Raw genomic sequence first — 56,068 nt, forward strand, 5'->3', positions numbered from 1 at the left:
GCGCCGTCCCCCCGTCGGGCCTCTTCCAGGAGCGTGCATGACTGAGCTCGCCGAACTGACCGCCGTACAACTCGTCGATGGCTACCGCAAGGGCGAGTTCAGCCCCGTCGACGCGACGCGCGCGGTGCTGCGCAGGGCCGAGGAGATCCAGCCCTCGGTGAACGCGTTCGTCCGGACCGACGCGGAGGCGGCGCTCGCGGGGGCGCGGGAGAGCGCGGAGCGCTGGCGCGCGGGCGAGCCGCTCGGGCTCGTGGACGGGGTGCCGGTCACGGTCAAGGACATCCTGCTCCAGCGCGGCGCGCCCACGCTGCGCGGCTCCCGGTGCGTCGGCGAGGAGGGCCCGTGGGACGAGGACGCGCCGTCCGTGGCGCGGCTGCGCGAGCAGGGCGCGGTGTTCGTCGGCAAGACGACCACGCCCGAGTTCGGCTGGAAGGGCGTCACGGACAGCCCCCGGCACGGCATCACCCGCAATCCGTACGACACCACGCGCACCGCGGGCGGCTCCAGCGGCGGCAGCGCGGCGGCCGTGGCTCTCGGCGCGGGGCCGCTGTCGCTCGGCACGGACGGCGGCGGCTCGGTGCGGATCCCCGGCGCGTTCTGCGGGATCTTCGCGCTCAAGCCGACGTACGGGAGGGTGCCGTTGTTCCCCCCGTCCTCGTTCGGGACGCTCTCGCACGTGGGGCCGATGACGCGGGACGCGGCGGACGCGGCGCTGCTCATGGACGTGATCGGGCTTCCCGACGCCCGGGACTGGTCCTGTCTGGGCCCGCGCGGGGGCACCTTCCGGGAGGCGCTGCGCGGCGGGGTGCGGGGGCTGCGGGTGGCGTACTCGCCGACGCTCGGCGGGCAGGTCGCGGTGCGGCCCGCGGTGGCGGCGGCCGTGCGCGCGGGCGTGGAGGCCCTCGCCTCGCTCGGCGCGTACGTCGAGGAGACCGACCCCGACTTCGCCGACCCGGTGGAGGCCTTCCACACGCTGTGGTTCAGCGGGGCGGCCCGGGTCGTGCAGCAGCTGCCGCCCGCGCGCCGGGAGTTGCTCGACCCGGCGCTGCGGGAGGTGTGCGGGCAGGGCGCGCGGTTCAGCGCCCTCGACTACCTCGCGGCGGTGGACGTCCGGATGGAGCTGGGGCGGCGCATGGGCCGCTTCCACGAGACGTACGACCTGCTGGTCACGCCGACGCTGCCGGTCACGGCCTTCGCGGCGGGCGTCGAGGTGCCGCCGCGCAGCGGGGCGCGGCGGTGGACGGGGTGGACCCCGTTCACCTACCCCTTCAACCTCACCCAGCAGCCCGCGGCGACGGTGCCGTGCGGGGTGGACGGGGACGGCCTGCCCGTGGGGATGCAGCTGGTCGGGGCGCGGTTCGCCGACGACGTGGTGCTGCGGGCCGCCCACGCGCTGTACGAGGCCGGGGCGGCGGCGATCCCGCGCCCCGGGCCGGTGGCCTAGCCGCCCGTGTCCGAGGGGCGCCGCCGGAAGCTCAGGGTCTCCCCCTGGGCTCCGGTGCGCCACAGGTCGTTGCAGGCCTCGGCCAGCGCCGCGAGGCCGTCCACGACCTCGCCCCAGACGATGGCGGGGACCCAGCCGACGTCGCCGTTGACCAGCAGGTTGTTGCGCTCGTAGAAGAGGGCGAGGTCGACGACCGTGCCGCTCGGGGGCGGGGTGTCGTAGCCGTGCGACGCCGTGCCCAGTTCGGTGCCGGCGAAGGTGAAGTAGCACAGGTCGCCCGGGATGGGCGTGATGGTGGGGTTCTCCAGCGGGGGCTCTTCGGGGGCGAAGGGCGGGAAGAGGGCGTAGATCTCGTTGCGGGCGTACTTCGCGTGGTACACCTCGCCGCTGAGCGGCAGCGCGTCCCACACGGCCGCGCAGGTCACCGGAGCCTTGTCGTCGAGGAGCCGCGCCGTGGCCCGGACACCGCGCTTGGCCAGGGCGACTTCGATGTAGCGGTCTGCCATGCGCCCCATGGTCCTCCCGGGGGCGCGGCCCGCGTCAAGAGGACGTCCGCCGGGCCCCGGGATCCCGGCGGGGCCTGAATTGATCCGCATATCTCGCGTCGGGTCGGGTAGCCGCGCGCCCATGGCTCCACCACTGAGCAACCCCATCAAGACGGCGAGCGGACGGGCGGACGGGCGCAGACCCGGGCGCGCGCCGGGCCCGCCCCGGCGTGCGGTCCTGGCGTCCGCCGCCGCCCTCGGCGCGGTCGGCGCGCTGGGCGCGGCGGGCTGCAGCCGCATCCCCACCGGGGACACGCTGGCCCGCCTGAAGTCGCAGGGCACGGTGCGGCTCGGCATCGCGGGCGAGGCACCGTACGGGTACATCAACGACGAGGGGGACTTCACCGGCGAGGCGGTGGAGCTCGCGAAGATCATCTTCAAGCGGCTCGGCGTCGGCCGCGTGCAGCCCGTCGCGACCGACTTCAGCTCGCTGATACCGGGGCTCAAGACGCAGCAGTTCGACGTCGTGTCCGCCGGGATGTACATCAACAAGGAGCGCTGCCAGCAGGTCATCTTCTCCGATCCCGAGTACCAGATGCTGGACTCCTTCATCGTCCGCAAGGGCAACCCGAAGGGGCTGCGCACGTACCAGGACGTGGTGCGGAAGAAGGCCAGGTTCGGGACGGGCACCGGGTACGCCGAGATCGCGTACGCCGTCGCCGCGGGGTACGCGGAGAGCGACATCGTCATCCTCCAGGACCAGGTCGCGGGCCTGAACGCGGTCGAGGCCGGGCGCATCGACGTGTTCGGCGGCACCGCCCTGACCGCGCGCCAGGTCGTGCGCAAGAGCCGCAGGGCCGAGGCCACCGAGCCGTTCGCGCCCGTCATCGACGGCGAGAAGCACGTCGACGGCGGCGGCTTCACGTTCCGGCCCACGGACACCGGGCTGCGGGACGCCTTCAACGTGGAGATCCACAAGATGAAGAAGAGCGGCGAGCTCTTCCGGGTGCTCAAGCCGTTCGGCTTCACGGAGGCCGAGATGACCACCCTGACCGCCAAGGAGCTGTGCCGATGACAGCGGGCCTCTGGGAACACTGGGTCCTGCCGGGCATCTGGATCACCGTTCAGCTGACCGTCTACAGCGCGGCGCTCGCCACCGCGGTCGCCTTCGGCATCGGCATGGCGCGCACGCACCGCTCGCGCGCGGTGCGGTTCTTCGCCGCGTTCTACACCGAGGTCTTCCGGGGCGTGTCCGCCCTGATCCTGATGTTCTGGATCTTCTTCGTCCTGCCGCAGCTCGCGGGCTGGGCGCTGGTGCCGATGTGGGCGGCCGTGCTCGCCCTCGGGCTCTCCTACGGCGCGTACGGCGCCGAGATCGTGCGCGGCGCCCTGAACGCGGTGGCTCCGGCGCAGCGCGAAGCGGGGGTCGCGCTGAGCTTCACGCCGTGGCAGCGGATGCGGCTCGTCCTGCTGCCGCAGGCGGTCCCGGAGATGATCCCGTCGTTCTGCAACCTGCTCGTCGAGCTGCTCAAGGGCACCGCCCTGGTGTCGCTGCTCGGCATCGGCGACGTGTCCTTCGCGGCGTACCTGGTGCGGCTCGCGACCACCGAGAGCGCGCAGATCTACTCGATCACGCTGGTCATCTACTTCGTGCTCGCCTTCCTGCTCACGCGCGGCATGAAGCTCCTTGAGCGCAGGGCCAAGGCCGGGATCGGGCAGTTCCCGGAGCCGCGCCAGGGCCTCGGCCCGTGGCTGAGGTTCCGTCAGCCGAGCGCCAAGTCGAGTGAGTTGAGCACGGCGGGCGTCACGGCCACCTCAAGTGCCGCGGGCAGCGCCGGTGCCACGGGCGTCACGGGCGGGGGTGCCGCGCGATGAACCACGGTACGGACACATGGGACTGGGGCGCGGTCGCCGACTTCATGCCGCACTTCTGGGACGGGGTGCTCGTCACCCTCCAGGCGCTCGTGCTCGGTTCGCTGATCGCCTTCTCGCTGGGGCTCGTGTGGGCGCTCGCCTTCCGCGCGCCGACGCGGTTCATCCGCTGGCCGGTCGGCCTGATCACCGAGTTCATCCGCAACACGCCCCTGCTGGTGCAGCTCTTCTTCCTGTTCTTCGTGCTGCCGGAGTGGAACATCCAGTTCTCCGCCGAGACCACCGGCACGCTCGCGATCGGCCTGCACTACTCGACGTACACCGCGCAGGTCTACCGCGCGGGCATCGAGGCCGTGCCCGTCGGCCAGTGGGAGGCGGCCAAGGCGCTGAGCCTGTCGTACCCGCGCACCTGGACCGCGGTGATCCTGCCGCAGGCGATCCGCCGCGTGGTCCCCGCGCTCGGCAACTACGTCATCGCGATGCTCAAGGACACCCCGCTGCTCTCCGGCATCGGCGTCCTGGAGCTGCTCCAGCGCTCGCGGCTCGAGGCGGCGCAGACCTTCCAGTACACGGAGGCGCTGACCGTCGTCGGCGTCGCCTTCATCCTCATCGCCTATCCGTCCTCCCTCCTCCTGCGAGCCCTGGAGCGCCGTCTTGTCCGCTGACACCCACCTCTCCAAAGACCGGGCGAACCCGGCCGTCGACGGCAGCGAGCTGATCCGCTTCGACAAGGTCGTCAAGCGCTTCGGCTCGAACACGGTCCTGGACGAGCTGGACTTCTCCGTGGCCTCCGGCAAGCACGTGACGCTGATCGGCCCGTCGGGCTCCGGCAAGACGACGATCCTGCGGCTGCTCATGACCCTGATCAAGCCGGACGAGGGCACGATCAAGGTCGGCGGCACGTATCTGACGCACGAGGAGAAGAACGGCAGGCTCGTGCCCGCGGGCGAGAAGCACGTCCGCGAGGTCCGCAAGAACATCGGGATGGTCTTCCAGCAGTTCAACCTCTTCCCGAACATGAAGGTGCTTCGCAACATCACGGAGGCCCCCGTCACCGTCCTCGGCCTGCCCAAGGACGAGGCCGAGCAGCGCGCCCGCGACCTGCTCGACCTGGTCGGCCTCGGCGACAAGTGCGACTCCTACCCGACGCAGCTCTCCGGCGGCCAGCAGCAGCGGGTCGCCATCGCCCGCGCCCTCGCGATGCGCCCGCAGGTGCTCCTCCTGGACGAGGTGACGTCGGCGCTCGACCCGGAGCTGGTCGCCGGGGTCCTCGACGTGCTGCGGGACATCGCGCACACCACGGACATCACCATGCTCTGCGTGACCCACGAGATGAACTTCGCCCGGGACATCTCCGACCAGGTCCTGATGTTCGACGCGGGCCGGGTGATCGAGTCCGGCCCGCCGGAGAAGATCTTCACCGACCCCGAGCACAACCGGACCCGCGAGTTCCTGTCCGCGGTGCTCTGAGCGGCGCCCACGTCGGGATTTTCCCGGCGCGCCCCGCCGGGGCGCGCCGGGAACGCCGTAGAAACCTCCAACGCCCCCTACCAGCAGGCGATTTGGCGGTTATGGTGGACAGGGTCCAGCTGTCCGGAAACCGTAGTGTCCAGGGATCACCGGGCCACCGGGGCCACGAGGGGTCGAGGGGGAGAGCCGTGACACTCCAGCACGAGCCGACGACAGCGCACCGGTCGGTGCAGCACGCCCTGCGCGTGCTCGAACTCGTCGCGCGCCGCGGCACCGGCGTCACCGACGGCGAACTGGCCCGGCACGCCGCCCTGCCCCCGGCCCGGCTCGCCCCGCTCCTGCGCATGCTGCTCCGCGAGGGGTACGTGGAGCAGCTCGCGGACGGGGCGTATGTGACGGGCGCCGCCCTCAACCGGCTCGGCTCCGCCCACGAGCGCGGCCGCGCCCTGCGCGAGAAGCTCCAGAGCACCCTCGTCGGCCTGCGCGACTCGATCGGCGCCGCCGTGTACGTGAGCCGGTACGTGGACGGCGAGATCCGGGTCATGGACGTCGCGGACGGCCCCCGCACGCCGAAGGTCAACGAGTGGGTGGACTTCCGCGTCGCGGGCCACGCGTGCGCGGTCGGCAAGAGCCTGCTCGGCCAGCTGGACGTGGCCGCGCGCCGGGACCACCTGGCCCGCCACAAGATGCCCCGGCTCACCTCGCGGACGATCACGAACGAGCGGGTGCTGCTGACGAAGCTCGCCGCCCAGGCCCCCACGGTCCCCGTCCTCGACATCCAGGAGTACGCGGTCGGCACGGTCTGCGCCGCCGTTCCCGTCACGGCGGGCGAGGCCGTCGGCTGTCTGGCCCTGTCCCTGCCGGTCGAGCGCGCGCACCGGCTGCGGGAGGCCGCGGAGACGCTGAACCGCAAGGCGGCCCCGGTGCTGCTCTCCCTGGCGATCTGAGCCGGTGGTCATGAGCACCCCCGCGGACCGGGTAATATTTTCTTCGTCAGCAGGCGCCGCTAGCTCAGTTGGTTAGAGCAGCTGACTCTTAATCAGCGGGTCCGGGGTTCGAGTCCCTGGCGGCGCACTAGCGATCGGGTCACCCACTCGATGCTGGCTTCAAGAGGGCCCCTCCGGTTTCCGGAGGGGCCCTCTTCGTGTTTCCGCGGGCGTCGGCCGCGCGTGCGATCATCGGATGTCGACCAGGTACCGGTGGTGGGGGGACAACATGGTGTGGACGACCGTCGTGGAACCACGGCCCTTCGCGGCCCGGCGCCTCGTGTGCTTCCCGCACGCGGGCGGCTCGCCGCACTTCTTCCGCACCTGGGGCAAGGCCCTGCCCGACTTCGAGGTGCACGCGGTCTGCTACCCGGCGCGCGGCGAGCGCATCGCCGAGCCGCCCGCCACCGATCTGCGGCAGCTGGCCCGCGACCTCGCCCGGGAGCTGCGGCCGCTCCCCGACGGACGGCCCACGGTCTTCTTCGGGCACAGCATGGGCGCCACCGTCGCGTACGAGGTCGCGCGGATCTGGCAGGCCGGGGGCGCCCGCCCCGAGCACCTCTTCGCCTCCGCCTCCCGGGCCCCGCACACCGCGCAGGGCTCGCCCGAGGAGGCCGCGGCCCTCGACGACGCGAAGGTCCTCGACATCCTGCGCCGCCTCGGCGGCACGGAGGCGGAGCTGCTCGACAACCCGCTCTTCCTGGAGCTGGTCATGCCGTACGTGAGCGCGGACTTCCGCATGGTCGCGGGGTACACGGCCCCGGTGGACGCCGCCCCGCTCGACTGCCCCGTCACCGTTCTGCTCGGTGACGCCGACGGCCGGGTGCGCGTCGAGCAGGCCGAGGCCTGGCGGGAGACCACCCGGGCCGCCTTCGAGCGGTTCACGCTGCCCGGCGGGCACTTCTACCTGGCCGACGAGCCGCCCTTCGCCCTGATCGGGCGGGTTGCGGGTGGCCGGGGCTGAGCGCCCCGCCCCGCCTGCCGCGATAGTCGTCTCTCGGCTGCGGGTGCATCGTGGCTTGTCGCGCAGTTCCCCGCGCCCCTACCGGGGCGCTCTCCACACGCCTGCTCCTCGAGGAGGATCACATGTCGCTCAGCCGCCCGGCCCGTGCCCTCGGGGCCCTCGCTCTCGCCACCGCCCTCCTCACCAGCTGCTCCAGCGACGACTCGTCCCCCGAAAGGCCCGACCGCGCGCCGCAGGCGCCCCGCGCCGGTGCCGCCTTCGACTACCAGCTCGGCGGCGCCTACCCGCCGCCCGACGGCGTCCGGGCCGTCTCCCGCGACCGCGCGGCGAAGCCCGTCCCCGGCCGCTACAACATCTGCTACGTGAACGCCTTCCAGGCCCAGCCCGGCGGCAGGACCGCCGCGTGGTGGCGCGAGAACCACCCCGGCCTGCTGCTGCGCGACTCCGACGGCGAGCCCGTGATCGACGAGGACTGGAAGGAGCCGCTCCTCGACATCTCCACCGCCGCCAAGCGCAAGGCCCTGCTCACCGTCGTCGGCCCGTGGATCGACGGCTGCGCCCGCGCCGGCTTCGACGCCGTGGAGCCCGACAACCTCGACTCCTACGCGCGCTCCGACGGCCGTCTCAAGGCCGCCGACGGCCGGGCCTTCGCGCGGCTCCTCGTGCGCAGGGCCCACGACCGGGGCCTGGCCATCGCGCAGAAGAACACCACCGAGTTCCTGGACGCGAAGCTCGGCTTCGACTTCGCCGTCGCCGAGGAGTGCGGCCAGTACGGCGAGTGCGGCGACTACGCGGCGGTGTACGGGCGGAAGGTCTTCGACGTCGAGTACGAGAAGAAGGGCTTCGAGGCCGCGTGCCGCCGCTGGGGCGACAAGCTCTCCATCGTCCTGCGCGACCGCGACGTGAGCCCCGCCGGGGAGGACGCGTACGTGTACCGGCGCTGCTGACCTCCCCCGCGCGGGCCGCGCGCCGGGGCGCCGGATATCCCCCGCACCGGCGAGGACGCGGCCCGCCGCCCGTGCTGAACTGGCAACCCCCGCGCGAGGGAGCCGCCGCATGCAGCGAACGTCCGTGCCGAGACCTGGACCGGCACGCCGCCGTCACCACCCGTTCCATTCGTTCCACTCGTTCCACCCGTACCTCACGGACGGGGCCCTCGCCGCCCTCGTCCTGTTCGCCACGTCCCTGCAGTTCCTCTTCCCCCACGAGGGCGACGACCGGCTCTCGCCGATCGGCTTCCTGCTGGGCGCGGGCACCGCGGTGCCCCTGGCGTGGCGGCGGCGCGCGCCGATGCTCAGCGTCTATCTGGTGAGCGTGTTCACGCCCGCGATGGCCGTCTACCGGGCGCCGCCGCCGGACGTCGCCTACGGCGGCCTGGTCGCGCTCTACACCCTCGCCGTCGTCGGCAAGCCCGTGCAGCGGCGCGTCGTGCTCGCCACCTGGCTGATCGGCGCGACGGCCACGATGACGTTCCGGGAGCGGGCCGAGCCCTTCGAGTACGCCTTCCACCTGCTGAGCTTCGTCAGCGCGTACGGCTTCGGGGTACTGGCCCGGGTGCAGCGCGCCTACACCGCGGCCCTGGAGGACCGGGCGCTGCGCCTGGAGCGGGAGCGGGCCGGCGAGACCGCGCGGGCCGTGGCCCGTGAACGGGCCCGGATCGCCCGGGACATGCACGACGTGGTGGCGCACGCCGTGAGCGTCATGGTGGTGCAGGCCGAGGCGGGCCCCGTGGTGGTGCGGGCCGATCCGGGGCGCGCGGAGCGGGCGTTCGAGGCGATCGGCGCGGCCGGGCGGGACGCGATGGAGCAGCTGCGCCGGATACTCGGGGTGCTGCGGGAGGCGGACGGCGACGGCTCCCCGGACGGCGGCCGGGGGCCCCAGCCCGCCCTCGCGGCGCTGCCCGCGCTGCTGGCCCGCGTCGAACAGGCGGGCGTCACCGTGCGGTTGAAGGAGTCCGGCGAGACGCGCCCGCTGGCCGCCGACGTCGACGTGGCCGCGTACCGCCTGGCCCAGGAGGCGCTGACGAACGTACTGAAACACGCGGGAGCGAGCCTGGTGACCGTGGAAGTGGCCTGGTCACCACGGGAACTGGCGCTGACGGTGACGGACGACGGCACGGGGGCCGCGCGGGGCACCGGCGGGGGCTACGGCCTGGTCGGCATCCGCGAGCGCGCCGCGGCCTGTGGCGGCCGGGTCGACGTGGGACCCGCCGCGGGAGGCGGATTCCGTGTCGCGGCGCGGCTGCCCACGGCATCCTTGGCGCATGAGCATCCGCGTGGTGGTGGCCGACGACCAGGAGCTGGTGCGCAGCGGCTTCGCGATGATCCTTGACGCGCAGCCCGGCATCGAGGTGGTGGCCGAGGCGGGCGACGGCGCCGAGGCCATCGCCGCCGTGCGCCGTCTGACGCCGGACGTGCTGCTCCTGGACGTCCGCATGCCCGGCGTCGACGGCATCGAGGCCGCCCGCGTGGTGTGCGCGGAGTCCGGCTGCCGGGTGGTGATGCTGACGACCTTCGACATCGACGAGTACGTCTACGACGCCCTGTACGCGGGCGCGAGCGGATTCCTGCTCAAGGACGTGCGCAGGGACGACCTGGTGCACGCGGTCCGCGTCGTCGCCGCCGGGGACTCGCTGCTCGCCCCGTCCGTGACCCGCCGTCTGGTCGCGGACTTCGTGCGCCGCGGCCGCCCCGGCGAGGCGGCGGCACCGTCCCCCTCGTCCGCCGCGGGCCCCTCGCACCACCTCGGGGTGCTCACCGCCCGCGAGGAGGAGACGCTGCGGCTGCTCGCCCGCGGCCTGTCGAACGCGGAGATAGCGGCGGAGTTCGTGGTCAGCGAGCACACCGTGAAGACCCACGTCAGCAACGTCCTGTCGAAGCTGGCGCTGCGGGACCGCGTCCAGGCGGTGATCTGCGCCTACGAGCACGGGCTCGTGGTGCCCGGGGACCAGGGCCGCTGAGCGGTCCTCCCCCGCCGGAGGGAGCGCGGCCCGCGCCCTCCCTCGCGCGACCCAGGGACCGCGTCCCCGAAGACCGCTCCCCACGGCGATCCGGCGGGTGCCGGCGCCGGGCGAAGGTATGGCCGAGAACAGTCTTCGCCCCGGCCCCTGGGGCCAGTTAGGAGCGGTCATGCTCGCCAAGCTGTCCCGGACGGCCACCCGGCGTCCGGTCTTGGTGCTGTTGGTCTGGTTTCTGCTGCTCGCCGTCGGATTCGGCTTCGGTACGCGGGTCTTCGGCGACCTCAACTCGTCCGTGGAGGACGTGCCCGGCAGCGAGTCCGCGGTCACGAGCGAGGTGCTCGGGCCGCTCACGCCGGGCGGGGAGTCCTTCACGGCGTCCGTCACGGGCGGCGCGGACGGCTCGGTGCGCGCCCCCGAGGTGCGGACCGCGGTGGCCGACGCGCTCGCCGACCTGCGCGGCCTGCCGGGCGTCGACCGCGTCCTCGACCCGTACACCGGCAAGGGCCTCGTCGCCGAGGACGGGAAGGTGCTCCTGATCCCCGTCACGCTGGAGGGCGACCTCTCCGACCGCGACGAGATCCACGCGGTGAACGACGCCGCCGACCGGCTGCGGGAGATCGCCGGGGCGGCCGACGACCGCGTCGACGTGGCGGTCAGCGGCGATCCGCTGCTCGGCGACCAGATGGGCGGGCGGGCCCAGGAGGACGTGGCGCGCGCCGAGCTGATCACCCTGCCCGCGGTGCTGCTCGCCCTGCTGCTGATCTTCGGCGGGCTGCGGGCGGCCGGGCTGCCGCTGCTCGTGGCGGTGAGCGGGGTGGCCGGGGCGTTCCTGACGCTGTTCGCGTTCAGCCAGGTCACGGACATCTCCGTGTACGCGGTGCAGGTGGTGTCGATGCTGGGCCTCGGCCTCGCGGTGGACTACGCGCTCCTCATGGTGGTGCGGTTCCGCGAGGAACGGGGGCGTGAGCCGGATGTCGTACGCGCCGTGCACGCGACGGTCGCGCACGCCGGACGGACCGTGCTGTTCTCCGGCCTGACGGTGGCGGTGTGCCTGTCGGGCCTGGTGTGGTTCCCCAGCCCGTTCCTGCGGAGCATGGGCCTCGCGGCGGGCGCGGTCGTCGTGGTCGACATGCTGGCGGCCCTGACGCTGCTGCCCGCGCTGCTCGCCCTGTTCGGCGGCAAGCTGACGCCCAAGCGCGCGAAGGCCCGGCTGCGGAAGCGGCCGGCGGAGCCCGGCGCGCTCTTCGCCCGGCTCGCCCGCTTCTCGGCCCGGCGTCCCTACGCCGTCCTGGTCACCGTGGTCGCCGGGCTCGCCGTGCTCGCGACGCCCGCCCTCGGCCTGCGCATCGAGATCGGCGACGCCCGCCAGCTGCCTCACGACACCGAGGCCCGGCAGCTCTACGACGCCGTGCACGAGCACTTCCCCGCGGGCACGGACGTGAACACCGTCGACGTCATGATCCGGCCCGGCGCCGACCCCGCCTACGCGCGGGAGATCCGCGCCCTGTCCGGGGTCACCCGGTCGGACAGCGAGCGCCTGCCGAACGGTTCGACGCTGGTGCGGCTCACCCCGACCGGCTCGGCGGACGGGCCGGACGCCACCGCCCTCGTCGAGCGGGTGCGCGACCTGCGCGACGGCGAGCCGGCCCAGGTGACCGGCACCGCGGCCCGGCTCGTGGACTTCCGGGCGATGCTCGCCGACCGGGCGCCCTGGGCCGTGCTCACCGTGCTCGGGGGGCTGTTCGCGCTGCTCTTCGCCTTCACCGGCTCGCTGCTCAGCCCGCTGCGGACGCTGCTGACCACGCTCCTGAGCCTGGGGGCCGCGCTCGGCGTGGTGACCTGGGTGTTCCAGGACGGGCACGGGGCCTCGCTGCTCGGCGGCGAGGGGCTCGGCGCGCTCAGCCTGACCGCGCCGCCGCTGATCGTCGCGATCGCGTTCGGGCTCGCCATGGACTACGAGCTGTTCATCCTGTCGCGGATGCGGGAGTCCTGGGAGGCGACCGGGGACGCGCACGAGGCGGTCGTCGAGGGGCTGCGCCGCTCGGGCCGCGTGGTGACCTGTGCCGCGCTGCTGCTCGCCATCGTCTTCGGCGGCTTCATGACGGGCGGCTTCTCGCCGATCCTGCAGATCGGCCTGGGCCTGACGCTCGCGGTCCTGATCGACGCCACGATCGTACGGATGCTCCTCGTGCCCGCCGCGATGACGCTGCTCGGCGACCGGGCGTGGTGGGCCCCGCCGTTCCTGCGGCGGCTGCACCGGCGGTACGGGCTCAAGGAGGCCCCGGCCAAGGTCAGGACGGAGCACGAGGCGGCCGCGCCCGCTCCTCAGGAGAGCACGATGACGTCCATGACGACGGCGACGGCGAGCCCGCAGCCGAGGAGGTAACTGCCGAGCCTGGTGCGGCCGCGGCGGCTCAGTTCGACGACGACTCCGCACAGGATGAGCAGCAGCCCGTACACGCCTACGACCAGAACGGACGCTCTGTCCAGCAGGCGCACAGCAAGCAGCACCGCCGCCACCGCCATCCCCGCGGTGGCGGCGGCGACGCGCAGTCGCCGTGCCTGGCGCGGGGTGCGGGCCCCGCGCTCCGCGGGCTCTTGCTCCGACATGCTCATGCCCGGGATCGTAGTCAGGACCTGAGGTACGTGAGGACGGCGAGCACGCGCCGGTGCGTGCCGTCGGTGACGGGCAGGTCGAGCTTGCCGAGGATGTTGCCGATGTGTTTGCCCACGGCGGCCTCGGTGACGACGAGTTCGGCGGCGATCGCGGCGTTGGACCGGCCCTCCGCGACCAGCGCGAGCACCTCGCGCTCGCGCGGCGTGAGCCGCTCCAGCGGGTCGCGCCTGCGCCGCAGCAACTGCCGTACGACTTCGGGGTCCACGACCGTGCCGCCGTCGGCGACCCGGGTGAAGGCGTCCACGAACTGCTCGACCTGGCCGACCCGGTCCTTGAGCAGATAGCCGACGCCGACGCCGTCGCCGGTGTCCAGCAACTCGGCGGCGTACGAACGCTGCACGTACTGGCTGAGCACGAGGACCGGCAGGTGCGGCCGCTCGGCGCGCAGGGCGAGCGCGGCGCGCAGCCCCTCGTCCTGGAAGCCGGGCGGCATCCGCACGTCGGTGACGACGACGTCAGGGCCGTGCTCGGCGACGGCCCGGCGCAGCGCGTCCGCGTCGCCGACCGCGGCGGCGACCTCGTGCCCGAAGCGGGTGAGCACCCCGACGAGGCCCTCGCGCAGCAGCACGCTGTCCTCGGCGAGGACTACGCGGCGGGCGCGGGCGGCATCGGGTCGCACGGTATCTCCAGGGACAGGACGGTCGGCCCGCCGGGCGGACTGGTGACGGTCAGTGTGCCATCGAGGACGGCGAGGCGGTCGGCGAGACCGGTCAGCCCGGTGCCCCGCGCGGGGTCGGCGCCGCCGCGCCCGTCGTCGCGCACCCGCAGCCGCAGGGCGCCGCCCGTGTGCCGGGCGTGCACCTCGGCCCGTGCGGCGCCGCTGTGCCGGGCGACGTTGGCGAGGGCCTCGCGGACCGCGAAGTACGCGGCGGACTCCACGGGTTCGGGCAGCCGGGGCAGGTCCGCGTCGGTGTCGACGGGCACGGGCGAGCGGTCGGCGGCGTCCTCCACGGCGGCCGCGAGGCCGTAGTCCGCGAGGACGCGCGGGTGGATGCCCCGGATCAGCTCGCGCAGTTCGGCGAGGACCCGGTCGGCCTCCTGGTGGGCCGCGGCGAGCCGGACCGCCAGCGGGCTGCCCGGCTCGGCGTCGAGGCGGGCGAGGCCGAGGCCCATGCTGAGGGCGACGAGCCGCTGCTGCGCCCCGTCGTGCAGGTCCCGCTCCACCCGGCGGCGCTCGGCCTCGAAGGCGGCGACGAGCCGGGCCCTGGACCGGGTGACCTCGGCGAGCCGCGCCTCGGTCTCGGCCTCGCGCGGGGCGAGCAGGAGCCGGGCGACGGCGGCGCGGGCGGTGGCGTACGCGCCGAGCGGGTAGGCCAGGGCGGCGAGCAGGGCCAGGCCGAGCAGGGCGGTGCCGCAGGCCGCCGGGTAGGACGCGACGAACCACAGCTTCGCGGGCCGGACGCCGCCGCCCCCGGGGCCGCCCGCGAGCGCGAGGTGGGCGGGCGCGGCGGCCAGGGCGAGGGGCAGCCCCAGCGTGCAGGCGGCGACGGCCAGGTCGAGGGGCCACAGCACGCAGGCCATCAGGACGGCGTACGCCAACTCCCGCCAGGTCGCCTGCTCCCGCACCCGCAGCCGCAGCCAGGCCGCGAGCCCCGGGGCCTCGGGGACGCGGTGCGGGCCGGCAAGGGGCTCCGGCCGCACGAGCCGGGCGCGGCGGCGCTCCAGGGCCGCCACGGGCACGCCCGCGAGCGCGAGGAGCGCGAGCAGGGGGATGCCCACCACGACGAGGCTGGCGGCCAGGCCGAGGGCGAGGCCGGTGGCCAGGGCGACGAGGAGGGGTGCTCCCAGCGCGGCCCCGGACAGCACGTAGGCCGCGCACCGCAACGTGTGCTTCACGCGGTCACGCTAGCCGGGCGCCTCAGGGCACTTCGATCTCCGGGTCGGACTCCCACGGCACGTCGGCGGCCGGGTCGTCGTCGACGCTCACGCCGTCGCCCCAGCTGAAGCTGTCGGAGACGACAGCGGGCGCTCCGGCGGCGAAGGAGAGGCAGAAGGCGGCGAACAGGCCGAGGAAGCAGAGCACGGCGACCGTGGTCAGCGTGTTCGCGACCGGCCGCGGCGCGTGCGCGGTCGCCCGCTCGGGCCGGTCCGGGGTGTAGTACACGGTCACGATGTCGCCTTGGACGACCGTCGCCGGGCCGTTCTCCTCCTCGAAGCGGACCGTGCGGCCGTCGCGGGCGGCGAACTCGTAGACGTGGTGGAGGGTCGTGGACACGTGGTCGCGGTGCCCGGAGGTCGTGGTGTAGGTGCGCAGACAGCGCGCCTCGGCGGTCAGGCCGCTGCGCCAGGCGCGCCGCACCTCGGCCGAGCGCCTGAGGATCGCGACCGCCATGACGACGGCCACGCCCGCCATGAACAGCGGTATGAGGTAGAAGAACGCGTCCATGAGGATCCCCCGATAAGTCCCGCGCACGCCGTCGCGGTCACGTACGGCGTGCGCAGAACCTACCCGTGGGGGGTGGCGGAGATCCTCAGGAGAACCTCTGAACCAGGTGCTCGCGGTCTCAGAAGTTCACGTCGGAGCAGGCGTAGAACGCGTTGCCCGTGTCCGCGATCGTCCAGACAGCGAGGATCACGTGGTGGCCGCTGCGGCCGCTCGGGATCGTGCCGCTGTGCGACAGGGTCGCGGGCGGCTGCTGGCTGTTGTAGGGGACGGTGAGGAACGGCTGGGTGTCGAGCGCCGCCCTGGTCAGGGGCTGGCTCTCGTTCCAGCCCTGCTTGGTGATGTAGTACCGGAAGTCCGTGGTGCGGTGGCGCGCGGTGAACTGCCAGCGGAAGCTGTAGCTCTGGCCGCCGGACACCTTCGTCGTGGGCCACGCGTTGCCGTTCGGCTGCGTCGCCTTGTTGAGCGAGCTGAAGCCGGCGAGTCCGGCGGAACAGAGCTTTCCGTCGGCGGGGCCGCCCGCCGGGAAGCCCTTGGGGCCCTCGACGCTCTGCGGTTCGTACTGTATTGAACCGCAGCCTGTCACCACGCCCTTGGCGCAGTTGATCTGACGGCTTGCGGGCAGGTCGGTGTAGCCATGGCTGCTGGCGCCGCCGGTCGAGAGCACGAACGCTCCGACCGTCGCCATCCCGAGCATGGCGGCGGACATCTTCTTTCGCATGCTGCGCTCCTGAACAACGTGGGGGTAGTTCTGTGAGCCGTGCGCGCTGACGGTCGTGCTGAGCTGCCGTGTGACGGATGGTTCCGGTGCCACGCGGGGTGCGATTCGCATGGTCTGGACCTACGGGGATGTGCGGTCTAGACCAAGTCTCAGATTATTGCGGTTAGTTGAACATGTCCATACCAACCGTGGAGGCGATCCGGTCGCACCGTCCCCGCGATTCCTCCACAAGTTCACGGAGGGGGCCGTCGCCGCCTGCGCCCATGCCCGCGCCGCCGACGGGCCGCGCCCACCCGTCAACTGCCGTTCCACCAGCCGGTTCCGGCACACTTCGGCAAGTACGCCGACGCCGAGCGCCTCGGGACCGGGCCGTCCCGGTCCCGAGGCGCTCGGCTTGGTCGGCGCTGTCGGCGCTGTCGGCGCTGTCGGTGCTGTCGGTGCTGTCGGTGCTGTCGGTGCTGTCGGTGCTGTCGGTGCTGTCGGTGCTGTCGGTGCTGTCGGTGCTGTCGGTGCTGTCGGTGATCAGCGTTCGCCGTGCCCCGTGTAGAACGCCACCGTCAGATCCTTCACCAGCGCCTTGCGCTCGTAGTCGTCGAGCTCGACCAGGCCGCGCGCGGTCAGCCGCGTCACCGTGTCCTCGACGGAGTCCACCACCGACGTGAGCACGCTGTCGCGGTGCCGCGCGTCGAGCGCGGCGATCCGGCGCCGGTGCATCGCCTCGGCCACCTCCGGCGCGTACTCGATGCGCGTCGGCTGTACGGAGAAGACCTCGATCCCCACCGGCTCCGCCTGCGCGGCGAGGGCCCGGGTCAGGGCCTCCCCCACGGCCTCCGCGTCGCGCAGCGTCGGACCGCCGTCGGCCGCGCCCCGCGCCCCGTCGTGGAAGGCGTCGGCGGGCAGCCGCGACAGGACGCGCGCGGCGGTCGCCTCCACGCACTCGCGCAGATACTCCTGGTGGTCCGCGACGGCGAGCGCGGCCCGCGCGGTGTCCCTGACCCGCCACACCACGAGGACCACCACCCGCAGCGCCACGCCGGAGCGGTCCACGGCGGCCATCGGCTCGCTGCGCCAGTGCCGCAGCCGCACGTCCACGCGGCGGCGCAGCAGCAGCGGGTTCACCCACAGCAGGCCGGTCCGCCGCACGCTGCCCCGGTACCGGCCGAACAGGGTCAGGACCCACGCCCCGCCGACCCGGCCGCGCGCGAGCCCGCCGAACCCGAACAGGGCGAGCGCCCCGGCCCCGGCGAGCACCGCCCACTGCGCGGCCCCGATCCCCTGCGCCCCCGCCCGGCCCGGCGCCCCGGGCAGGACCCGGGGCAGCACCCCGGCCCACCACAGCGCGAGCACGCATCCGGCCGCGCCCACGCCACCGGCGAGCGCCCCGGCCGCGCCGGGCAGCACCCGGGCGCGCCGCTCGGCGAGGTCCGGGTCGGCCCCGGGCACCGGCGGCGGGAGCGGCACGGACGGCCGCGCCGCCTCCGCCCTGGCCGCCGCCTCCGCCCGGGGCCCCGCCTCCGCCCGGAGCCCCGGCCGCACGCGGGGGCGCGCCGCACCGCCGCGCACCACGGCGGAGGGCAGCGCCACCCCCACCGGATCCCGTGGATCGTCGCGGAACAGCAGATGGACGGGGATCTCCGTGGTGGCCTCGCTGTGGATGAGGCGGGACGGGCGGCCCGCGGCCCCCGCCGCGCCGCCGCGCCCCCGGCCTTCGTCCGACTCCGGGGACCGCTCTGTGGTCGTACTCATCTCTGCCTCCGTCGCCTCCGCCATGGGTTCCCCGCCGCGCGCGGGCCCCTCACCGGAACAGCCGCCGCCAGGTCTCGGGGCCCGGGATCCCGTCGGCCGCGCCGCCCCGCCAGCCCTGCGCCCGCTGGAAGGCCTCGACCGCCCTGCGGTCCGCCTCGCCCCAGCGCGGCCCGGGCCCGACCGCGTAGTGCTTGCCGAAGCCCTTGCGCACGAGCTGCCGCCCGAGCAGCTCGACGTACGCGTTGCTCTGCCCGGGCCGGAAGTGGGCCTTGCCGGGGAAAACAGGGACAGCGGGCGCGGCGGGCACGCCAGGGGCGCCGGGGACGCCCTGCCCGCTCCCGGTGCCACGGCCGCCCGGAATGTCCCGGCCCTTGCCCGTGACCAGGTACGACCACGTCAGCGGCCCCGGGATGCCGTCCGCGTCCCGGCCCGTCCAGCCCTGTGCCAGCTGGAACGCCCGGGTCGCCCTGCGGTCGGCGTCGCCCCAGCGGGGCCCCGGCCCCGACCGGTAGAAGGGGGCGCCGCCCCGGGCGACCAGGAGCCGCCCGAGCCGGGTGACGTACGCGTTGCGCGCGCCGGGCCCGAAGGAACGCGCGCCGGGATAGCGCGTGGACACCACCGGGGCGGCACCCGCGGGCCCCGGCGCCCGCAGGCCCTTGTACCGGTAGGCCCGGTAGCGGTTCGCGTCCTTCCAGTACGCGTAGGGCGTGGCCTTCTTCCGGGTGTACGGCCGCGCCTGCTCATAGGCGAGATAGGAGGTGCGCGTGGAGTCCGTCCAGCCGCCGAAAATCGTCACGTGCGAGCCCCTCTCCGGGTTCGCCGGATTGTGGAACAGGAGAATGTCCCCCGGCGCGAGGGCCGCCTTCGAGATGCGCGTCCCGTACTGGTCGAGCGTGCCCGTCCATTCGTTTCCGCCGAGGTCCCAGGCCATCGAGACAAAGCCCGAGCAGTCCTGCCGGTAGCCGTCCGCCCAGAAACTCCGCAGGTTGTACGGGACCCGCGCGTTCACCCACTGCCCGGCCCTGCCGATGATCTCGGCCCGGGTGGTGGTGCGCAGCCGGGCGCCGTGCGCGCTCGTCCCGTGCAGCGGGCTCTGCCTGCCCTGCGGGGTGCCGGGGTCGTCCCCCTTCGGGGCCGCCACACCCGCTTCCACCTGCGGAAACGAATCCCGCACCGGGGCCGCGGCCGCGGGCGGCGCCTGACCGGGGCCGAGCACGGAGCCCGCCGCGGCCGCGAGGACCAGGGCCCGCCGGGCGCCGTGCGCACCCGGGTGGCCGCCGCGCCCCGGCGGCAGCGCGTGCATTCCGGCGCGCCGCCAGTACACGCAGCCCGGGCAGCCGCAGTCGCTCGCGGGCCTGAATTCCTCGAATGCCGGAGCGGCCTCCATGCGATTCCCCTCACATCCGCCGGGGTGTCCGGGGAAGGCCCCCGGCCAGGATTGTCCGCGCATCTGCATATCCGTCAGTTTTCCAACTGTCCGGGGATATCGCATGTTGACGGTCCGAATGATGGAGGGGGCCCAGGAAAGGCCCCCGCGGACCACTCCCCGCACTACCGCCGGGAAGCACCCCCGAGACCCAGGTGGTCAAGAGCACCCCTCGACGTCCGGTAGAGTTATCTCTGTCAGCAGGCGCCGCTAGCTCAGTTGGTTAGAGCAGCTGACTCTTAATCAGCGGGTCCGGGGTTCGAGTCCCTGGCGGCGCACAGACAGCGAAAGCCCCCCGTCTCCAACGGGGGGCTTTCGTCGTTCTGCCGCTACCGTTGCGCCCATGGCGCGGGACATCCAGGAGCGGATCAAGAAACTCATCATCGACCAGCGGCTGCCCTCCGGCTCCGTGCTGCCGACCGAGCCGGAGCTGATGGAGCGCCTCGGCGTCAGCCGGAACTCGGTGCGCGAGGCGCTCAAGGCGCTCCAGGCCATGGGCATCGTCGAGATCCGGCACGGCTTCGGCACCTACGTCGGGCCGATGTCGATGGCCCCGATGATCGAGGGCCTCACCTTCCGCACCGTGGCCGGGCACTACCGCGGCGAGGACAGCCTGCTCCAGCTCCTGGAGCTGCGCGAGGCCGTCGAGACCGGGCTGATCGCGCGCCTCGCGGGCTCCCTGCCGCCCGCCGACCTGGCCGAGCTCGACGCGCTCGTGGACCGCATGGACGCCGAGGCCGCCGGGCCCGACGGCGAGGTCCGCGCCGAGACCGACCGCGCCTTCCACGCCACGCTCTACCGCTGCCTGGGCAACCGGCTCCTCGGCGAGGTCCTGGAGGCGTTCTGGGACGCCTTCCACAAGGTCCGCACCGACCTCGTCGACGTACCGAGGGACCCGAAGATCACTTGCCGCCAGCACCGCGAGATCCTCGACGCGGTCCGCTCCTCGGACGTCCTGCGCGCGGAACGGGCCATACGCGAACACTTCGGCAACATTCGCACCCGCCTGAGTGCGCCCGCCTCAACAGTGGCCTCCAGCCCCACATATGACCGGTAAACTCCTTGCTTTCACTCTTGCGATCACGCAAGGGCGCATAGAACCCTGACGGAAGGCTCACCGGAGCCTCGGCTCTCACGGGGCGTGCGACACGGGGTAGTTGGGGACCCGGACGCCGCCCGTGCGACGAGAGTCCTCATGAACACCGGGACAGGGGGTCCCCGCGTTCATGAACGGATGCCAAGGGGGGCATCATGCAACCGGAAGGCCACGTTTCGCTGTCCTGGGCGAGGGGTGGCCTACCACTTGATGCGCTCGCACAGGTCGAGGGGGACCGCGGCGGGCGAAAGGACCGACGACCACGCGGAGAGCCGCGTGCGGGGGGATGACTCATGACGTCGACGCCACCGGGCGAGCGGCAGGGCGACCCGTCCCAGACCACCCAGCTGCGCGTGCTCTCGCACCGGACGGGCGGCCTGCGACGCATCAAGAAGTCACTGCCGCGCTACGACTACGAGCACTACAGCCGCCTCGCGGGGCCCCTCACCCAGCCGGACCCGGCCAAGCCGTACAAGGTCCAGTACCGCTCCCTGCTCTCCCAGGAGCCGCACCGGATACGCGCGGCCCTCATGCTCGGCGCGGCGCCGCTGCTCTCCCTCGTCCTGCTCGCCTGGCTGCTCCAGCCCGAGCACTGGACGGAGCGCGACTACCCCGCGTATGACTTCCTGCCCGTGCTCGACGTCGTCATGCTCGTCTCGATCGGCTTGATCGAGTTCTTCCGCTGCATGAACGTCCTGTCCAACGCGCACGCCACGCTCGTGGCCCGCGACCCGATCCCCGTCGTGCCCGAGACCGGCACCCGCGTCGCCTTCCTCACCTCGTTCGTGCCCGGCAAGGAGCCGATCGAGATGGTCACCAAGACCCTCGAAGCGGCGGTGAGATTGCGCCACCGCGGCCTCCTTCACGTGTGGCTGCTCGACGAGGGCGACGACCCCGAGGTCAAGGCCGTCTGCGCGCGCCTGGGCGTGCACCACTTCTCCCGCAAGGGCGTCGCGAAGTGGAACCAGGCCAAGGGCCCGCACCGCGCCAAGACCAAGCACGGCAACTACAACGCCTGGCTGGACGCGCACGGCGACGCCTACGACTACTTCGCCTCCGTGGACACCGACCACGTCCCGATGCCCAACTACCTGGAGCGGATGCTCGGCTTCTTCCGCGACCCGGACGTCGGCTTCGTCATCGGCCCGCAGGTCTACGGCAACTACGACACGTTCGTCACCAAGGCCGCCGAGTCCCAGCAGTTCCTCTTCCACGCCCTCATCCAGCGCGCGGGCAACGCCTACGGCTCGCCCATGTTCGTCGGCACCTCCAACGCGGTGCGGATCAAGGCCCTCAAGCAGATCGGCGGCCTGTACGACTCGATCACCGAGGACATGGCGACGGGCTTCGAGATCCACCGCCACAAGAACCCGGTGACGGGCAAGAAGTGGAAGTCCGTCTACACCCCGGACGTGCTCGCCGTCGGCGAGGGCCCCAACGCCTGGACGGACTTCTTCACCCAGCAGCTCCGCTGGTCGCGCGGCACGTACGAGACGATCCTCAAGCAGTTCTGGAAGGCGCCGTTCTCGCTGCCGCCGGGCCGTCTCTTCAACTACACGATGATGGTCATCTTCTACCCGATGTCCGCCCTGAACTGGATCCTCGCGGCCCTGAGCTGCGCCCTGTTCCTCGGCCTCGGCGCCTCCGGCGTCAACATCGACCCGACCATCTGGCTCATGCTGTACGGCAACGCGTCCGCGCTCCAGATCGGCCTGTACATCTGGAACCGCCGCCACAACGTCTCGCCGCACGAGCCCGAGGGCTCCGGCGGCGTCGCGGGCATGGTGATGTCGGCCCTCTCGGCCCCGATCTACGCGCGCTCCCTCATGGACGCCGCGCTGCGCCGCAAGAGCAGCTTCGTGGTCACGCCCAAGGGCGACTCGGCGAGCCCGGACACGCTGTTCGGCACGTTCCGGATCCATCTGTTCTTCATCCTGGTCTTCGGCGGTTCCATCGCGGCGGCGTACGTGTACGACCACGCGCACCCGGCGATGATCATCTGGGCCACCTTCGCCCTGCTCGTCACCGCCGCGCCGATCTTCGCCTGGCGGCACGGCATGCGGCAGGAGCGGAAGAGGCCGCCGGCGCCCGCGGCGGGCGGCGGCCCCCAGGGGCCCGAGCAGCAGACCCTGCCCGCCCGGCAGTTCGCGCCGCACAGCGCGCCCCCGCACGCGCACCCGGCCCAGCACGCGCCGCAGCAGAAACCCAGCTGGGCCGCGAACCCCCCGGCCGGTCCGAATGACGACACCCTGCACATCGCCCTCGGGAGCCACGACACATGAGAGACCCCTCCAGCCGCCGGCGCGCCCGCCGGATAGCGATAGGCACCGCGGTGGTGCTGGCGCTGGCCGGTATGAACGGCCCCTGGCTGTGGCGCGTGGGCTCCGAGAAGTACCACAACTACAAGATCAACAAGCCCGAGTACAAGGCGGCGAACGGCCACTGGAAGGTCGTCGACTTCCCCGAGGAGTACCGGCAGAACACGATCCACGCGTCGCTCCTGCACACCGGCAAGATCCTGATGGTGGCGGGCTCGGGCAACAACCAGAAGAACTTCGACGAGAAGAAGTTCGACACCCGGCTCTGGGACCCCGAGAAGAACACCATCAAGAAGATCCCGACGCCCACGGACCTGTTCTGCACCGGCCACACCCAGCTCGCCGACGGCAAGCTGCTCATCGCGGGCGGCACCAAGCGGTACGAGAAGCTCAAGGGTGACGTCACCAAGGCCGGCGGCCTGATGATCGTGCACAACGAGAACCCGGACCGGCCGATCACGCTGCCCGCGGGCACCAGGTTCACCGGCAAGAAGAACGGCAAGACCTTCGTGTCGAAGGACCCCGTCGTCGTCGAGCGCGCGAAGAAGGTCTTCGACAAGCGGACCGGCGCGTTCCTGCGCAACGACCCGGGCCTCGGCCGCATCTACGTGGAGGCGCAGGCCAGCGGCGCCAAGTACGAGACCGGCACGCAGGACAACTACCGCGTGCAGGGCCTGAGCGGCACCGACGCCCGCAACACGTACGGGATCGCGCAGAAGCTCGCCCTCGACAAGAAGGACTTCCAGGGCATCAAGGACACCTTCGAGTTCGACCCGGTCGCCGAGAAGTACATCAAGGTCGACCCGATGAACGAGGCCCGCTGGTACCCCACGCTGACCACGCTCACCGACGGCAAGGTGCTCTCCCTCTCCGGCCTCGACGAGATCGGCCAGCTCGTGCCGGGCAAGAACGAGGTGTACGACCCCAAGACCAAGAAGTGGACGTACACGAAGAAGATCCGCCAGTTCCCGACCTACCCGGCGATCTTCCAGCTGGCGAACGGCAAGCTCTTCTACTCCGGTTCGAACGCGGGCTACGGCCCCGCCGACGTCGGCCGCGTCCCCGGCGTCTGGGACCTGGAGAGCAACGCCTTCAAGAAGATCCCGGGCATGAGCGACCCGGACCTCCTGGAGACCTCCAACACGGTCGAGCTGCCGCCCGCGCAGGACCAGCGCTACATGGTCGTCGGCGGCGGTGGCGTCGGCGAGTCCACCGAGGCCTCCAAGAAGACCCGCATCGTCGACCTGAAGAAGCGCGACCCGCGCTTCGTGGACGGCCCCGAGCTCGGCAAGGGCACCCGCTATCCGCAGGCGTCGATCCTGCCCGACGACTCCGTCCTGGTCTCCGGCGGCTCCGAGGACTACCGCGGCCGCGGCGCCTCCAACATCCACGAGGCCCGCCTGTACGACCCGCGCAAGAACACCTTCGACCAGGTCGCCGACCCGCACGTGGGCCGCAACTACCACTCCGGCTCGATCCTGCTGCCCGACGGCCGCGTGATGTTCTTCGGCTCCGACTCGCTGTACGACGACAAGGCGAACACGAAGCCGGGGACGTTCGAGCAGCGGGTGGAGATCTACACGCCGCCGTACCTGTACCACGGCGACCAGCCCGCGCTCGGTGCCGGCCCCAGGACCCTGAAGCGGGGCGCGTCCGGCACCTTCCCCACGAAGGACGCCGCGTCCCTCAAGTCGGCCCGGCTGATCCGGCCTTCCGCCACCACCCACGTCACGGACATCGACCAGACGTCGATCGCCCTCGGCCTGAAGAAGTCCAAGGGCGAGATCACGGTCACCGTGCCGAAGAACCGCGGCCTGGTGGAGTCGGGCTGGTACATGCTCTTCGTGACCAATGCCAAGGGCATCCCCAGCAAGGCCCAGTGGGTGCACGTCCCCTAGCCCTTTTGGGGGCGCGGGGAACTGCGCGAGCAACCAGTGAAAAGCCGCAGTCGCGTCTGCTCGGTAACTCGGCAGACGCGACTGCGGCTTTTCCTCGGCTGAGCGCGCAGTTCCCCGCGCCCCTTAAGGGGCGTTCCTCGCGAGGCCGAGTGCGTACTCGGGCCACCACTGCCCGGCCTGGGGGCCGCCACGGCAGGTCCCGTCCGACTCACCGGGGCGCTTGACCCAGAGGTACGCGTCGACCGACGGGTCGCCCGTCTTGGTGGTGGGGGCCTTGCCCAGGGACCGGCCCGGGGGGTTGCACCAAGGGTCCTTGCCCTTGCCCGTGTAGGGCCCGCGCCCATTGCGGCTCGTGTCGATGACGAACGGCTTGTCACCGACCTTGGCGGAGAGGGTCTTGCCGTAGGCCACGCTCGCCTCGGTGGTCTGGAAGTTGGAGACGTTCACCGCGAAGCCGTCGGCCTGCTCGACGCCGGAGCGCTTCAGCGGCTCGTACAGACCGTCGGGATGCGACCAGCCCGCGTTGCCCGCGTCCAGGTAGACCTTGGTGTTCTTCAGGGACTTCAGCTTGGCGATGGCGCCCTTGAGGAGGTCGTAGCGCTCCTCGTGGAACTGCTCGGGCGTGCACTTGTCGACCATGTGCAGCACCGCGTCCGGCTCCAGGACGACCGTGGCGCCGCGGTCGCCGATGCCCTTGGCCACGCCGTCGATCCACGCCCGGTACGCGTTGCCGTCGGCGGCACCGCCCTTGGAGAACTGGCCGCAGTCGCGGTGCGGGATGTTGTAGAGGACCAGGAGCGCGTCGCGGTCGGCCTTCTCGGCCGCCTCGGTGAAGCCGCGCGCCTCGTCCTCGGGCTTCTCCGGGCCGATCCACTCGCCGACGGGCTGCTCGGCGATCTTCCGGATGAGCCCCGCCTCGTCCTTGTCGCCGTCCTTCTCGTACGTGGCGACCTGCCGCGCGGCGTTCCCGTCGGGGTTGACCCAGAACGGGTCGGTGTCCTTGGGCTGTTGCCTCACCGGACGGGTGGCCCCGTCGCCGTCCCCGTCACCGTCGGACGAGCACCCCGCGAGGAGCAGCGCGGCCCCCGTGAGCACCACCGCGGCCGGCACCCCCCTGGCCGCGAGACCCCGCCCGCGACCTGTGTTCTTGCGGTACATCCAGTCCCCCTCGGGTGCACGGTCCGGTGCCCAATCCTGACATAACTACGTGCCCGTCACGAGGCCGGGAGAGCCCGCCCGAGCACCTGTAGGAGAGCTGTTACAGCCCTTCGAAGCGGGGTAGGGGACGGAGTTGGGGGGAGGCGAAGAGGAGAGGCCATGCAGGCCATGCCGGACCCCGTCCCGGAGCTCAGACTGGCGCGCGCCCTCGTCGAGACCGTGATCACGGTCGCCGACGACTTCGACGTGGACCGCCATCTGCGCCGCGTCAGCCAGCTCTGCGCGGAGCTCCTGGACACGCTCGCCGCGGGCGTGATGTACACGAACGCCGAGGGCGCGGTGCGGATCGCCGCGAGCCACCGCGGCGAGGCCCTCGCCCGCGGGCTCCTCGAGGCCCAGCACATGGGCGGCCCCTGCATCGACTGCTTCGGCACCGGCAAGCCGGTGGGGCCCGTCCGGCTCGTGTCGCGGGACGCGGTGGCCCGCTGGCCGCAGTTCTCCGCCCGGGCCCGCGCCCAGGGCGTCGGTCTCGCGTTCGCGGTGACGCTGCGGGCCCGGGGGCGTGTCTTCGGCGTGCTCAACGGCTTCGCGGCGGAGTGGTGGCCGCACGGCGTGCCCGGTGCGCCGGAGGCCGAAGGGGGCCCGGCTGCGGCGCCCCAAGAGAACGGACAGAGCAGCGCGTTGGGGCTCGCGCAGGCGCTCGCCGATGCCGCGGCCGCCGGTCTGCACAACCAGCGCGCCTACGCCGAGTACCGCGATCTCTCCCGGCAGCTCCAGTCGGCGCTCAGCAGCCGCATCCGGATCGAGCAGGCCAAGGGGATACTGGCCGAGCGCTGGCGGACCGGCACCGACGTCGCCTTCGGGGCGATGCGGCGGTACGCGCGCAGGGAGCGCCTCATCGTGGACACGGTCGCCGGGATGGTGATCCGGGGGGACCTCGACGACGCGAGCCTGCGGGACGGCGAAGCGCCGCCGCCGTAGCCGCTTTCGGCCCGGCCCGCGGGCCGTGCCACCTGCGGCGTTCGTCAAGCCGTGGCAAAAGGTGAGTTGGCGTCAAACTCCCCTAGGCCGGAACCGACTTCCGCTCTAGAGTCGTGGTGACGGCCCAAGCCCCCGGCCGGAGTGGAGCGTTCCGAGCTCGGCGTGACGCATGGCGTCCGCGCCCTCCAGGGCGTTCCGCACGTCTCACGACCGCTGGACCATCCTCAAGCCTCCCGCGCCGACGCCGGGTTCCTCCCGCAGCTCGTGCGCGCGCGGTGGAGGACCGGCCCGGTCGGCGACTCCGGGGGGAGCGGGTCGTTGACCGGGCCAGGTTGTGCCCGCTCCGGGGCGCACGCCGCCCGCGCGCGGCCCCTTCGGGGGCGCGGTGACTGGTTGACAGTGTCCATGACCACCTGCGACTCTCCCGGCGACAAGTCCATACATCGAGGCGACGGTTGCCAGGAACCCGGTGCGACTCCGGGACGGTCCCGCCACTGTGACCCCGCGCGACGCGTGGGGAAGTCAGGAACTGAACCCGTCGTCCTCCTGCCATGGGGCGTGGAAACCCCAGTAAGGAGAACCACGGTATGTCCGCTTCCGCTGCGCACACCGCACCACAGACCGACACCGCCGCGATACAGTCCGCGACCATCGAGACCCGCGACTGGCTGATCGCCGCGGGCGCCGTGATCCTCGCGCTCATCACCCTGTACGCCGTCTTCATGGACAACGGCTCGCTGATCTCGGCGACCGGCGACTACCTCCACGAGTTCGCGCACGACGGCAGGCACCTCTTCGGTGCCCCCTGCCACTGATCGGGGCCGCTCGCACCATGACCGCGTCCCCAGAGACTCCCCCTTCCCCGAACTCCCTCACCGCTCCCCGCAGTCCGGCCCGTTCCGTCGCCTCCCCGGCGGCCTCGTCCCCCGTCCTCGCGCTGCTCGGCCGTGGTCTCGCGGCCGGGAGCCTGGGCGGGCTGGCCGCCGGGCTCTTCTCGCTGCTGCTCGCCGAACCGCTGATGGACAGGGCGATCCGCGCGGAGGAGGCCCGCTCGCAGGCGCACGAGCAGCATGACGCCGGTGCCGCCGTGCAGCACCACGAGGAGCTGTTCTCCCGCTCCACGCAGCACGCGGGCCTGGTCATCGCCCTGGTGGTGGCGGGCCTCGCGATCGGCGTGCTCTTCGCCGTCGCGTACGCGCTCGTGCACCGGCGCGATCCGCGTTCCCACCCCTGGCCGCGCGCGCTCGCCTTCTGCGCGGCCGCGTTCTGCGCGATCTCCCTCTTCCCGGCCCTGCGCTATCCGGCGATGCCGCCGGGCGTCGGGGACTCCGGCACGGTGGGCGACCGGCAGGCGATGTGGGTCGCGGCCGTCGTGATCAGTGTCCTCGGCATGTTCCTGGTGTGGCAGGTGTACGTGCGCCTGGCCGCCAGGGCCCTGCCGGTGCGGCAGCTCGCGGCGGCGGGCACGGCGGCCGCCGTCCTCGCGCTGCTGTGGGCGCTGCCGGACAACCCGGACCCGACACCCGTGAGCCCCACGCTCCTGTGGGACTTCCGCATGCTGTCGCTCGCGTCGCACGTGCTGATGTGGGTGGTCTTCGCCGCCGTGTTCGGCGGCATCGGCCTGCGGGCCCTGCGCCCCAGAACCGGGGCGGAGGCGGCTTAGGCCCGGTGGAAGTGTGGTGCGGTTCGGCAGCGCCCCGAAGGGGCGCGGGGAACTGCGCGACCAGCCGCGACGGGCCCGCAGACGATCGACGGCCCGTCGCGGCAGTTCCAGCGAATCGCTCAGGGGCTCACCCCAGTGAGGTACGCGGAGACCACCACGTTCGCCGAGTACGTGCGGCTCGCGCGGTCGAAGGTGCCGCCGCAGGTGATCAGGCGCAGCTCGGCCCGGCCCTTTCGGCGGGGGCCGTAGGCCGTCTTCGCGTCGAAGTCGTCGCGGCCGATGACCTGGACGTCGTCCACCGTGAACTCGGCGACCGCCCCGTCGTCCCGCACCACCCGCACCTTCTCGCCGGGGCGCACGGCGCTGAGGTGGTAGAAGACGGCGGGCCTGCTCTCCGTGTCCACGTGCCCGACGAGGAGCGCGGCCCCGGCGGCCCCCGGCCGTACCCCGCCGCCGTACCAGCCGACGACGCCCGGCTGCCCGTAGGGCGGCGGGTCGATCGCGCCGACGGCGTCCAGGCCGCGCGCCACCACCGGCGCCCGGACGCCGAGCGAGGGGACGTCCACGCGCTGCGGCCGCGCGTCCGCCAGCGGCTCGTGCGGTCCCGGCAGTTCGAGGCCGGGGGGCCGTCCGACGGCGGCGACGTCGCCGGTGGTCGGGTCGGAGAGGCCGCCGCGCACATCGGTGATCTCGTTGCCCCACAGCCAGAGGCCCACGAGCAGCACGGCCCACGCCACGCCCAGGACGAGACGGCTCGTGCCGTGCTGGGTGCCGGCGCCTTCGGGCTCGGGCCCGGACACGGTCAGTCGGAGCGGCGCCGGCGGACGCTGCGCAGGGCCACGGCTACGGCGGCGGCTCCCGCGAGCACCAGGCCGACGACGGCGTGCCGCGTGCCGGGCCCGGCCTCCTCGGCGACCGCGGCCACGGGCTGAAGGTCGGCGGTGCCGCCGCCACCGGCCCGCACGGGCGCCTGCGGGGTGGCCTGGGCGCCGCCGACCCGGACGGTGCCGACGCCTTGGTGCGGGTGCCCGTCGCAGGTCACGGTGATCTCGTAGGTGCCCGAGATCCCGGCCCTGATCCGGGCGGAGCCGGTGAGGGGCTTCCCGTCGCTCCCGGTCAGCGCGGCGTCCTTCGCGAACGCCCCGGACCCGGCGGCGCCGGTCGTCCCCCGGCACCCCGAGACCCGCACCTCGACCTGCCCGCCCGGCTCCGCGCCCGCGGGGGTGATCTGGGCCCTGACCTGGTCCTGCGCGTGCGCGGCTGCCGGTGACGGCACCGCCGCCAGGGCGCCCGCGAGGACGAGCCCTCCCGCGCCACGCACGGCGAGCGAACATATACGCATCGTGAACCTCCTGTACCAGCAGACTCACGCGCGCGGCGCCCTACCGCATCCTCAGCACACCCGTCCGTGCCCCGGCGCCGCCGGGCCTCAGATCCGGTCCACGAGATCGGCGATGGAGTCCACGACCTTGGAGGGCCGGAACGGGTACTGGTCGATGTCGGCCCGGGAGGTGAGCCCGGTGAGCACCAGGAAGGTCTCCATCCCCGCCTCCAGGCCCGCGAGGACGTCCGTGTCCATGCGGTCGCCGATCATGGCGCTCGTCTCCGAGTGCGCCCCGATGGCGTTCAGACCCGTCCGCATCATCAGGGGGTTCGGCTTCCCCGCGAAGTACGGCTTCTTGCCGGTCGCCTTGGTGATCAGCGCGGCCACGGCGCCGGTGGCGGGCAGCGGGCCCTCCGTGGAGGGGCCGGTCTCGTCCGGGTTGGTGCAGATGAAGCGCGCGCCGTCGTTGATGAGCCGCACGGCCTTGGTCATGGCCTCGAAGGAGTAGGTGCGGGTCTCGCCGAGGACCACGTAGTCCGGGTCGTGGTCGGTCAGGACGTAGCCGATGTCGTGCAGGGCGGTCGTCAGGCCCGCCTCGCCGATCACGTAGGCCGTGCCGCCGGGCCGCTGGTCGTCGAGGAACTTCGCCGTGGCGAGGGCCGAGGTCCAGATGTTCTCGACGGGCACCTCCAGGCCCATGCGGGTCAGCCGGGCCTGGAGGTCGCGGGCGGTGTAGATGGAGTTGTTGGTGAGCACGAGGAACGGCTTGCCGGACTCGCGGAGCTTCTTGATGAAGGAGTCGGCGCCGGGGATCGGCACGCCCTCGTGGATGAGTACCCCGTCCATGTCGGTGAGCCACGATTCGATGGGCTTGCGCTCTGCCATGGGGTGCACTCCTGCGGGTCTGCGTGAAACCAAGGTGGCGGGTGGGGCGTCGGAACCACGCTGTGCCGACGCCCCCAGCCTAATCACGAGGGCTTGATCCCGACTCCGTCGATCACCCAGTACCAGTTGTTGCCGCCGGTGTAGCGGAAGCGGACCTGTGCCGTCCGGGCTCCGGCCGGGACCTGGAGCCGGACGGTCTCGACGGTGGACGGGGTGTCGGCTGCGTACGTCTTCACGAGGGCGGGGGCGCCGCCGTCGTAGGAGACGAGCACCTGGCCCTGCTGCGGGGCCTCATGGCGGTAGTACGTCGTGTACGTGAGGGTCGCCGGGGCGCCGCCGGTGACCTCGTACGCGGGGCTGATCAGGGTGGAGTCGAAGGTGCCGGTGACGGGCTTGTCGGACCACTCGTCGCCGTCGGCGACGGCGAACACGTTCCGGGCCCTGAGGTTGAGTTCGCGCTGCTGGTCGCGCTCGGTCCGCGTCCAGAACTCGTCCGTGGTGAAGGCCCAGCCGCGCCATTCGGTGACGCCACCGCCGCCCATCCTCGTGTTGTCGACGCTCCAGCCGTCGGGCGGGGTGTGGGTGAAGCCGAGGACGCCGGAGCCGATGCCGGTCTCGTCCACGGACGGCTTCAGCCGGTCGCGCAGCGCGTCGAAGGCGTCGGGGCGCGGCTGCTGCACCGGGCGGCCGTCGAGGCCCCAGGCGGGGTCGACGGGGACGCCGAGGTGGGCGAGGGCGCTGACGGCGACGTCGGGCATGCGCACGTCGTGCCGTACGGAACCGGCGGTGAGCCCGTCCCCGACGGCGATGAGGAAGGTCTGCCGCTCGGCCCTGCTGGAGCCGCCGTGGCCGCCCGCGTCGGTGTGGCCGTGGTCGGCGGTGACCAGGACCAGCCAGTCCTCGTCCCCGTGCGCCGGGCGGGCGGCCACGGCGTCGAGGATGCGGCCGACCTGGGCGTCGGCGCCCTGGATGGCGTCGAGGTAGGCGCGGCTGGCGGCGCCGCTGCCGTGCCCGGCGTGGTCGATGTTGTCGAGCTGGACGAAGACGGCGTCGGGGTCCTTGTCCGTGAGGGCGGCGACGGCGCGCTTCGTGGTGCCCTCGTCGTACTCGGCGGACGGCGTCGCGACGCGCGTGTCGACCTTCGGCGAGAAGATCGTTTCGGTGAGGGGCGCCCAGGAGGACACGGCGTAGGTGCGCAGGGCGGGCTTCGCGGCCTCGGCGCGCGTCATGAAGTCGGGGTAGCGGGCGAGGTCGTGGCCGGCGAAGTCGTTGCCCACGACCTTGTGCTTGTCGGGCCAGACGCCGGTGAGCAGCGTGGCCCAGCCGGGTCCCGACATGGTGGGGGCGAGCGGGTTGGCGTAGATGCTGCTCGGGGCGGTGACGCCGCGGGCCATCAGGGACTTCAGGCGGGGGGCGTCGGCGTCCTTGATGCGGCTGAGGAGCGTGCCGTCGAGGCCGATGACCAGGACCTTGGGCGTGCGGGCGGCGGCCGCGCGGGCGAGGCCCGACAGGGGGCCCGCGGCGGCGGCGAGGGCGGCGGCGGAGACGAGGAGCGAGCGGCGGCGGATGCCGTGGGACACGATTCCTCCAGGGGAGCGGGAAGGGCAGGACACGCCAACGCCCCTGGTGGCACAGGGGCGTTGGTGGAAGGAGAGGGAGGTGGTGGGGTCAGCTGCCGGTGGCGGACTTCCAGTCCTCGACGTACGACGTGAGGTTCTCGGAGATGTCTGCCCAGTCCGGCTCGAAGACCTCCACGCCGTTCAGGAGTTTCTCCAGGGCGATGGCGTTGGCGTCGGTGGCCTTGACGTCCTTGCGGGCCGCGAAGCCGCCGCCGATCTCGCTGACCTGCCGCTGGGCGGTGCGGCTGAGGAGGTAGTCGAGGAACTTCTTGGCGTTGGCGCTGTGCGGGGCCTTGGTGACGAGGCCCGCGGCGTACGGGAGCGCGAAGGTGGTGGGCTTCGCGCCCCCCTTGGCGGGGAACCAGATGCCGAGGTTGGGCATGTCCTTGGACTGGGCGTAGTTCATCTGGACGTCGCCGTTGGCGACGAGCAGTTCGCCCTTGTCGACCTTGGGCGCGAGCTTGCCGGTGGAGGCGGACGGGCCGACGTTGTTGGACTGGAGCTTGCCCAGGTACTTCATGGCGGCCTCCTTGCCGCCGAAGTCGTGCATGGCCTTGATGAGCACGGCGGTGCCGTCGCCCGCGACGCCCGGCGTGGAGTACTGGATCTTGTTCTTGTACGCGCCGTCGGTCAGCTCGTCCCAGGTCCTGGGCGTCTTGGAGCCCTTCAGCTCCTTCTTGTTGTAGATGAAGCCGAAGTAGTTGTTCACGACGGTGGTCCACTTGCCGTCGGACGCCTTGTTCGCGCCGTCGACCTGCTCGGCGCCCTCGGGGGAGTACGCCTGCAACAGGCCCTTGGCGTCGGCCTGCTGGATGAACGGGGGCAGGGTGACGAGGACGTCGGCCTGGGTGTTGGACTTCTCGCGGACGGCGCGCTGCACCATCTCGCCGGAGCCGCCCTCGACGTACTTGACCTCGATGCCGGTCTTCTTCTCGAAGTCCTTGAAGACCTGGTCGTACCAGCCGTCGCCGTTCTCGCCCTTGAGGCCGTCGGCGCTGTAGACGGTGACGACCTTGGCGTCGGACGCGGCGGAGTCGCCGCCGCAGGCGGTGAGGGTGGTGGCCAGCAGGGCACAGCCGCCGAGGGCGGCGAGCGCGCGGACGGGGGTGACGGTACGCATGACGTGTCGTGCTCCTTGGAGAGGCGTGCGCGGGTGAGGGGTAGGGCGGGTCAGCGGTAGGAGGCGCGGGTGCGGATGCGGGACACCGCGAAGAGGACGATCAGGGTGGCACCCATGAGGACCACGGCGAGGGCCGCCCCGGTGAAGGCGGCGCCCCGGTCGGTGGCCGCGTAGATCCGTACGGGCAGGGGCGTCCAGTCCGGCGGGTAGAGCATCATCGTGGCGCTGAGCTCGCCCATGGACAGGGCGAAGCACAGGCCCGCGGCGGCCGTCAGGGACGGCAGGAGCAGCGGCAGCTTGACCCGCCACAGGACGTACGCGGGCCGGGCGCCCAGGGACGCCGCGGCCTGCTCGTACACCGGGTCGAGGCGCACGAGGGCGGCCGAGACCGACTGGTAGGCGAACGCCGTGACGAGGATCGCGTGCGCGAGGACGACGATCGTGGACGTGCCGTTGAGGATCACCGGCGGCTTGCTGAAGGCGACGAGCACGGCGAGCCCGACGACGACGGACGGCACGGCGACGGGCAGCATGAACAGCGCGTCGACGGCCCGCTTGCCGGGCTTGCGCAGCCGGGCCGCCGCGAGGGCCGCCCAGGTGCCCGCGGCGAGCGCGGCGGTGCTCGCGCCGAGCGCGGTGAGCAGACTGGTGGTGAGGGCCTCCAGGGACTCGCCCCGGGTCGCCGCCGTGTAGTGCTCGGTGGTGAACGCGGACGGGAACGCCCCCGACCAGTGGCCCGCGAACGAGGCCATGACGATGACGGCGAGCGGCAGCGCGAACACCGGCAGGAAGAGGACGGCGAACACCGCCCACATCGTCCACTTGCCCTTGCGGCTATGCACCAGCACGACGGCTCACCACCCGGTACAGGCCGTAGAGGCCCACGGAGATCGCGATGTTGACGACGGCGACGACGCAGGCCGCCGGGTAGTCGGATTCGAGCATCGCCTTGCCGTAGACGAGCGTCGGCAGGGTCGTGACGCCCTTGGCCCCGGTGAACAGGACGATCCCGAACTCGTTCAGGCACATCACCAGGACGAGGCTGCCGCCCGCCGCGAGCGCGGGCAGCGCCTCCGGCAGGATCACCTTCCGCACGATCCGCGCGGGCCGTGCGCCGAGGCTGGAGGCCACCTCCAGCTGCGCGGTGTCGAGCTGCGAGAAGGCGGCGAGCAGCGGCCGCATCACGAACGGCGTGAAGTACGTGATCTCGGCGAGCAGCACGCCCCACGGCGTGGTCAGGAACTGGAAGGGCCCGTCGCCGCCGCTCCCGGTCGCGTCCGTCCACAGCCCGTTGGCCATGCCCTTGGTGCCGTAGATGAAGAGGAGCGCGAGGGTGATGAGGAAGGACGGGAAGGACAGGAAGACGTCGATGAACTTGGCGACGGCCTTCCCGCCGGGGAACGGCACGAAGGCGATGACGAGCGCGAGCACGAACCCGAGCACCAGACATCCGACGGTCGCCCCCACGGCCAGCCACACGGTGGTCCCGAGCGCGTCCCGGAAGGACTCCGAGGCGAACACATCGGCATACGGCTGGAGGGACGTACCCCCACTGTCCGGCCGCACGGACTGCTGCACGACGAGGCCGAGCGGATAGAGGAAGACGGCCCCGAGCAGGGCGATGGGGGGCAACACCCAGACGAACGAGGGCACTCGGCGTACCCGCTGTGGGCAATCGTTCCGCGGGGCGAGTGGGGCATCCCCTGCTCGAGCGGAGCCGAGAGCTTGGGGAGGGGTGGGCACAGCCTTAGGTGCCGCCCCGCCGTTCACGAGGCCCGAGCTGACGTCACCCATCGCAAACCCCTGCGGCAAGCAGCACCGCGTCCTCGGGTGCGAAGTGCAGCGTGACCCGCTCCCCCAGCCCCGGGGGCACCCGCAGCTCGCGCACGTCGGCCTTCACCGCGTGCCCGTCCACGTCGACGTACAGCCGGTGCGTGGACCCCCGCCACTGCACCTCCGTGACGCTGCCGGTCAGCGCGTTGGGCCCGGGCCCGAGGCCCAGCAGGTGCGGCCGCACGCACAGCGTGGCCGTGGCTCCGGCCGCGACGCCGTCCGTGGCGACCTTCACCTCGGCCGCGCCGAGGGACACCGCGCCCTCGCCCACCGACACCGGCAGGAGGTTCGCGTTGCCCACGAAGGAGGCCGTGAACTCCGTGCGCGGGCGCCGGTACAGCTCCTGCGGCGTGCCCACGTCCCGCAGCCGGGCCCGGTCCATGACGGCGATCCGGTCGGCGAGGGTGAGCGCCTCGACCTGGTCGTGGGTGACGTACAGGATGGAGACGTCCGGCAGCTCCCGGTGCAGCCGGGCGAGTTCGGCGAGCATGCCGGAGCGCAGCTGCGCGTCGAGCGCGGACAGCGGCTCGTCGAGGAGGAGCACCCCGGGCCGGATGGCGAGGGCCCGGGCGATGGCGACGCGCTGCTGCTGGCCGCCGGACAGCTCGCGCGGGTACCGCCGGGCGTACGCGGCCATCCCGACCATCTCCAGGGCCTCGGCGACGCGCGCCGGGATCTCCGCCTTGGGGGCCTTCTGCGCCCGGAGGCCGAACGCCACGTTCTCCTCGACCCGCAGGTGCGGGAAGAGCGCGTACTGCTGGACGACCATGCCGATGCCGCGCCGGTGCGGCGGCAGGCCCGTCACGTCGCGGTCGCCGATGAACACCCGCCCGGCGGCCGGTGTCACGAACCCGGCGACGGCCCGGAGGGCGGTGGTCTTGCCGGACCCGGAGGGCCCGAGCAGCGCCATGACCTCGCCGGGCTCGACGGTCAGGTCGAGCGAGTCGAGGACGACGTTGCCGCCGTACGCGACCGACACCGAGTCGAACCGTATGCCGCTGCTCATGACCCGAAGTCCCGGATCAGGGCGGGCAGTTCCACGACCGAGGGCAGCACGTGCGTGGCCCCGGCGTCCCGCAGGGCCGCCTCGCCGTGGGCGCCGGTGCGGACGCCCGCGACGATCCCGGCCCCGGCGCGGGTGCCGCTGCGCATGTCGTACGCGGTGTCCCCGGCGACGGCCACCTCGCGCACCGAGTCGGCGGCGCCGGTGCGCAGGAACGCGGCGAGCACCATGTCCGGGTAGGGGCGCCCGCGCCCGCCCGCGTCGGCGGGGCACAGGGTGAGCTCCACCAGGTCCCGCCAGCCGAGGGCACCGAGGATCGCGTCCTGGGTGACACGGGCGAAGCCCGTGGTGAGGACCACGGTGAGACCGTCGGCCCTGAGCTCCTCGATGGCTTCGCGGGCCCCGTCGACGGGCGCGACGAGACCGCCGTCGACCAGCTCCCCGTACGCCTTCTCGAAGGCCGTGTTGGCCCGCTGGGCCAGGTCCTCGGCGCCGAACAGGTGCCGGAAGACGGAGATCTTGGACTCGCCCATGGTGGCGCGGACGTAGTCGAGCTTCGCCGCGTGGTCGGCGGAGCCGGGCTCGACGCCCAGCTCCCCCGCGGCCGCCGCGAAGGCCCGCTCGACCAGGCCGCCGTCGGCGACGGTGGTCCCGGCCATGTCGAGTACGGCCAGCTTGATGTGCGTGGTCAATTCCCTCACCATCCCAGTTCGTCGGCGGTCTGCTCGGCGATCGCGGGCGAGCAGGTCATGCCGCGCCCGCCGGGCCCGGTGACCAGCCACACCCCGTCGCCCACGCGCTCGCGGTGCACGACCCTGCTGGTGTCGACGCACTGCGCGTACACCCCCGCCCAGCGCCGCCGGACCTTGGGGAGGGGGCGCCCGAGGAAGCCCTCGACGACCTCGGTGAGGTGGTCGTAGGGGTCCTCGACGGTGTCGAAGGCGAAGGGGTGCTCGTACTCGTGGGTGTCGCCGATGGTCAGGCCGCCGTCGGCGCGCTGCACCATGAGGAGCTGCATCTTGTGCGCGGCGGCCGTCGGGGGCTGCTCCTGCCCCGCGTTGAGGGCGTCGAGCTCCGGGGAGCGGTACGCCGGGTAGTAGCGGAAGCTGTCGGCGTCGGCGACGGACGTGGTGAGCGGCTCGCCCAGCGGGTCGGTCTGCATCATCTGCAGGCGCACCCGGCGCACCGGCAGGTCGGGGGCCAGCTCGCGGACGAGGCCGCCGAGCCAGGCGCCGGTGCACAGGACGACGGCGTCGCCGGTGTGCACGTCGCCGTGGTCGTCGCGCACGGCGGCGGGGCCGACCACGTCGCGGACCTCGCGGCCGGGCAGGAAGGTGTAGCGCGGGGACTTCAGGAGCTCCTCGCGCAGGCGCAGCTGCGCGGTGCGCGGCTCGACGGCGGCGTCCCGCTCGCACCACAGGGCGGCGGCGAAGTCGCCGCGCAGCGCCGGGTTGAGGGCGCGGGCCTCGTCGGGGGCGAACAGCTTGTAGCCGCGGGCGGCGGCGTCGGGGCGGGCGAGCGCGGCCTCGGCGACGGCGCGCTCCCGCTCGGTGCGCACCAGGGTCAGCGAGCCGTTGGCACGGAAGCCGATACCCGGGACGCGGGCGCCGATCCCCTCCCACAGCTCGCGGGCGCGCAGGGCCGTCTCCAGCTCCTCGCCGCCCGCGCGGCCGCTCACCCATATCTGCCCGAAGTTGCGCAGGGACGCCCCCCGGGCCTCGCTCTCGCGCTCGATCTGTACGACCTCGTGGCCGCGCTCCACTGCGTGCCAGGCGTGCATGGTGCCGACCACGCCTGCTCCTACGACGATGACTCTCACGACGGCAACGTTCCTTTCGGCGGGTGGCCCGGCGAGGGCCGGGCGGCAACCAAAGGGTGAACTGCCGAGCAAGTTTGGACTAGACCCGTTATCGTTCCGTAATCAATCGGGCCCAACTACGGCCCGGAAAGGGATAGTTGGACCCGATTGCGTCGCGGGGTCAGCCGAGGTGCGTCGTGAACGAGAAGCGGTCCCCCCGGTACAGGGTCCGCACCCGCTCCAGCGGGCCGCCCTCCGTGTCCCGCGACAGCCGGTGCAGGAGCAGCATCGGCAGCGCGGGCGGCGTCCCGACGAGCAGCGCCTCGCGCGGCGTCGCGAGCACCGTCTCGATGCGCTCGTCGGCGTCCCCGAACGCGATGCCGAGCTCGTCGCGCAGATACGCGTAGAAGGACGAGTCGGGGTCGAAGTCCGCGTCGAGCCGCGGCACCCGTGCCACCGCGACGTACGTGCTCTCCAGGCCGACCCGCTCGTCGTCGGCGAGCAGCACGCGCTCCATGTGCCAGACCGGTTCGTCCGCCGCGGCCCCGATGTCGGCGGCGAGGGCGGCCGGGCAGGGGAAGCGGTCGAGGGAGATGAGGGTACGGCCCGGGGTGCGGCCCTGGCGGCGCACGCCCTCGGTGTAGCTGGCGAGGGACAGCGGCTGCTCCAGCTTGGGCCCCGCGACGACCGTGCCGCGGCCCTGCCGGCGCAGCCTGCCCTCGAGCAGCAGCTCGCGCAGCGCCTGCCGCACGGTCTCGCGCGCCACCTCGTACCGCTCCGCGAGGTCCCGCTCCGTGGGCAGCGCCCGCCCCACGCCCAACTCCTCGATCAGCTCCGCGATCCGTGCCTTGACCGCGTAGTACTTGGGGATACGGCCGTGCTCGGGAATGCCCGAGCGAACCGGCCCGCCGGGCAGGTGGGCGGGCGGGGCGGCGATGGGGTTGTCCTGGTGGTCCACGGGGGGATCGTCGCACGAACGGCCGTGCGGCCAGGCTGAACGGCCGGGGCCAGCCCCGGGGCCCCTGCTGGGGCTGGCCCCCGGCCCGGCTCCGGGGCTGGCCCCCCGGCCCCGCTCCGGGCTGGCCCCTGGGCCCGTGGGCTCCGCCCGGGGGTTGCCACCGTGGGGTGTTGGCCGTCTGCGGGTTCGTTGGGGCTGGGCGCGCCGTTCCCCGCGCCCCCTTCGGGGCGTTGCCCCGAAAGCCCCCGTGCGCCAGGCGGGGCGCCCCCCTCAGCCGTTCGCCGTCTGCGGGAGCGTCGTGGCTGGGCGCGCCGTTCCCCGCGCCCCTTCGGGGGCGCTGGCCCCTCGAAAGCCTCTGCTCGCGGTCAGCGGGCTCTTGGCCGGTGGCGGCGGGAGGCTGCCATCAAGGCCGTGCCGGTGAGGAGGAGGGCGGCGGCGGTGGCGCTCAGGCCGAGGAGGGCGCTCGGGCCGGTTCTCGCGAGTTCGGCGGGTGACGGGAGGGCGCCGCCGTCGCCCACCACCCGGAACGGATAGTCGTCGGACTCCCCCACCCAGTCGCCGTCCCCGCCCCGCCGCTGCACGACGGCGGCGCTCGCCACGACGCGGTCCGACCCGGCGTCGGAGGTGAACGCGAGCCGCACCGGCACGCTCACCGGCTCGCCGGGCCGAACGGTGAACCCGCCGGCCCCGTCGTCCAGGACCCCGACGTTCTCCCCCCGCCCCGCCCCCTCGAACGCGACCGCCCGCCAGCGGCCCCCGGCGCGGAACTCCAGCTGTGCCTGCCCCGGCCGCAGCCTCCCCTTCCGGTCCACGAGTACGACGACGGGGTGGATGTGCTCGCAGCTGCCGCCCGTGGTGTTCACGAGCCTGAGGGACCAGCGCCCGAAGCCGCCACCCGCGTAGTAGACGTCCGGGCCCTTCCCCATGCGGGCGCGGACGGGGAAGTCGGCGGAGGCCGGAGCGGAGCAGGCGGCCCGGTGCGCGGGGCGCGGGGCGGCGGCCTCGGCCGCGGCGGGCACCAGGGCGGCGGCCACGGCGGTGACGCCTGCGGCCAGGCGGCAGCGGAGTCGCATGCGGGACCTTTGCTGAGCACGGGCGGGCGGGGCGCGTCGAACTCACGCCGGGACGTGCCCTGTTGCCCCGCCGGGAGGCAACAGGCCGTGGCCGACCCTGCCACGGCCGCGCGCCCCCGCCCCGCCGTCGCCACTCCTTGCGGCCGACCGCCCCCGGAATTCCCCTCGAACAGCCGATCCCACCGCGCCTCAGCCGGTCCGGCGCGCGGGCAGGGCCACGTCCGCCCGGCCGAACAGCGGGGCGAGCACCAGCTGCGCCGCGCCCTCCGCCACACCGCGCTCGCCGCCCGGCGCGCTCGCGACGCCCACGCGCGCGCGGGCGCCCTCACGCCGGGAACGCGCGGCCACGGCCTCGCCGACCCCCCGTACGAACACGTCCTCGGCCCCCGCCACGGTCCGCCCGCCGAGCAGCACGAGGTCGATGTCGAGGAGCGAGACCAGATTGCCCGCGCCGACGCCGAGCAGCCGGGCCGCCCCGCCGAGGTCGCCCCGCGCCACGGCCGCGAGGCACAGCGCCTCCAGGCACCCCCGGTCACCGCACTCGCACAGGGGCCCGTCGAGCAGCACCACCTGGTGCCCGAACTCCCCCGCCCCGGTGCGCGCGCCCCGGTAGAGACCGCCCCCGAGCACGAGGCCCGCGCCGAGCCCCGTCCCCAGGTGCAGATACGCGAACGACTCCGCGCCCCCGGCCAGGGCGATCCCCAGCGCGGCGGCGTTCGTGTCCTTGTCCACCACCACGGCGAGACCGAGCCGCTCCGCGAGCACCTCCCGCAGGGGATACCCGTCCCACCCGGGAAACCCGGTGACCCGGTGCAGCACGCCGCGGACGTGGTCGAGGGGGCCGGGCAGCGCCACCCCCACACCGAGCACGACGGACGGCGAGCCCACTCGTGTCCCCGCGGCGCCCGGCACCGCGCCACCGCCCTCGGCCGAAGCCCCGTCGACCAGCCCCCGCACCTCCCGAGCGACCAGATCCACCACGGCCGAGACCCCCGCCGAGAAGTCCACCCCCACCCGCCGCTCGGCCACCACCGCCCCGGCCAGATCCACCAGGACGGCGACCAGCGCGTCCCGCTCCAGATGCACCCCCACCGCGCCCCCCGCCTCCGGCACGAGCCGCAGCGCCGTCGCGGGCTTCCCCCCGGTGGAGGCCCGCCGCCCCGCGTCGGCGACGAGGCCCTCGCCCCGGAGGCGCGCGACGATCTTGCTGACGGCCTGCGGCGTGAGCCCCGCCCGCGCCGCCAGCTCCGGACGGCTGACGCCCTCGCCCCCGGCGCCCCGCAGCAGTTCGAGCACGACCGCCGCGTTGTGCCCGCGCAGCGCCCGCAGATTCGCCCCCGTCGGCCCGGTCGTACCGGAGTCAGCCCTGTTCACCCCTCCATTGTCGCCGCCGCTTGCACTTTGGCAACAGCGTTGCCAAAGTGGAGGTCATGACTGAAGGCAAGAACGACCTCCGCGTCGGCCTCATCGGGTACGGCCTCGCGGGCTCCGTCTTCCACGCCCCGCTGATCGCCGCCACCGACGGCCTCGCGCTCGACACGGTCGTCACGTCGAACCCCGAGCGGCAGGCCGAGGCGACCACGGCGTACGGCAGCCGGACCGCCGCGTCCGCGGACGAGCTTCTGGACCGCGCCGACGAGCTCGACCTCGTCGTGATCGCGTCGCCGAACAAGACGCACGTACCGCTCGCGACCGCGGCGCTCAAGGCGGGCCTGCCGGTCGTCGTGGACAAGCCGCTCGCGGGCACCGCCGCCGACGCCCGGGGCCTCGCCGCCCTCGCCGACGAGCGCGGCCTGCTCCTGTCCGTCTTCCAGAACCGCCGCTGGGACAACGACTTCCGTACGCTGCGCAAGCTGCTCGCGGCCGGCGAGCTGGGCGACGTCTGGCGCTTCGAGTCCCGCTTCGAGCGCTGGCGCCCGCAGCCCAAGGGCGGCTGGCGCGAGTCCGGCGACCCCGAGGAGATCGGCGGGCTCCTGTACGACCTGGGGAGCCACGTCGTCGACCAGGCCCTGGTGCTCTTCGGCCCGGCGGCGCGCGTGTACGCGGAGGCGGACGTCCGCCGCCCGGGCGCACGGGCCGACGACGACACCTTCGTCGCGATCACCCACACCGGCGGCGTCCGCTCGCACCTGTACGTGAGCGCGACCGCGGCCCAGCTCGGCCCGCGCTTCCGCGTCCTCGGCTCGGCCGCGGGCTATGTGAAGTACGGCCTCGACCCCCAGGAGGCCGCCCTGCGCGAGGGCAGGCGCCCCGGCGACGACACCGACGGGCCGTGGGGCGCGGAGCCCGAGTGCATGTGGGGCCGGGTCGGCTCCGGCGAGTCCCCGCTGACCGGCGGCGGCCGCCCCGAACCCACGCTGCCGGGCGACTACCCCGCGTACTACGCCGCCGTGGCCGCGGCCCTGCGCGGCGAGGGCGACAACCCGGTCACCGCGCACGAGGCCGCCGCGGCCCTCGACGTCCTGGAGGCCGCGCGCAGCTCGGCCCGCGAGGGCGTGGCGGTGACGCTGTGACGGCGGTGCCGACCGGCCCGAAGGCCCCCTCCGTCGAGGAGATCGAGGAGCAGGAGCGCCGGCTGACGCTGCCCCGCTTCACCCACGAGGACGCCTGGGCGCTCGGCTGCCTCCTGGTGGAGCTCGCGCGCGAGCGCGGGGCGCCCGTGGCGATCGACATCCGGCGCGGCGGCCAGCAGCTCTTCCACGCGGCGCTGCCCGGCTCCGCGCCGGACAACGACGCCTGGATCGACCGCAAGCGCCGCGTCGTCGAGCGGTACGGCTGCTCGTCGTACCTGGTGGGCAGCCGGTTCCGGGCCAAGGGCACGACGTTCGAGGACTCCTCGCGCCTCGACCCCGACCGGTACGCGGCCCATGGGGGCGCGTTCCCGATCGGGGTCGAGGGCGTGGGCGTCGTCGGCGTGGTGACCGTCTCAGGTCTCCCCCAGGTCGCGGATCACGCCCTGGTGGTGGAGGCCCTGGAGCGGTTCACCGCGTCCTGACGCCCGGGTGAGGGTCCGTCACTCGAACTCTCCGGCGCGGCGGCGGCGTACCGTCACCACGACCGTGACACCCGCCGCGAGCAGCGCGGCGGCGATCCCGCCCACCAGGGCCAGCTCCCCGGACGAGGCACCGGTGTGCGCCATCTCGTCGGGGCTCTTCGTCGGCTGCGGGGTCGGCTGCGTGGGCGAGTCCGACGGGGACGGGGACGGCCCGTCACTGTCCGAGGGAGACGGCGAGGGCCCGTCACTGTCCGACGGGGACGGGGACGGCCCGTCACTGTCCGAGGGAGACGGCGAGGGCCCGTCACTGTCGGACGGCGACGGCGACGGGCCGTCGCTGTCCGAGGGAGACGGCGACGGCGAAGGGCCGTCACTGTCCGACGGCGAAGGCGACGGAGACGGACCATCGCTGTCCGAGGGAGACGGCGACGGAGACGGACCATCGCTGTCCGACGGCGAAGGCGACGGACCGTCACTGTCGGACGGCGACGGCGACGGCGAAGGGCCGTCACTGTCCGACGGCGAAGGCGACGGAGACGGACCGTCACTGTCCGAGGGAGACGGCGACGGCGAAGGGCCATCGCTGTCCGACGGCGAAGGCGACGGAGACGGACCGTCACTGTCCGACGGGGACGGCGACGGCGAAGGGCTCTCACTGTCGGACGGCGAAGGCGAAGGCGACGGGCTCTCGCTCTCCGACGGCGAAGGCGACGGAGACGGCGTGGTGCACGTCGGCAGGTCGCCGTTGAACGGATAGGCGTGGAACTCCTGCCCGCCGCCCGCCCCCGAGGTGTGGGTCATCGAGCCCGCCGTGAAGAAGCGCCCGTTCATGCCCGGCAGCGTCACCGTCGTCATGCTGCCCGGCGACCCGACGAGCACGCTCCCCTGGAACTGGCCGCTGCCCCCGAACTGCACGTTGGACGCGTCCGGGAAGTTCCAGAGCAGCCGCTCGCGCAGGCCGCCGGGCAGCGTGCCCATATAGGTGCGGATGGTGCGCACGTCACCGGTGAGGTTGACGAGGACCGTGGCGTCGGCGGGAATGTTCGCGAACACGATGCCCTGGTCGCCCCCGGTGCGGCTGACCAGGTCGAAGTCCACGTTGAAGACTTGGATCGCGGACGTGCCGTCACCGGTGAAGGTCGTCTCGCTGCCGTTGTTGACGGCCGTGCCGGTGGCCGTGCGGGGCGAGCCCTGGTCGTACGCGTAGCACTGGCTCGCCTGCGTGAGCTGGGCGGGCAGCGTCGCGTACTTGTCGGCCGCCCCGGCCTCCTGCACCGCGGGCGGGGCCACCGTGCCGCTGGCCGTGCCCTCGTACACGACGCGGCCGGAGACGCTGCCCTCCTCGGCGAGCAGCCGCTGGCCCGTGGCGACGGTCAGGTCGCCGCCCGTGGTGAGGAAGTCCGAGCCGTTGGGCGGCGGCACGCGCGAGCCGACACCGGCGACGCCCACGTTGTAGATCTGCGAGGCCCCGGCCCGCTTGTTCATGTCGAAGTCGCCGAGCACGACGACCTTGCCCTCGGCCTCCGCCGCCGCCTCGCGGACGAGCATGTCCTCACCGACGAAGACGTTGACGTTCTCGTCGCGGCCCGCCACGGGTCCGTTGTTGACCTCGGGGTACGTGCCCGGACAGGCATCGCCCAGGCAGGGGCCGAGGCCGCCGGGCAGGGGGTCGGCGACGCCCTGCCCGGCCAGGCCGCCGACGACCGTGGCCGCCGCGACCGCGACAGCCACCGCTAGATATGCTGAGCTTTTTCTTCGCATACCTGGAAATATGCGTATTACGGACATCAAGGGCGGGAGACACGCTCAGCACGGCCCCCATTAGGCCGACCAGCGGCGGCCCGTGCGGGGGCATCGAGGGGTCGCCGCGGCCTCCCCGGCGTCAGGCGTCAGGCGTCCTTGAGCTCCTGCCGCTGCCGCCCGAGCCCGTCGATCTCCAGCTCCACCACGTCCCCCGCCCGCAGATAGGGCTTGGGCTCGGGGCGGCCGAGGGCGACCCCGGCGGGCGTCCCGGTATTGATCACGTCGCCCGGGTACAGCGTCATGAACCGGCTGACGTAGCGGACCACCTCCGCCACCGGGAAGATCTGCTGGGCCGTCGTGCCGTCCTGCATCAGCTCGCCGTTGACCCACAGCCGCAGGGACAGGGCCTGCGGGTCCGGCACCTCGTCCGCCGTCACGAGCCACGGCCCGAGCGGGTTGAAGGTCTCGCAGTTCTTGCCCTTGTCCCAGGTCCCGCCGCGCTCGATCTGGAACTCGCGCTCGGACACGTCGTGCGCCACCGCGTAGCCCGCGACGTGCGCGAGCGCCTCCTCGTACGAGTCCAGGTAGCGCGCGGTCCGCCCGATGACGATCGCCAGCTCGACCTCCCAGTCCGTCTTCACCGAGCCGCGCGGCACGAGCACCGTGTCGTCCGGCCCGACCACCGTGTCCGCCGCCTTCAGGAAGACGACGGGCTCGGCGGGCGGCTCGGCGCCCGCCTCGACGGCGTGGTCGTGGTAGTTGAGCCCGATGCAGACGACCTTGCCGATCCGCGCGAGCGGCGGCCCGACGCGCAGCCCGGCCGCGTCGAGCACGGGCAGGTCACCGGCGTCGGCGGCGGCGCGCACGCGGGCGAGCGCGGCGTCGTCGGCGAGCAGCGCGCCGTCGATGTCGGTGACGACGCCGGACAGATCGCGCAGGGTGCCCCCGGCGTCGAGCAGCGCCGGACGCTCGGCGCCCGCCGTACCGACTCGCAGCAGCTTCATCTCTGTCTCCCCTTGGTCGAGCCTGACCCGGAGTGGGGCCTCCCCTGTTCGAGCGAAGCCGAGAACTTGGGGATGGAGGTGCGGCACCACCGGAGGTTCGGTCGATCCTCCAAGCTCACCGTCCGGCCCGCAAGACCCCGTTCACGTACTGGACCGTCTACGAGGTCCGGGGGTCACATCGCCGGGGCCGCGGCCCCGGCGGCGCCCTGCGGCATGTCGCGGTACAGGACCGCGCGCTCCACGGCGGCCCACGTCGAGCTGGTGACGACGTACAGCGCGGCGGCCAGCGGCACGACGGCGACCGTCACCAGCGTGAAGAAGGACAGGAACGGCATGAACTTCGACATCGCCGCCATGGCCTCCGCGCCGGGCGCCTGCCCGCCGCCGGAGGCACCGCCCGGCAGCGGCGCCCCGGCCAGCTGCCGCTTCGTGCGCCGGAAGTTGAAGGTCGCGACGGCCGCGACGAGCGCGAACAGGGCGAGGTAGACGAGTCCGGCCGCCCCGAACACGCCGCCGTCGCCGAGGGCGTCGGCCCAGCGCCCGCCGAGCGGGGCCGCGAGCAGTTCGTGGCCGAGCAGCTCGTTGGCCTCGCCGCCGATCGTCGAGTTGGAGAACAGGTGGTAGAGCAGGAAGAACGCGGGCAGCTGGAAGAGGCCGGGCAGACAGCCCGCGAGCGGGGAGACCTGCTCCTTGCGGTGCAGTTCAAGGACCGCCTTCTGGAGCTTCTCCGGGTTCTTGCCGTGCTTCTTGCGGAGCTCGGCGATCTGCGGGTTGAGCTTGGCGCGCGCCTTCTGGCCGCGGGCCGCGGCCCGGGACAGCGGGTGGATCAGGAGGCGTACGCAGGCGGTGACCAGGACGATGGCCGCGGCCATGGCGGAGCCGTGGAAGAGCGGTTCGAGCAGGTCGGCGAGGCGCGCGACCAGGTCGGCGATGAAAGACATGGGTGAGCCCTCCGGGGGTCTCGTCGTGCCGGGGTGAGGTGCGTGTGCGTGTCGGCAGGACGATCCGCGCGGGGTCGGAGAATTCCGGGAACTCCGAGAACTCCGGGAGCTCCGGGAGCTCCGGGAGCTCCGGGAGCTCCGGGAGGTTCCATGTGCTCCGGAGGTTCCGGGAGCTTCGCAGGCTCCGGGAGGTTCCGGGAGGTGGAGCCGGGGTCCCCTACGCGGCCGTCAGGAGGGGACGGCCGGGCGCTCGCGGGCGCGTGCGGCCCCGGGCGTCGGGGTCGCGCTGGGGCAGGAAGGCGGTGCGCCGTTCGCGGTCGCGGATGGCGGTGCGCACGCGGGTGCGCGGCACGGCGGGCGCGGAGCGCGCGGCGAGCAGGGAGCACAGGGCGAGCGCGGAGCCCGCGGCGGCGGTCGCGGCGACCGCGACGGCGCCCACGAGGCTGCCGGTGTCGGCGAGGGCGGTCTCGACGAGCAGGACGAACAGCAGGACGGCGGGCCGCAGGGCTCCGCCCCAGCGCCTGACCAGTTCCTTGATCAAGGCTGCCCTCCTCCCCGAACCCCTGTGCGTACGTATGTGTCTGCTGCTGTTTATACAGGATCCGTGACGACGGGCTGAAGCAGACGCCGGGGGGCCAGCAGCACCCGGCTGACCGGATCGCTTGGTTCCGGATCGAGTCCGGGGCCGGGCAGCATCTCCACGTCGTCGACCGGCACGAGCAGCCCGCAGGCCGGGCACTCCCCCGACGGCCCCAGTTCCGTACCGCACGGCGCGTGCCGGAAGTAGCGCAGCGGCTCGGCGCCCGCGAGGGACTCGCGGCCCCACGCGCTCAGCGCGCGCAGCGTCGGCCAGAGGGCGCGGCCCCGCTCGGTCACCACGTACTCGTGCCGCCGGGGCGCCCCCGCGCACGGCCGCTTCTCCAGGACGCCCGCCTCGGTGAGCGTCTGGAGCCGGGCGGCGAGGACCGCGCGCGGGATGCCGAGGTGGACGAGGAAGTCGTTGTAGCGGCGGACGCCGTAGAGCGCGTCGCGCACGACGAGCAGCGTCCAGCGCTCACCGACGACCTCCAGGGCGCGGGCGATGGAGCACTCCTGCGCCGCGTAGTCCTTGCCGAGAGCCATGGCCCCCACTGTAGTCCTTTTGCCGACCCGAGGTTCATTCATTGAACTGATCCCTGCTACGGTCGTCACGCATCGCAGGTTCAATGAATGAACCTGAATGACCCGTCGACGCGTGCGCCCCACCACGCACCTCCCGAAGGGCACTGACCCATGCCACGCACAGCCACCGCGGCGGCCACCGCGACCCCCGCCGCCGCCCCCGTCCGCACGGCGTCCCCCGCCCGGACCCTCGCCCTGACCAGCGCCGCGACCTTCATGGCCCTGATGACGTACACGGCCCCGATGGTCACGCTCTCCGACACCGCCGCGGCCCTCGGCACCTCCCTGTCCGCACAGGCCTGGCTCCTGAACGGCACCCCGCTCGGGCTCGCGGCCCTGCTCCTCGTCGCGGGCAGCCTCGCCGACGACTACGGCCGGCGCCGGATCTTCCTGTACGGGACGTACGCGCTCGGCGTCACCACGGCGCTGGGCGCCCTCGCCACCTCGACCTGGATGTTCACCCTGGCCCGCGTGGTCCAGGGCGCGGCCAGCGCCGCCGTCCTCGCGGCCAGCCTCGGCCTGATCGCGCAGGCCTACCCGGCGGGGCCCGGGCGGATCCGGGCGACCGGCGTCTGGGGCGCGTTCGTCAGCGGCGGCATAGCCCTCTCGCCGGTCGTCTCGGGCGCCCTCGCCACGCTCACCGACTGGCGCCTGCCGTACGCCGTCATGGCCGTGGCCACCCTCGCCGTCGGCACCCTCGGCCCGCGCGCCCTGACCGAGTCCCGGGCCCCGCGCGCGGGCCGCCCCGACCTCGCGGGCGCCCTGACCTTCGGCCTGGCGCTCGTCGCCCTGCTCGCCGCGCTCACCCTGGGCCGCGACGGCTGGCTGCGGCTGCCCGTCGGCGCCCTGCTGCTCACCGCCGCCGTGCTGCTCACCGCGTTCACGTACGTGGAACGCCGTGCGGCGACACCGATGCTGGACCTCGGCCTGCTGCGCCGCCCGCTGTTCCTCGCCTCGTCGGCGGGCGGGCTCTTCACCGGCCTCTCGGTGATCGCCCTGTTCAGCTATCTGCCGACGGTCCTCCAGCGCACCATGGGCCTGTCCGCGACGGGCACCGGCTGGCTATTCATGCTCTGGGCCGGGACCGGCTTCCTGGTCGCCCTCCAGGCCCGGCGGCTCGCGGGCCGGGTCCCCGCGCGGGCGCAGCTCGCCGCCGGGTTCCTGCTGCACGCCGTCGCCGCCGTGACCATGCTGGGCGCGGCCGCCGCGGGCTCCTGGCCGCGCCTGCTGCCCGGCCTGCTGCTCTCCGGGGCGGGCAGCGGCCTGCTGAACGCCGCCCTGCCGCTGCTGGCCGTCGAGTCGGTGCCGCCCGGGCGCGCCGCGATGGGCTCGGGCGCGGGCAACACCGCCCGCTACCTGGGCTCCGCGGCGGGCGTCGCCCTGATGATCGCCGTGGCCACCGCCTCGGGCTCGTCGCCCGCCGCGCTCGCGCACGGCGCCGACGTGGCCCTCCTGGTGTCGGCGGGCCTCGGCGTCCTGGCCGCGCTCACCGTCCTGACGCTGCGGGAGCGGCGGCGCTGACCTCGTCGTGGCCGTCGTCGACCGGGTCCCGCGCGAGCACCTCGCCGTCCGGACGGGGGTCCCGGTCCGGCGGACCGGCGTACGACACCACGAGCGCGACCAGGAGGTTGACGCCGAGCGCGACGATCCCGGCGTTCACTCCGGCCACCGGATCGCGGTCGGTGAAGACGAGGGCGCACACCACCGCGACGCCCACGACGAGCCCGCTCACCGCCCCCGCGAGCGTGAGCCGCCGCCACACCAGGCCGAGCAGCAGCATCGGCACGAGCTGCGCCATCCCCTCGTACGAGATGAGCGAGAGGCGCACGAGGGTGTTGGGCGTCGCGTACGTCAGGACGAGCGCGAGCGCGCCCGCGGCCACGACGACGCCCTGCGAGGCGAGCTTCTGCCGCGCGGGCGACCGCCACCGGGGCAGCAGGGACAGCACGCTGCTGCCCCACATCGTCCCGATGACCAGCATGAACACCGCCATCGGCACGATCGACGAGAGCGCGGCGGCGACCCCGATGACGCCGACGGCCCACGCGGGCAGCGAGTCCACCACCAGCTGGAACAGGGCCAGGTTCGACCCGGCGCCGGTCAGCCCCGGCACCACGAACAGGGCCGCGAGGCCGAGCAGCATCGGCACGAACAGCAGCACGTTGTACGCGGGCAGCCAGATGGCGTTGCGGCGCAGCGCGTCGGCGCTGCGGGCGCCGAGGTACCCGGCGACGGTGGTCGGGAAGATCACGACGGTGAGCGCGTTGAGGAACGACGTGGTGGCGAACCAGGCCTCGCCGTACGGGGAGCCGCCGTGCCCCGGCAGCGTCAGCCAGTCGCGCTTCTCGCTCACCACCCGGTCGAGGAAGTCCCCGTACCCGTCGAAGTAGTGCAGGGGTACGTACACGGCGAGGAAGGCGAGCGTGCCGATGACGAGCACGTCCTTGAGCACGGACACCCACGCGCTGCCGCGCAGACCGCTCACGACCACGAACCCGGTGGTGACGGCGAACCCGATGAAATAGGCCCAGTTCAGGCTGATCGCGCCGTACGAGATCGTCGAGACGACGACCCCCATCCCGGTGATCTGCAACTGGATGTACGGCAGCAGGAACACGGTCGCGAGCACGGCGACCCCGGCGCCGAGCCAGGGCCTGCCGAAGCGGTGCGCCACCATGTCGCTGACGCTGACGAGCCCGTGCCGCCGCGCGTAGTCCCACAGCAGCGGCCCGACGACGTACCCGACCGCGTAGCCGCAGGACATGTAGGCGACGACGTAGAGCACGGGCGCCCCGTAGTTGTACCCCCAGCCCGCGGCGCCGAGATAGCTGAAGCTCGTGTACCCCTCGCCCGCCATCAGGACCCAGATGAACACGGGCCCGAGCGAACGCCCGCCCACCGACCACTCGGTGAGCCCGCCCTGCCCGCCGCGGCCCCGCACCGCGAGGAGGCCGAGCGCGACCGTGCCGACCATGAAGACGCCGAAGACGGAGGTGGCGACGGCGGTGTTCACGGGCGCCGCCCCGTCCGGCCGCGCTTCCGGTCCGCCCGGTACGTGAGCCACACCGCGACCGGTGTCAGGAGCGTGGCGCCGAGCAGCCACACGAACAGGAAGGGCAGCCCGAGCACCACCGGATCGACCCGGTTGGCGAAGGGCAGCGCCCCCAGATACAGCACGAAGGGCACGAGCAGCCAGCACAGCTGCGGCCGGCGCAGGAACTGCGCCTTACGGCGAATGATCACGGGGCGTCAGCCTACCGAGGCGCCATCGAACGCAGCTTCCCCCACACGACGAGCCGGTACGTCGAGGTGTAGGCCGGGGTGCAGGTGGTGAGCGTGAGGTAGTACCCCGGCTCGCGGAAGCCGTACCCCGGCCGCACGTCGCTGCGCGGCACGGCCCTCAGGACACCGCTGTCGTACGGGGTGGTCCGGGCCAGCGTCCTGACGACGGCGTACGTGTAGACGGCGGCGCGGGTCTCCACGGTGATCCGGTCCCCGGCCCGCAGCCGGTCGAGGTGCCGGAACGGCTCGCCGTGGGTGTTCCGGTGCCCCGCGAGCGCGAAGTTCCCGGCGCGGCCGGGCCGGGCGGTGCGCGGGTAGTGGCCGACGTATCCCTTGTCGAGCACCGCTCGCTTGCCGATGCCTTCGGCGACGGGGGCGCTCAGGCCGAGGCGGGGGACGCGGAGGATGGCGTAGGCGGCGTGGGGGCGGGAGGCGGGGCCTGGCCCGCCTTCGGCGTCGGGGGCGGGGTCGTCTTCGGCGTCGGGGGCGGGGCCGTCTTCGGCGTCGGGGGCGGGGTCGGGGGCGGCCTTGGGGACGGCGCCGGGCACGGCGCCGTCCCCGGCATCGGGAACGGCCCGGTGGCCCCACTCCTCCTCCAGCCGCTCGACGGCGGCCCGCGCCCCGGCCCGGGCCTGCCGGTTGGTCCACCACAGCTGATGCACGACCAGCAGGAGCAGCACGAGCCCGAGGGTGACGAGGAGCTCGGCGGTGCACCAGAGGGAGCGGGCGAGGACGGAACCGCGCTCCCCGGGGGCTCCGTGCGTGACGACGCGAACCACTCCGCCCCCCCTCCCGGCGACTCGGCAGGCCCGCAAGATAGGGCCACGGCCGCGAAGAGACCAGCCCCACGAGGGCGGTGCCCCGACCGGGAGCGAGGGGAAACGACGCACCGAGGACGACCACGCTCCCCCGATGGGAGCGAAGAGACGACGGGACGCACCGACGAGGCGACGACGCCCCCGCGGACGGAACGGACCACACCGGCGACAAGGCCCATACACCCTGGCCGGGGTACGGCAGTACGGTGTCACCCATGCGCCCCGACACGCCTGCCGACCACGTCGACCACATCGCCGAAGCGGAGCGCCTGGAGCGCACCGCGGGCCTCTACCCGGAGGACGCCGAACACCTCCTCCTCCAGGCGGCGGCCCATCTGGAGCTGGCCGACGCCCGAGACCGCGCGACGACGCTCTACGACCAGCTCCTGTCCCCGTCGGCACCGCACCCGCCGGAGAACCCCACCCTGATCCGCGCGCTCAAGGCGGCGAACCTCTGGGAGTACGGCCACGAGGCGGAGGCCAGGGCGATCATCGACGGCGTGCGCGGCCAGCGCCCGGCGGACGCCGCCCCGTGGGTGATCGTGGCGGAGTCCCTGGAGTCCCACGACGAGCTGGACCAGGCGCACGACACGTTCTCGGAGGCGCTGGCCCTCCTGCTCCCCGCGCCCGACCTCGAACCGCCGTACGCCACGCACCCGTTGCTCTACGGCCGGCACCGCGTCCGGCGCCTGCTCGGCGCGCCGCACGACAACTGGGACGAGCGCGCGGACCGCGTCCACCGGGCCCGCGCGGCGGCGTCGGGCCGCACGCCGGTGCCCCTGGACGAGCTCCACGACCCGAAGCGGATCTGGGCCCTCGGCTCGGAGAACCCGGAGGAGATCCGCGCCGAGATCACCCGCCTCCAGGCGGAACTGGGCACGTACCGGGAGGCCCTGTCCCGCCCCTTCCCGGTGGCGGTCCTGCACTGGCCCGCCACGGAACTCACCGAGCTCCTGACGGCGTATCCCGGCCTTGCGGCCGAATACCCCTCCCACGAGGCCCACTTGACGACGATAGAGGCCTCCCTGCGCGAGCTGTCCGCCTCCGGCACCCCCAACCTCGGCATCGTCACCGGCACGGTCCCCTCCTACGAAGCCTTCGCCGCCTCCGAGGGCACCCCACCGTCGGACCCGGCCCTCCTCCCCCAGTACGCGACGACACTGGCGGCGAGGGGGCGGGCGGAGGAGTGGCCACCACGGGACGATGAGCAGTGCTGGTGCGGGTCAGAGCGCGACTACGCCAACTGCCACAAAACCCAGTGGACGAGCAGTTAACTGACCTCGTCAGCGGCAGGGGCACCCACAGAAACCGAAAGCGGAATCCAGCATGGCACGGCTCATCCTCCAGACTCCCGGAGAGATCTGCACCAACACAGAGCTGGGGGAACACAAACTGCTAGCGCCAGGAGACGACGCCGGACTTCAGGCCGTCGCCTCCTGGCTAAAAGGCCAGCCTGCGGCCGAGGCCTACACCGAGGCGATCCGGAACTCGATCGACTACGTCCTCGACGGTGGCAGGACGGGACGGTCGGGGCTTCAGCACCACATGGCCTTGCCAGCCGCCTCGGGCACGGTCCCCCACTCCCTCGCTCATCGCAGCGATCAGACGCAGTCCGCGGCCACGCTCCGATTCCACGCACTTCTCACCCAGGGCCGGCGGGCCGCGGCTCTCGTCGCGCATCTCCACCCACAGGCGGCCTCCCCCGGCTCCAAGGATCAGCCCCGCCGCGGCGCCCTCCCCATATATGGACATGGCGAACCTCCCTCCGGCCACGCCAGCGCTGCGCCCACCGCGCCGGGAAATCACCGCCCGTTACGCTCAGGCCAAGAGACCGGCCCCTATCCGCCGGTCCATCCAGAAACCTCCCGGAAGCGAGGCGCAGGCATGGCCAAGGTCCAGGTACCCCCGGCAGCGGTCGCGGCAAGTGGGCTCGTCGGTGGGTACGCCACCGCCCGGTTCACCAAGAAGCGGCCCCTCGGTGGGGTCGTGCTCGCCGTCGCCGGGGCCGTCGCGGCCAAGGGGTGGCAGGAGCGGGCCGGGGGCAGGGCCGCCGCCGGGCTCGGGGCGGCGTACGTCGCGGCCTTCGCCGGGTCGCATCCGCTCGCCAAGAAGGTCGGGGCCTGGCCCGCCGTGTTCGGGGTCGCGGGTGCCGTGGGGCTCGCCTCGTGGGTCGTGGCGGACCGGCGCCGCTAGAGCGCGGCATCGCCTCCTACGCGCTGCTCCCGAGGTGCCCGACCGCTCGCGACCGCAGCTGCCGCGCGACCCCCGCCACCGCGAGCACCGCACCCCCGCCGACCGCCACGAACACCACCCAGGCCAGCGGCCACAGCGACGCGTCCGGGGGCTCGTGGGTCAGGAACGACGCCAGGAGGAGGCCGGCCGGGGGCGCGGCCACCACCGGCAGGACCCAGTACAGGCGATCCCGGTAGCCGAAGTAGGCCGCGAGGGCCAGGACCGTGACGACGACGCCGGTGATGCCCATGTCCGTGACGGGGGACGTCTCGTCGATGTCGCCCGGCGACTCGGCACGGTTGCGCAGGTCCCAAGGCAGGAAGAGCAGATACGTGGCCGCCGCCAGGCCCGCGCCGAGCAGCCGGACCATCCCCCGCTCAAGGAGGGGGCGGGCGCGCAAGGGGCTCAGTGCGTTCATGTGTACGACGATGGCGCGCGGGTGGTGGGGCCCGCCTGAGTACTCGTACTCAATTGCCTTGCTTGGGAGCACAGTTCCCCCCCCCGCCGCCTGACGCCCACTCCACCAGAGACCACTGGAGGCCACCGGAGACCCGCCGGAGACCACCGGGGGGCCCACCGGAGACCACCGGGGCCCGCCAGAGACCACCAGAGCCCCGCCGGAGGCCACTGCGCCTCGCCGGAGCCCACCGCCATCACCCCACGAACAACCGCGAAACCGAGTAGATCGCCAGGCCCGCCAGTGAGCCCACCACCGTGCCGTTGATGCGGATGAACTGGAGGTCGCGGCCGATGTGGGCCTCGATCTTCTTCGAGGTGTGGTCCGCGTCCCAGCCCGCGACCGTGTCGGTGATCAGCGACGTGATCTCGTCGCGGTACGTCGTCACGACGTACACCGCCGCGCCCTCGACCCAGCCGTCGACCTTCTGCTGGAGGCGGGCGTCACCGGCCATGCGCGCGCCGAGCGAGAGGAGGGCCGCCCGCACCCGGAGCCGCAGCTCGCTGCGCTCGTCCTCGGCGGCGGCCACGATCATCTGGCGGACCGCCGACCAGGCGGAGGCGATCAGGTCCTGCACCTCGCCGCGGGCGAGGACCTCGCGCTTGAGGTGCTCCACGCGCGCCCGGGTGTCCGAGTCGGACTGCAGATCGGCGGCGAAGTCGGTGAGGAAGCGGTCGAGGGCCCCGCGCGCGGGGTGCTCGGGCATGTCCCGCATCTCGGTGACGAAGCGGAGCAGCTCGCGGTAGACCCGCTCGCCGACCTTCTTGTCGACGAAGCGGGGGGTCCAGCCGGGGGCGCCGCCCTGCACCGCGTCCATGACCTGGTCCGCGTGCACGACCAGCCAGTCGTGGGCGCGGACGCACACCAGGTCGACGAACCGCCGGTGCCCGCCGTCCGCGACGACCTTCTCCAGCATCTTCCCCATGCCGGGCGCGATCTCCTGCGCGTCCGCGCGGCGCGTGATGGCCTCGCCGACGACGGCCTGAACGTCCGAGTCGCGCAGCACGGTCAGGGCGCCGCGCAGGGCCGTGGCCAGCTCGGCCGTCACCCGGTCGGCGTGCTCCGGCTCGGCCAGCCAGGCACCGAGGCGGCTGCCGATGCCCACGGCCCGCAGCCGCTGGCGTACGACCGTCCGGGAGAGGAAGTTCTCCCCCACGAAGTCACCCAGCGAGGCGCCCAACTGGTCCTTCTTCTTGGGGATGATCGCGGTGTGCGGGATGGGGATGCCGAGCGGGTGGCGGAACAGGGCCGTGACCGCGAACCAGTCGGCGAGCGCGCCGACCATGCCCGCCTCGGCCGCCGCCGCGACGTACCCGGCCCAGGCGCCCGCGCCCTCGTGCTGCGCCCACTTCGCGAGGACGTACACGACCGCGACGAACAGCAGGAGCCCCGTCGCCGTGAGCTTCATCCGGCGCACGCCGCGCCGCTTCTCCTCGTCGGCCGCGCTGTAGGTGAAGCCGGAGCCACCGGAGCCAGGGGTGCCCGCCAGATCTTCCGGGTCCGCCGCGTCCGGCGCGTCCGGCGCGCCCACCGGGCCCGCCGCGTCCGGCCCGCCCGTGGAGGCCGCGGCGCCCC

General features: G+C 73.3%; 54 protein-coding genes, 2 tRNA genes and 1 riboswitch (1 of these 57 running past the window's edge). Of the genes, 24 read left to right on the top strand and 32 right to left on the bottom strand.

Going from position 1 to position 56,068, the window contains the following annotated elements; genetic code table 11:
* Positions 1 to 37: 37 nt before the first annotated feature.
* Positions 38 to 1,444 (top strand): amidase, encoded by a 1,407-nt coding sequence (locus C9F11_RS15695; protein ID WP_138959884.1) that lies wholly within the window; start codon positions 38 to 40, stop codon positions 1,442 to 1,444.
* Here the strand turns inward: C9F11_RS15695 and C9F11_RS15700 are convergent.
* Entirely contained in the window at positions 1,441 to 1,950 is a 510-nt protein-coding gene (locus tag C9F11_RS15700; protein ID WP_138959885.1) for a DUF3830 family protein, read from the bottom strand. The genes C9F11_RS15695 and C9F11_RS15700 overlap by 4 nt on opposite strands.
* Positions 1,951 to 2,071: 121 nt before the next feature.
* Here C9F11_RS15700 and ehuB point away from each other — a divergent pair, with 121 nt between their 5' ends.
* The 11 genes from ehuB to C9F11_RS15755 all read left to right on the top strand — a co-directional run bounded on the left by ehuB (position 2,072) and on the right by C9F11_RS15755 (position 12,566).
* A complete protein-coding gene (ehuB, locus tag C9F11_RS15705) occupies positions 2,072 to 3,004 on the top strand; it encodes an ectoine/hydroxyectoine ABC transporter substrate-binding protein EhuB (protein WP_138959886.1) in 933 nt (310 codons plus the stop codon).
* A complete protein-coding gene (gene ehuC / locus C9F11_RS15710; protein WP_138959887.1) occupies positions 3,001 to 3,804 on the top strand; it encodes an ectoine/hydroxyectoine ABC transporter permease subunit EhuC in 804 nt (267 codons plus the stop codon). Before ehuB ends, ehuC begins: the two co-directional genes overlap by 4 nt.
* On the top strand, positions 3,801 to 4,466 hold the full coding sequence (gene ehuD, locus C9F11_RS15715; protein ID WP_138959888.1) for an ectoine/hydroxyectoine ABC transporter permease subunit EhuD: 666 nt from the start codon (positions 3,801 to 3,803) through the stop codon (positions 4,464 to 4,466). Before ehuC ends, ehuD begins: the two co-directional genes overlap by 4 nt.
* Entirely contained in the window at positions 4,456 to 5,271 is an 816-nt protein-coding gene (gene ehuA / locus C9F11_RS15720) for an ectoine/hydroxyectoine ABC transporter ATP-binding protein EhuA (protein WP_138959889.1), read from the top strand. Before ehuD ends, ehuA begins: the two co-directional genes overlap by 11 nt.
* A 188-nt stretch (positions 5,272 to 5,459) precedes the next feature.
* A complete protein-coding gene (locus C9F11_RS15725) occupies positions 5,460 to 6,218 on the top strand; it encodes an IclR family transcriptional regulator C-terminal domain-containing protein (protein ID WP_138959890.1) in 759 nt (252 codons plus the stop codon).
* A gap of 53 nt (positions 6,219 to 6,271) precedes the next feature.
* Positions 6,272 to 6,345 (top strand) — tRNA-Lys (locus C9F11_RS15730).
* Positions 6,346 to 6,453: 108 nt separating this feature from the next.
* Complete coding sequence (locus C9F11_RS15735; RefSeq protein WP_212767818.1) at positions 6,454 to 7,221, top strand: alpha/beta fold hydrolase; 768 nt, start codon at positions 6,454 to 6,456, stop codon at positions 7,219 to 7,221.
* 122 nt (positions 7,222 to 7,343) lie between these two features.
* Entirely contained in the window at positions 7,344 to 8,168 is an 825-nt protein-coding gene (locus tag C9F11_RS15740; protein ID WP_138959891.1) for an endo alpha-1,4 polygalactosaminidase, read from the top strand.
* Positions 8,169 to 8,277: 109 nt separating this feature from the next.
* Complete coding sequence (locus C9F11_RS15745) at positions 8,278 to 9,552, top strand: histidine kinase (protein ID WP_138959892.1); 1,275 nt, start codon at positions 8,278 to 8,280, stop codon at positions 9,550 to 9,552.
* Entirely contained in the window at positions 9,485 to 10,180 is a 696-nt protein-coding gene (locus tag C9F11_RS15750) for a response regulator transcription factor (protein WP_138959893.1), read from the top strand. The genes C9F11_RS15745 and C9F11_RS15750 overlap by 68 nt, the downstream gene beginning before the upstream one ends.
* A gap of 169 nt (positions 10,181 to 10,349) precedes the next feature.
* Positions 10,350 to 12,566, top strand: coding sequence for an MMPL family transporter (locus C9F11_RS15755; protein ID WP_138959894.1), 2,217 nt, complete (start codon positions 10,350 to 10,352; stop codon positions 12,564 to 12,566).
* Here C9F11_RS15755 and C9F11_RS15760 read toward each other — a convergent pair.
* The 7 genes from C9F11_RS15760 to C9F11_RS15795 form a co-directional block, all read right to left on the bottom strand.
* Positions 12,506 to 12,796, bottom strand: coding sequence for a hypothetical protein (locus C9F11_RS15760; protein WP_138959895.1), 291 nt, complete (start codon positions 12,794 to 12,796; stop codon positions 12,506 to 12,508). The genes C9F11_RS15755 and C9F11_RS15760 overlap by 61 nt on opposite strands.
* Positions 12,797 to 12,810: 14 nt before the next feature.
* A complete protein-coding gene (locus C9F11_RS15765; RefSeq protein ID WP_138959896.1) occupies positions 12,811 to 13,476 on the bottom strand; it encodes a response regulator transcription factor in 666 nt (221 codons plus the stop codon).
* Positions 13,443 to 14,693, bottom strand: a complete 1,251-nt coding sequence (locus C9F11_RS15770; protein ID WP_138959897.1) for a sensor histidine kinase — start codon at positions 14,691 to 14,693, stop codon at positions 13,443 to 13,445. Before C9F11_RS15770 ends, C9F11_RS15765 begins: the two co-directional genes overlap by 34 nt.
* A gap of 22 nt (positions 14,694 to 14,715) precedes the next feature.
* Positions 14,716 to 15,270, bottom strand: a complete 555-nt coding sequence (locus tag C9F11_RS15775; RefSeq protein WP_346347281.1) for a DUF3592 domain-containing protein — start codon at positions 15,268 to 15,270, stop codon at positions 14,716 to 14,718.
* 91 nt (positions 15,271 to 15,361) lie between these two features.
* On the bottom strand, positions 15,362 to 15,961 hold the full coding sequence (locus C9F11_RS15780) for a lytic polysaccharide monooxygenase (RefSeq protein WP_138959898.1): 600 nt from the start codon (positions 15,959 to 15,961) through the stop codon (positions 15,362 to 15,364).
* Between the two features lie 522 nt (positions 15,962 to 16,483).
* Positions 16,484 to 17,707 carry an SPFH domain-containing protein gene (locus C9F11_RS15790; protein ID WP_138959899.1) on the bottom strand — a complete coding sequence of 408 codons (1,224 nt, stop codon included), beginning with the start codon at positions 17,705 to 17,707 and terminating at the stop codon, positions 16,484 to 16,486.
* 49 nt (positions 17,708 to 17,756) lie between these two features.
* Positions 17,757 to 19,094, bottom strand: coding sequence for a peptidoglycan-binding protein (locus tag C9F11_RS15795; protein WP_138959900.1), 1,338 nt, complete (start codon positions 19,092 to 19,094; stop codon positions 17,757 to 17,759).
* 243 nt (positions 19,095 to 19,337) lie between these two features.
* Between C9F11_RS15795 and C9F11_RS15800 the strand changes: the two genes are divergently transcribed.
* From C9F11_RS15800 to C9F11_RS15815, 4 genes are all read left to right on the top strand, one after another.
* A tRNA-Lys gene (locus C9F11_RS15800) sits at positions 19,338 to 19,411 on the top strand.
* Between the two features lie 65 nt (positions 19,412 to 19,476).
* A complete protein-coding gene (locus C9F11_RS15805; RefSeq protein ID WP_138959901.1) occupies positions 19,477 to 20,190 on the top strand; it encodes a FadR/GntR family transcriptional regulator in 714 nt (237 codons plus the stop codon).
* A gap of 332 nt (positions 20,191 to 20,522) precedes the next feature.
* A complete protein-coding gene (locus C9F11_RS15810) occupies positions 20,523 to 22,511 on the top strand; it encodes a cellulose synthase catalytic subunit (protein WP_138959902.1) in 1,989 nt (662 codons plus the stop codon).
* On the top strand, positions 22,508 to 24,445 hold the full coding sequence (locus C9F11_RS15815) for a kelch motif-containing protein (protein ID WP_138959903.1): 1,938 nt from the start codon (positions 22,508 to 22,510) through the stop codon (positions 24,443 to 24,445). The genes C9F11_RS15810 and C9F11_RS15815 overlap by 4 nt, the downstream gene beginning before the upstream one ends.
* A 123-nt stretch (positions 24,446 to 24,568) precedes the next feature.
* Here the strand turns inward: C9F11_RS15815 and C9F11_RS15820 are convergent, their stop codons facing one another.
* The gene (locus C9F11_RS15820; protein WP_138959904.1) at positions 24,569 to 25,603 is read right to left on the bottom strand and encodes a glycoside hydrolase family 6 protein; all 1,035 of its coding nucleotides are present in this window, start codon (positions 25,601 to 25,603) and stop codon (positions 24,569 to 24,571) included.
* A 159-nt stretch (positions 25,604 to 25,762) separates the two neighbouring features.
* Here C9F11_RS15820 and C9F11_RS15825 point away from each other — a divergent pair, with 159 nt between their 5' ends.
* The 3 genes from C9F11_RS15825 (at position 25,763) to C9F11_RS15835 (ending at position 28,247) form a co-directional block, all read left to right on the top strand.
* A complete protein-coding gene (locus tag C9F11_RS15825) occupies positions 25,763 to 26,584 on the top strand; it encodes an ANTAR domain-containing protein (RefSeq protein WP_249401752.1) in 822 nt (273 codons plus the stop codon).
* 459 nt (positions 26,585 to 27,043) lie between these two features.
* A riboswitch (cobalamin riboswitch) is annotated at positions 27,044 to 27,116 on the top strand.
* A gap of 55 nt (positions 27,117 to 27,171) precedes the next feature.
* On the top strand, positions 27,172 to 27,399 hold the full coding sequence (locus tag C9F11_RS15830; protein ID WP_138959905.1) for a CbtB-domain containing protein: 228 nt from the start codon (positions 27,172 to 27,174) through the stop codon (positions 27,397 to 27,399).
* Between the two features lie 17 nt (positions 27,400 to 27,416).
* Positions 27,417 to 28,247 (top strand): CbtA family protein, encoded by an 831-nt coding sequence (locus tag C9F11_RS15835; RefSeq protein ID WP_138959906.1) that lies wholly within the window; start codon positions 27,417 to 27,419, stop codon positions 28,245 to 28,247.
* A 119-nt stretch (positions 28,248 to 28,366) separates the two neighbouring features.
* On the opposite strand, the gene C9F11_RS48155 is transcribed toward C9F11_RS15835, so the two are convergent.
* The 13 genes from C9F11_RS48155 to C9F11_RS15895 all read right to left on the bottom strand — a co-directional run bounded on the left by C9F11_RS48155 (position 28,367) and on the right by C9F11_RS15895 (position 41,234).
* Complete coding sequence (locus C9F11_RS48155; protein ID WP_212767819.1) at positions 28,367 to 29,047, bottom strand: class F sortase; 681 nt, start codon at positions 29,045 to 29,047, stop codon at positions 28,367 to 28,369.
* A 2-nt stretch (positions 29,048 to 29,049) separates the two neighbouring features.
* Positions 29,050 to 29,589, bottom strand: a complete 540-nt coding sequence (locus tag C9F11_RS48160; protein ID WP_212767820.1) for a hypothetical protein — start codon at positions 29,587 to 29,589, stop codon at positions 29,050 to 29,052.
* 87 nt (positions 29,590 to 29,676) lie between these two features.
* Positions 29,677 to 30,456: an HAD-IIA family hydrolase gene (locus C9F11_RS15845; RefSeq protein WP_138959908.1), complete on the bottom strand. Its 780-nt coding sequence runs from the start codon at positions 30,454 to 30,456 to the stop codon at positions 29,677 to 29,679.
* A gap of 83 nt (positions 30,457 to 30,539) precedes the next feature.
* Positions 30,540 to 32,036 (bottom strand): alkaline phosphatase family protein, encoded by a 1,497-nt coding sequence (locus C9F11_RS15850; protein WP_138959909.1) that lies wholly within the window; start codon positions 32,034 to 32,036, stop codon positions 30,540 to 30,542.
* Between the two features lie 88 nt (positions 32,037 to 32,124).
* Positions 32,125 to 33,195, bottom strand: a complete 1,071-nt coding sequence (locus tag C9F11_RS15855; protein WP_138959910.1) for a 2-aminoethylphosphonate ABC transporter substrate-binding protein — start codon at positions 33,193 to 33,195, stop codon at positions 32,125 to 32,127.
* Positions 33,196 to 33,245: 50 nt separating this feature from the next.
* Positions 33,246 to 34,043, bottom strand: coding sequence for an ABC transporter permease subunit (locus C9F11_RS15860; protein ID WP_138959911.1), 798 nt, complete (start codon positions 34,041 to 34,043; stop codon positions 33,246 to 33,248).
* Positions 34,030 to 34,848, bottom strand: coding sequence for a 2-aminoethylphosphonate ABC transporter permease subunit (locus tag C9F11_RS15865; RefSeq protein WP_249401753.1), 819 nt, complete (start codon positions 34,846 to 34,848; stop codon positions 34,030 to 34,032). The genes C9F11_RS15860 and C9F11_RS15865 overlap by 14 nt, the downstream gene beginning before the upstream one ends.
* 133 nt (positions 34,849 to 34,981) lie before the next feature.
* Positions 34,982 to 36,034, bottom strand: a complete 1,053-nt coding sequence (locus C9F11_RS15870; RefSeq protein WP_138959913.1) for an ABC transporter ATP-binding protein — start codon at positions 36,032 to 36,034, stop codon at positions 34,982 to 34,984.
* Positions 36,031 to 36,735: a phosphonatase-like hydrolase gene (locus C9F11_RS15875; RefSeq protein WP_138959914.1), complete on the bottom strand. Its 705-nt coding sequence runs from the start codon at positions 36,733 to 36,735 to the stop codon at positions 36,031 to 36,033. The genes C9F11_RS15870 and C9F11_RS15875 overlap by 4 nt, the downstream gene beginning before the upstream one ends.
* A complete protein-coding gene (locus C9F11_RS15880) occupies positions 36,729 to 37,850 on the bottom strand; it encodes a TIGR03364 family FAD-dependent oxidoreductase (protein WP_138959915.1) in 1,122 nt (373 codons plus the stop codon). Before C9F11_RS15880 ends, C9F11_RS15875 begins: the two co-directional genes overlap by 7 nt.
* A gap of 160 nt (positions 37,851 to 38,010) precedes the next feature.
* Entirely contained in the window at positions 38,011 to 38,787 is a 777-nt protein-coding gene (locus C9F11_RS15885; protein ID WP_249401754.1) for a GntR family transcriptional regulator, read from the bottom strand.
* A gap of 365 nt (positions 38,788 to 39,152) precedes the next feature.
* The gene (locus tag C9F11_RS47385; RefSeq protein ID WP_171075745.1) at positions 39,153 to 39,860 is read right to left on the bottom strand and encodes a hypothetical protein; all 708 of its coding nucleotides are present in this window, start codon (positions 39,858 to 39,860) and stop codon (positions 39,153 to 39,155) included.
* A 189-nt stretch (positions 39,861 to 40,049) separates the two neighbouring features.
* Complete coding sequence (locus tag C9F11_RS15895) at positions 40,050 to 41,234, bottom strand: ROK family transcriptional regulator (protein WP_138959916.1); 1,185 nt, start codon at positions 41,232 to 41,234, stop codon at positions 40,050 to 40,052.
* Positions 41,235 to 41,290: 56 nt separating this feature from the next.
* Here C9F11_RS15895 and C9F11_RS15900 point away from each other — a divergent pair, with 56 nt between their 5' ends.
* Positions 41,291 to 42,373 (top strand): Gfo/Idh/MocA family oxidoreductase, encoded by a 1,083-nt coding sequence (locus tag C9F11_RS15900; protein ID WP_138959917.1) that lies wholly within the window; start codon positions 41,291 to 41,293, stop codon positions 42,371 to 42,373.
* A gap of 5 nt (positions 42,374 to 42,378) precedes the next feature.
* The gene (locus tag C9F11_RS15905; RefSeq protein ID WP_138966550.1) at positions 42,379 to 42,855 is read left to right on the top strand and encodes a heme-degrading domain-containing protein; all 477 of its coding nucleotides are present in this window, start codon (positions 42,379 to 42,381) and stop codon (positions 42,853 to 42,855) included.
* 18 nt (positions 42,856 to 42,873) lie between these two features.
* Here C9F11_RS15905 and C9F11_RS15910 read toward each other — a convergent pair whose 3' ends face one another.
* From C9F11_RS15910 to C9F11_RS15930, 5 genes are all read right to left on the bottom strand, one after another.
* Complete coding sequence (locus C9F11_RS15910) at positions 42,874 to 44,586, bottom strand: choice-of-anchor A family protein (RefSeq protein ID WP_249401755.1); 1,713 nt, start codon at positions 44,584 to 44,586, stop codon at positions 42,874 to 42,876.
* Between the two features lie 158 nt (positions 44,587 to 44,744).
* Positions 44,745 to 45,602 carry a fumarylacetoacetate hydrolase family protein gene (locus C9F11_RS15915; protein WP_138959919.1) on the bottom strand — a complete coding sequence of 286 codons (858 nt, stop codon included), beginning with the start codon at positions 45,600 to 45,602 and terminating at the stop codon, positions 44,745 to 44,747.
* A gap of 173 nt (positions 45,603 to 45,775) precedes the next feature.
* A complete protein-coding gene (yidC, locus tag C9F11_RS15920) occupies positions 45,776 to 46,543 on the bottom strand; it encodes a membrane protein insertase YidC (protein WP_138959920.1) in 768 nt (255 codons plus the stop codon).
* A gap of 217 nt (positions 46,544 to 46,760) precedes the next feature.
* The gene (locus tag C9F11_RS15925; RefSeq protein WP_138959921.1) at positions 46,761 to 47,084 is read right to left on the bottom strand and encodes a DUF6412 domain-containing protein; all 324 of its coding nucleotides are present in this window, start codon (positions 47,082 to 47,084) and stop codon (positions 46,761 to 46,763) included.
* A 50-nt stretch (positions 47,085 to 47,134) separates the two neighbouring features.
* Entirely contained in the window at positions 47,135 to 47,665 is a 531-nt protein-coding gene (locus C9F11_RS15930; RefSeq protein ID WP_138959922.1) for a helix-turn-helix domain-containing protein, read from the bottom strand.
* Positions 47,666 to 47,815: 150 nt separating this feature from the next.
* Between C9F11_RS15930 and C9F11_RS15935 the strand changes: the two genes are divergently transcribed.
* The gene (locus C9F11_RS15935) at positions 47,816 to 49,225 is read left to right on the top strand and encodes an MFS transporter (protein WP_138959923.1); all 1,410 of its coding nucleotides are present in this window, start codon (positions 47,816 to 47,818) and stop codon (positions 49,223 to 49,225) included.
* Here C9F11_RS15935 and C9F11_RS15940 read toward each other — a convergent pair.
* The 3 genes from C9F11_RS15940 to C9F11_RS15950 are packed head-to-tail and all read right to left on the bottom strand — an operon-like array spanning position 49,191 to position 51,765.
* Entirely contained in the window at positions 49,191 to 50,717 is a 1,527-nt protein-coding gene (locus C9F11_RS15940; protein WP_138959924.1) for a sodium:solute symporter family protein, read from the bottom strand. The two genes, C9F11_RS15935 and C9F11_RS15940, sit on opposite strands and share 35 nt — an antisense overlap.
* Positions 50,714 to 50,947: a DUF3311 domain-containing protein gene (locus C9F11_RS15945; protein WP_249401756.1), complete on the bottom strand. Its 234-nt coding sequence runs from the start codon at positions 50,945 to 50,947 to the stop codon at positions 50,714 to 50,716. The genes C9F11_RS15940 and C9F11_RS15945 overlap by 4 nt, the downstream gene beginning before the upstream one ends.
* Before the next feature lie 11 nt (positions 50,948 to 50,958).
* Complete coding sequence (locus tag C9F11_RS15950; RefSeq protein ID WP_138959925.1) at positions 50,959 to 51,765, bottom strand: class E sortase; 807 nt, start codon at positions 51,763 to 51,765, stop codon at positions 50,959 to 50,961.
* 254 nt (positions 51,766 to 52,019) lie between these two features.
* Between C9F11_RS15950 and C9F11_RS15955 the strand changes: the two genes are divergently transcribed.
* Together C9F11_RS15955 and C9F11_RS15960 are read left to right on the top strand one after the other, a co-directional pair.
* Positions 52,020 to 53,078 carry an SEC-C metal-binding domain-containing protein gene (locus C9F11_RS15955; RefSeq protein ID WP_138959926.1) on the top strand — a complete coding sequence of 353 codons (1,059 nt, stop codon included), beginning with the start codon at positions 52,020 to 52,022 and terminating at the stop codon, positions 53,076 to 53,078.
* A gap of 610 nt (positions 53,079 to 53,688) precedes the next feature.
* The gene (locus C9F11_RS15960; protein ID WP_138959927.1) at positions 53,689 to 53,997 is read left to right on the top strand and encodes a hypothetical protein; all 309 of its coding nucleotides are present in this window, start codon (positions 53,689 to 53,691) and stop codon (positions 53,995 to 53,997) included.
* A 16-nt stretch (positions 53,998 to 54,013) separates the two neighbouring features.
* Here the strand turns inward: C9F11_RS15960 and C9F11_RS15965 are convergent, their stop codons facing one another.
* Together C9F11_RS15965 and C9F11_RS15970 are read right to left on the bottom strand one after the other, a co-directional pair.
* Positions 54,014 to 54,454: a hypothetical protein gene (locus C9F11_RS15965; RefSeq protein ID WP_138959928.1), complete on the bottom strand. Its 441-nt coding sequence runs from the start codon at positions 54,452 to 54,454 to the stop codon at positions 54,014 to 54,016.
* Between the two features lie 235 nt (positions 54,455 to 54,689).
* Positions 54,690 to 56,068: the 3' portion of a DUF445 domain-containing protein gene (locus C9F11_RS15970; protein ID WP_138959929.1), read on the bottom strand. 52 nt of this gene lie beyond the right edge of the window; 1,379 of the gene's 1,431 nt are visible here — the last part of the coding sequence; its start codon lies beyond the right edge, outside the window; it ends in the stop codon at positions 54,690 to 54,692.

It is taken from the genome of Streptomyces sp. YIM 121038, assembly GCF_006088715.1.
Classification (GTDB): domain Bacteria; phylum Actinomycetota; class Actinomycetes; order Streptomycetales; family Streptomycetaceae; genus Streptomyces.

Coding starts and splice junctions, on each gene's coding strand:
- C9F11_RS15960 (WP_138959927.1), top strand. CDS start 53,689: ATGGCCAAGGTCCAGGTACCCCCGGCAGCGGTCGCGGCAAGTGGGCTC.
- C9F11_RS15810 (WP_138959902.1), top strand. CDS start 20,523: ATGACGTCGACGCCACCGGGCGAGCGGCAGGGCGACCCGTCCCAGACC.
- C9F11_RS15745 (WP_138959892.1), top strand. CDS start 8,278: ATGCAGCGAACGTCCGTGCCGAGACCTGGACCGGCACGCCGCCGTCAC.
- C9F11_RS15805 (WP_138959901.1), top strand. CDS start 19,477: ATGGCGCGGGACATCCAGGAGCGGATCAAGAAACTCATCATCGACCAG.
- C9F11_RS15700 (WP_138959885.1), bottom strand. CDS start 1,950: ATGGCAGACCGCTACATCGAAGTCGCCCTGGCCAAGCGCGGTGTCCGG.
- C9F11_RS15915 (WP_138959919.1), bottom strand. CDS start 45,602: ATGAAGCTGCTGCGAGTCGGTACGGCGGGCGCCGAGCGTCCGGCGCTG.
- C9F11_RS15825 (WP_249401752.1), top strand. CDS start 25,763: ATGCAGGCCATGCCGGACCCCGTCCCGGAGCTCAGACTGGCGCGCGCC.
- C9F11_RS15755 (WP_138959894.1), top strand. CDS start 10,350: ATGCTCGCCAAGCTGTCCCGGACGGCCACCCGGCGTCCGGTCTTGGTG.
- C9F11_RS15815 (WP_138959903.1), top strand. CDS start 22,508: ATGAGAGACCCCTCCAGCCGCCGGCGCGCCCGCCGGATAGCGATAGGC.
- ehuD (WP_138959888.1), top strand. CDS start 3,801: ATGAACCACGGTACGGACACATGGGACTGGGGCGCGGTCGCCGACTTC.
- C9F11_RS15790 (WP_138959899.1), bottom strand. CDS start 17,707: ATGAGTACGACCACAGAGCGGTCCCCGGAGTCGGACGAAGGCCGGGGG.
- C9F11_RS15935 (WP_138959923.1), top strand. CDS start 47,816: ATGCCACGCACAGCCACCGCGGCGGCCACCGCGACCCCCGCCGCCGCC.
- C9F11_RS15955 (WP_138959926.1), top strand. CDS start 52,020: ATGCGCCCCGACACGCCTGCCGACCACGTCGACCACATCGCCGAAGCG.
- C9F11_RS15830 (WP_138959905.1), top strand. CDS start 27,172: ATGTCCGCTTCCGCTGCGCACACCGCACCACAGACCGACACCGCCGCG.
- C9F11_RS15740 (WP_138959891.1), top strand. CDS start 7,344: ATGTCGCTCAGCCGCCCGGCCCGTGCCCTCGGGGCCCTCGCTCTCGCC.
- C9F11_RS15780 (WP_138959898.1), bottom strand. CDS start 15,961: ATGCGAAAGAAGATGTCCGCCGCCATGCTCGGGATGGCGACGGTCGGA.
- ehuB (WP_138959886.1), top strand. CDS start 2,072: ATGGCTCCACCACTGAGCAACCCCATCAAGACGGCGAGCGGACGGGCG.
- C9F11_RS15820 (WP_138959904.1), bottom strand. CDS start 25,603: ATGTACCGCAAGAACACAGGTCGCGGGCGGGGTCTCGCGGCCAGGGGG.
- C9F11_RS47385 (WP_171075745.1), bottom strand. CDS start 39,860: ATGCGACTCCGCTGCCGCCTGGCCGCAGGCGTCACCGCCGTGGCCGCC.
- yidC (WP_138959920.1), bottom strand. CDS start 46,543: ATGTCTTTCATCGCCGACCTGGTCGCGCGCCTCGCCGACCTGCTCGAA.
- C9F11_RS15735 (WP_212767818.1), top strand. CDS start 6,454: ATGTCGACCAGGTACCGGTGGTGGGGGGACAACATGGTGTGGACGACC.
- C9F11_RS15750 (WP_138959893.1), top strand. CDS start 9,485: ATGAGCATCCGCGTGGTGGTGGCCGACGACCAGGAGCTGGTGCGCAGC.
- C9F11_RS15795 (WP_138959900.1), bottom strand. CDS start 19,094: ATGGAGGCCGCTCCGGCATTCGAGGAATTCAGGCCCGCGAGCGACTGC.
- C9F11_RS15870 (WP_138959913.1), bottom strand. CDS start 36,034: ATGAGCAGCGGCATACGGTTCGACTCGGTGTCGGTCGCGTACGGCGGC.
- C9F11_RS15875 (WP_138959914.1), bottom strand. CDS start 36,735: ATGGTGAGGGAATTGACCACGCACATCAAGCTGGCCGTACTCGACATG.
- ehuC (WP_138959887.1), top strand. CDS start 3,001: ATGACAGCGGGCCTCTGGGAACACTGGGTCCTGCCGGGCATCTGGATC.
- C9F11_RS15760 (WP_138959895.1), bottom strand. CDS start 12,796: ATGAGCATGTCGGAGCAAGAGCCCGCGGAGCGCGGGGCCCGCACCCCG.
- C9F11_RS48160 (WP_212767820.1), bottom strand. CDS start 29,589: ATGCGTATATGTTCGCTCGCCGTGCGTGGCGCGGGAGGGCTCGTCCTC.
- C9F11_RS15845 (WP_138959908.1), bottom strand. CDS start 30,456: ATGGCAGAGCGCAAGCCCATCGAATCGTGGCTCACCGACATGGACGGG.
- C9F11_RS15900 (WP_138959917.1), top strand. CDS start 41,291: ATGACTGAAGGCAAGAACGACCTCCGCGTCGGCCTCATCGGGTACGGC.
- C9F11_RS15855 (WP_138959910.1), bottom strand. CDS start 33,195: ATGCGTACCGTCACCCCCGTCCGCGCGCTCGCCGCCCTCGGCGGCTGT.
- C9F11_RS15965 (WP_138959928.1), bottom strand. CDS start 54,454: ATGAACGCACTGAGCCCCTTGCGCGCCCGCCCCCTCCTTGAGCGGGGG.
- C9F11_RS15835 (WP_138959906.1), top strand. CDS start 27,417: ATGACCGCGTCCCCAGAGACTCCCCCTTCCCCGAACTCCCTCACCGCT.
- C9F11_RS15695 (WP_138959884.1), top strand. CDS start 38: ATGACTGAGCTCGCCGAACTGACCGCCGTACAACTCGTCGATGGCTAC.
- C9F11_RS15930 (WP_138959922.1), bottom strand. CDS start 47,665: ATGGCTCTCGGCAAGGACTACGCGGCGCAGGAGTGCTCCATCGCCCGC.